The sequence below is a fragment of the Nonomuraea sp. LPB2021202275-12-8 genome (assembly GCF_037044575.1).
Lineage (GTDB): Bacteria > Actinomycetota > Actinomycetes > Streptosporangiales > Streptosporangiaceae > Nonomuraea.
Genome location: NZ_JBAHWD010000006.1, coordinates 398,119 through 453,837 on the forward strand (window position 1 = coordinate 398,119; position 55,719 = coordinate 453,837).

Consider the following 55,719-nt stretch of genomic DNA (forward strand, 5'->3'; position numbering starts at 1 on the left):
CCCAGAACTCCTGCACGTCCTCGTACAGGGTGACCGTGGCCTTCTCCAGGAGCCGCGGGCCGGCGCCGGCATAGGTGTCGACCAGAAGCCTGATGATCCGGACGTCCGGAGTTCTGGCACGCCGGACGAGGATCTCGGTCTCGGGGACGGTGAGTTCGGCGACCTGCTCCATGGCCATCCAGGGTACAGACCTCATTACGGCTCAGCCCTAACTCTCGCCTCTCCCCCATCCTGTGACATGTCGTGGTCGTACGAGCACGCTAGGGATTGTACGAATCCTACAGCTCCACCTCCGGTGAACTCAGGCCAAAGGGGACAAAAAGTGTTTTCTGTACGGGGCGTCACGAGATCACCTTGTGACCCTTCAGTTGTGAAACCTCTACAGACTCGGCAGTTCCGGTTGAGCAGGAACCAGGAGTGCATTAGTGTCCAGCGACGATGTCCCGCGCGATTCTCGTGCGGACGCGCCCAATCCCCGAAGGGGAACCGGGGACCCGCCGGCGGCGCCCGCACCGCGTCGCCAGGGGTGAATCCGAGCCTCGGCTCGGTAGGGCTGCTCCGGCCCGAACCCGTCAGCTAACCCGGTAGGCGTCGATGGAAGGAGCTTGGTTGGTGAAGCGCACGCGTGACCGCAGAGGGAGCGCGGCGGGCAGGCATGCCCGCCCCGCGGAACGGCCCGGCCGTTCCCGCCGGTTAGGCGTCGTCGGCGTGACGGTCGCCGCGCTGCTCCTGGCCCTCCCCCTCGGTTCCGCCTCCGCCGACCCCGAGCCCTCCCTCAAGGAACTCTCCAAGCAGGTCGAGGCGATGCACGTCGAGATCGAGACGCTGACCGAGGACTACAACGGGCAGCGGGAGAAGCTGAAGACGGCCAAGAAGGCCGTCGAGAACGCCCAGAAGACGCTGGCCGCCAGCGAGGCCGAGCTGAACGCCAAGCGATCCAAGGCGATGCGCCTGGCCGAGAACGAGTACATCACCGGTGGCCTCAACACCGCCCTCACCTTCACCACCTCCAAGGACCCCGACGGCTTCCTCGACAGGGCCGCGACCACCTACGCGGTCAAGCAGCAGCAGGGCGAGGACGTCATCCAGCTCACCAAGGCCATGGAGACCGCCGAGCGCGCCAGGGCCGGGGCCAAGGCCCGCATCGACGAGGTGACGGAGATCGTCGAGAAGCTCGACACCAAGCGGGACAAGATCGTCAAGCTCGTCACCAAGGTGGAGAGCAACCTCTTCCAGCGCGCGCTCGGCGAAGCCGGCCGCCCCGGCACCCGTGCCGTCCGCGTCAGTCTGCCGATCTCCGGAGCCGGCAAGGCCGCGCAGGCCGCCAGGTGGGCCCTCACCCAGCAGCTCAAGCCCTACATCTGGGGCGCCGAAGGCCCGCGCGGCTACGACTGCTCCGGTCTGGTGATGGCGGCCTATCAGCGCGTGGGGATCTCACTGCCGCACTACACCGGTGACCAGTGGACCGCGGGCAGGCACATCTCCAGGGAGGAGCTTCGCCCCGGCGACCTGGTCTTCTTCTACAACGACCTGCACCACGTGGGCATCTATCTCGGCGGCGGCATGATGGTGCACGCGCCGCAGACAGGTGACGTGGTGCGGATCGCCTCCATCGCCCGGCGCCCCTACGCCGGAGCCGTCCGCATCGCCGACTAGATCAGCTGACGCCGTGCGGCCCAGGCCACCGCCTCGATCGCGGTGGCCACTCCGATGCGGTCGCAGATGCCTCTCAGTCTTCGGCGCACAGTCCGCCCGCTGATGTCCAAGCGCCGTCCCACCCGATCCACCGTGACCCCCTTGGCGAGCTCTGCCAGTAACGCCACATCCGCATGGCTGAGCTCAACGCCCTCGGTGAGCACATTCATCGGGAGCCCTCCCTCCCAACAGCACTACTCGGAGACGTCTTTGATCCGAGCGAAGCTGCTCATCTCGCAGACGGTAAACGCATGCGGGAAAGGTCGTCAAGCATGAGATCTGCCGCACTTGACACGCCCCATTGACATGATCCGTTGTATGTGAAGTACTCGCCATATGTCGGCATATCGAGGCGAGATGATCGATAGCAGCAATGTGGACAACGCTCCATCGCCGACTCCGACCGACCTGCTGGGCTTCGATCCGCTGGACCCGGCGTTCGTTCGCGAACCGTACCGCCGCTACGCCGAGATACGGCAGGGTGACGCGCTGCTGCGGACACGCGCCGGGTTGCTCGTCGCCACCACGCACGAGCTCTGCTCGGCCGTCCTGCGCAGCCCCCGATTCGGTCACGGCGACGGTCCCGCCCGGAACGGCGGTTCTGACCAGCCTGTCAAGTCGTTCCTGGCCATGGACCCGCCGGATCACACCAGGCTGCGGGGGCTGGTCAGCAAGGAGTTCACTCCCTCGATGGTCAAGCGGCTGCGGCCCCGGATCGAGGCGATCACCGCCGAGCTGATCGCCTCGCTGCCGGACGAGGCGGATCTGCTCACCGGGTTCGCCTACCCGCTACCGGTCATGGTGATCAGCGAGATGCTGGGTGTGCCGGCCGAGGACCACGAGCGGTTCCGCGGCTGGAGCGAGACGCTGGCGCGCGGCCTCGACCCGATAGTCCCACCGGAGCTGGCGGCGCGGACCGAGCGGGACAGGCAGGAGTTCCGAGCCTACTTCCGCTCGCTCATCGCGCTGCGCCGCGAGCGGCCCGGCGACGACCTGCTCAGCGCGCTCGCCCAGGTCGAGGAGCTCACCGAGCCGGAGCTGCTCGCCACCTGCGTGCTGCTGCTCGTGGCCGGGCACGAGACCACCGTCAACCTCATCGCCAACGGCGTGCTCAACCTGGTCAGGCACGAGACGCTGGCCTCGGCCGCCGAACGGCCCAAAGAGGTCGTCGAGGAGGTGCTCCGGTACGACCCGCCGGTCCAGCTCACCATGCGGGTCGCGCTGGAGGACACCGAGCTCGCCGGCACGCCCGTACCGGCCGGCACCCACGTGCTGGCGCTGATCGGCGCCGCCAACCGCGACCCCGCCGCCTTCCCCGATCCCGACCGCTTCGACGTGGACCGGGCGCCGGGCCGGCATCTGGCCTTCGGGCTCGGCATCCACTTCTGCCTCGGCGCGCCGCTGGCCCGGCTGGAGGGCGAGATCGCGCTGCGCGCCCTGGCCGAGGCGGCGCCGAAACTGGAGCTGACCGAGCCCGAGCCGCCGTACAAGCGAAACATCGTGCTGCGCGGGCTGGCCTGCCTGCCCGTGCGGCTCAGGCGCTAGCGTCGAAGCCTGCCCCTGCCGGGCTGTGCGTCAGTGGGTGGGCTTGACCAGCGGGAACAGGATCGTCTCGCGGATGTTCTTGCCGGTGAAAGCCATGATCATCCGGTCGATGCCGGCCCCCATGCCACCCGTCGGCGGCATCGCGTACTCCAGGGCCTGCAGGAAGTCCTCGTCGAGCTGCATGGCCTCCGGGTCGCCACCCGCGGCCAGCAACGACTGCTCCACCAGGCGGCGGCGCTGCTCGATCGGGTCGATGAGCTCGGAGTAGGCGGTGCCCAGCTCGGTGCCGAAGCCGATGAGGTCCCACTTCTCCGTCAGCAGCGGGTTGTCGCGGTGCTGGCGAGTGAGCGGGGAGGTCTCCAGCGGGTAGTCCATCACGAACGTGGGCTGGATCAGGGTGTGCTCCACGAGCTCCTCGAACAGCTCCTGGACGAGCTTGCCCTGGCCCCACTTGGGGTCCCAGTGGACGTCGTGCTTGTCGGCGAGCGCGCGGACGCGCTCCAGCGGGGTCTCGGTGGTGATCTCCTCGCTCACCGCCTCGGAGACCGCGTCGTACAGCCTGATCCTGGGCCACTCCGGGATGCCCAAGTCGACCTCGACGCCGTCGTGCACGACCACGGAGGTGCCCAGGGCGGCGACCACGGCCTTCTGGTACATGCGCTGCGTCAGGTCGGCCATGTCGTTGTAGTCGAGGTAGGTGCCATAGGCCTCGAGCATGGTGAACTCGGGGTTGTGCGTGGAGTCCGCGCCCTCGTTGCGGAAGTTGCGGTTGATCTCGAAGACCTTCTCGATGCCCCCCACGACCAGCCGCTTGAGGTAGAGCTCGATCGCGATGCGGAGGTAGAGCTCCAGGTCGTAGGCGTTGATGTGGGTCTTGAAGGGCCGTGCCGCGGCGCCGCCGTGGATGGGCTGCAGCATCGGCGTCTCGACCTCGAGGTAGCCCTCCTCGTGCCAGAAGTCGCGCACCGCGCGCACCGTCGCGCTGCGGATGCGCGCCATCTCGCGGGCCTCGTCGTTGACGATGAGGTCCACGTAGCGCTGGCGCACCCGGGCCTCGGGGTCGGTGAGGCCGACGTGCTTCTCCGGCAGCGGGCGCAGGCACTTGGAGGTGATCTGCCACCTGTCGGCCAGGATCGACAGCTCGCCACGGCGGGAGGTGATGACCTCGCCCTCGATGCCCACGTGGTCGCCCAGGTCGACGTCGCGCTTCCAGGCGGCCAGGGACTCCTCGCCGACCTTGTCGAGCGAGATCATGACCTGCAGGTCGCCGCCGCCGTCGCGGAGCGTGGCGAAGCAGAGCTTGCCGCCCACGCGGTTGAGCATGACGCGCCCCGCGACCCCGACCCTGTCGCCGGTCGCGGTGTCGGGTTCCAGGCCCTGGTATTTCTCCCTGACCTCGGCGTTCGTGGCCGTGCGGGGAAAGGTCACCGGGTAAGGGTCGACGCCTTCACTGCGAAGGCGGTCGAGCTTCTCCCTCCGGATGCGCATCTGCTCGGGAAGTTCGTCGCTCACACCATCAAAGGGTAGGGGATACGGCCACCTGCAAGGCGTCGTCGGTCCCCTGCAGGGCCCCTGCAAGACCCCGGGCTTATCAATGACCCAACGAGCTCAGGGGGGATCCGGCAGGGAGCCGGCCCAGGGAGGGGCTCAAGGAGAAATCATGATCAGGAAGATCGCGACCGGTCTCCTGGCCGTCGCCGCCACCGGCGCACTGGCCCTGTCGATGCCCGCCGCGGCGAGCGCCACCAGCACGAACTCCTCGAGCTCGGACGAATACGACTACTCCGACTACTGGGGCCCCACCTACGCCAAGCACCACGCCGCCAAGGCCCAGGGCTGGATCGGCGTCAAGTGGGACGAGGACCAGGAGTCCAACACCGTGCACGTCAGGGGCCGGCTCTACGACCTCGACAACCGCAGCTACGGCCAGGGCGGCAAGTGCGCCTACGTGAAGTTCCAGGCCAGCGACTTCGACCACGACTGGGACGAGGTCTACACCAAGAAGTACTGCGGCTACCCCGGCTCGAAGAAGTTCCACTTCGAGGTCGACGAGGCCTCCAGCGTGCGGGTGAAGGTCTGCCAGATCCACCCGTACAAGCACTACGTCACCAAGTGCGGCCACTGGGACTACCTCTACACCACCGAGAGCGAGTAATCCCGCAACAGACGCAAGCGGCCCCCTTCCCGAGCGGGGGGCCGCTTGTCCTATGTGGTGTTGCGGCTGTAGACGAGCCTCAGGCCGATGAGCGTCAGCCACGGCTCGTGCACGTCGATGGAGCGGGACTCGCCCACCACCAGCGCCGCGTGCCCGCCCGTGGCCACCACGGTCACGTCGTCGGGGTCCTCGGCCAGCTCGGCCGCCATCCGCTCGACGATGCCGTCGACCTGGCCCGCGAAGCCGTAGATGATGCCGGCCTGCAACGCCTCGACGGTGTTCTTGGCGATCACCGAACGGGGCCTGACCAGCTCCACCTTGTGCAGTTGCGCTCCGGCCGCCGCGAGCGCGTCGACGGAGATCTCGATGCCGGGGGCGGTGACCGCCCCGACGTACTCGCCCTTGGCCGACACCGCGTCGAAGGACGTGGCGGTGCCGAAGTCGACGATGATGCACGGGCCGCCGTACTGGTCGATGGCGGCCAGCGCGTTCACGATGCGGTCGCTGCCGACCTCCTTGGGGTTGTCCATCCGTACGGGCACCCCGGTGCGGACACCGGGCTCCACGATGACCGCCGTGACGTCGCCGTAGTAGCGGCGGCACATCTCACGCATCTCGTTGAGGACGCTCGGCACGGTGGAGCAGATGGCGATGCCGCCGATGTCGGCCCCCTTGAGCAGCGGCGACTGCGCGAGCAGGCCCTGCAGGACGACCGCGATCTCGTCGGCTGTGCGGCGGGCGTCGGTGGCCAGCCGCCAGTGCTCGATGACATCCTCACCTTCGAAGAGGCCGAGCACCGTGTGCGTGTTGCCGACGTCGATCGTGAGCAGCATCGATTACCCCCGTAGATCCAGTGCGACGTCAAGGGCCGGCGCCGAATGGGTGAGCGCTCCGACCGCAAGGTAGTCAACGCCAGTCTCAGCCACATCACGCGCCAATTCCAAGGTCAATCCCCCGCTGGCCTCAAGCGCAACCGCGTTTTTCGCCGTATTTTTGGTGATTTGGACGGCATGGGCGATCTCTTCCACCGTGAAGTTGTCCAGCAGGACGACCTCGGCTCCCTCGCCGAGCACCGCCACCAACTGCTCGGCGCTGTCGACCTCCACCTCGATCCGCACGTCCGGATAGCGCTCGCGCACCGCGCGGAACGCCTGGGCGACCCCTCCCGCGGCCACCACGTGGTTGTCCTTGATGAGGGCCGCGTCCGACAGCGACATGCGGTGGTTGACGCCGCCGCCGCAGCGCACCGCGTACTTCTCCAGCACCCGCAGCCCCGGCAGCGTCTTGCGGCTGTCACGCACCCGCGCCGCCGTGCCGCTGATCGCCTCCACCCACCTGCCGGTCAGCGTGGCGATGCCGGACAGGTGCGTGAGCAGGTTCAGGGCGGTGCGCTCGGCCGTCAGCAGGGCCCTGGCCGGGCCCTCGACGGTCATCAGCACCTCTCCCCTGCGCACCCGCTCACCGTCCTTCACCTTCCGTTCCGTACGGGTCGCGCCCAGCCGTACGAAGACCGCCTCGGCGACGGGCAGGCCGGCCACCACGCCGTCGGCGCGGGCCACCACGTCGCCGATCGAACGCAGGTCCGCCGGGACCGTCGCCAGGCTCGTGACGTCCCCGGCCTCCTGCAGGTCCTCCGCCAGCGCCCGGTCGATCACCGAATCGGCGTCGGCCGGATCCACTCCGGCGGCGGCGAGCTCCTGGGCCAGGCGCTGCGGCATCGCGTCGCCGTGCGGGGTGTAGATCATGTGCGGGCCCTCCTCGGTCAGGGTCACGTCCACGTGACCCAGCCATGCGTCGTCGTCTCGGTCGGGGAAGTCCTCACGCCAGTGCGAGCCCCGCGTCTCCTGCCTGGCCGCCGCCACGGCGGTGAGCACGGTGGCGACGGTGAGCAGGTTCGTCGCCTCCCACGACTCGGTGCACGCGGCCACCTGGATCGGAGTCCAGCGGGCGTCGCGCAGCGCCCCGACCGTGGCCGCGAGCGAGGCGTGACTGCGCAGCACGCCGGCCCCCGTGCTCATGTGGGCCTGGATCCTGCCACGCGCCCGCGGGTCCACCAGTCCGGCCGCGGCCCGAGGAGTCACGGGCTCGCCGGACTCGCACCGTAGGCGGTGGATGTCGTCCGCGATCCGCTCGGCGAAGACCAGCCCTTCGAGCAGGGAGTTGGACGCCAGCCGGTTCGCGCCGTGCACGCCCGTGCAGGCGACCTCGCCGCACGCGTACAGGCCCTCGATGGAGGTGCGGCCACGCAGGTCGGTACGGACTCCGCCGCTGGCGTAGTGGGCGGCCGGAGCCACCGGGATCGGCTGGACCGCCGGGTCGATGCCGTGCTCGCGGCAGACCGCGTAGATGGTGGGGAACCTGGCCCGCCACTTCTCCTCGCCGAAGTGGCGGCCGTCGAGCAGGACGTGGTCGCCCCCGGTCTCGCGCATCGTCCGCATGATCGCCTTGGCCACGACGTCCCGCGGCGCCAGGTCGGCCAGCTCGTGCACGCCGGTCATGAACCTGTTGCCTTCGTGGTCGACGAGGACGGCGCCCTCGCCCCTGACCGCCTCCGAGATGAGCGGCTGCTGGCCGGTCGCGCCCTTGCCGAGCCAGAGGACGGTCGGGTGGAACTGGACGAACTCCAGGTCGCGCACCACGGCCCCGGCCCGGAGCGCGAGCGCCACCCCGTCGCCGGTGGAGACGACCGGGTTGGTCGTGGAGGAGTAGATCTGGCCCATGCCTCCGGTGGCCAGGACGACCGCGGGGGCACGCACCGCGCCGACCCCGTCGCCCGCCCCCTCGCCCATCACGTGCAGCGTGACGCCCGCCGTGCGGCCTCGCGCGTCCTTGAGCAGGTCGAGCACCAGCGCGTGCTCGATCACCTCGATCCCGCCGGCGTGGACCGCCTCGACCAGCGCGCGCTGCACCTCGGCGCCCGTGGCGTCGCCTCCGGCGTGCACGATCCGGTGCCGCCGATGGCCGCCTTCCCTGGTGAGCTGGAGGTGCCCGTCGGGGGTCCGGTCGAACTCCGCGCCCCGGGCCATGAGCCTGCGCAGCGCGCCCGGACCCTCGGTGACCAGCGTCCGCACGGCCCGCGTGTCGCACAGGCCCACGCCGGCCAGCAGCGTGTCGTTGAGGTGCTCGTCGGGGCTGTCCGCCGGATCGAGGACGGCCGCGATCCCGCCCTGCGCCCACCGGGTGGACCCGGCGGAGAGCACGTCCTTGGTGACCACCAGGACCCTGGCCCTGGGCACGAGCTCGGCGTAGTGCAGCGCGACCGTCAGCCCGGCGATGCCCGAGCCCACCACGACCAGGTCGGCCTCGACGGTCCAGCCGGGTTCGGGGGCCATCAGCCGCAGGGGGATCGCCGGTGCACTCATGGGGTCTCCTCGATGAGGCTATTTCGTCACAATGACGATAACGCGTGCGAGAGGATGTTCCATACCCGGGGGTGCTCCCGATCAGGCGGGGCTCAGCGCGATGACCACGTTGTCGATCAGCCGGGTGGTGCCGGTCCTGGCGGCGACCGCGAGCACCGCCTCGCCCGAGTAGAGCTCCGGCACCTCGCAGAACGTCGCGGGGTCCACCAGCGCCAGGTAGTCGAGCTCCAGCTCGGGCGCGGCCTCCTCGAGCACCGCCCGGGCGGCGGCGCGGACCTTCGACGGGACCCGCTCCGCCGCGCCGGCCCGCAGGGCGCGGGACAGCGCCAGCGCCACCTGCCTCTCAGCGGCCGACAGGTAGCGGTTGCGGCTCGACAGGGCCAGTCCGTCGGGCTCGCGGACCGTGGGCACGCCCACGATCTCGACGGGCACGTCCAGATCGGCGACCATGCGCCGGATCATCGCGAGCTGCTGGGCGTCCTTCTGCCCGAACACCGCCAGATCGGGCCGTACCAGGTTGAACAGCTTGAGCACGACCGTGAGCATGCCGTCGAAGTGGCCGGGCCTGGAGGCGCCCTCGACGATCCGCCCCATCTCGCCGGAGCTGACGCTCACTTGGCGGTCCGGGGGGTACATGTCCTGGACGGCCGGGGCGAACACCACCTCGACGCCCTCTGCCCGACACACGTCGAGGTCGGCGTCGAATGTACGGGGATAACGGGAAAAATCCTCGCTTGGCCCGAACTGCAGCGGGTTGACGAAGACGCTGACGACGACCTGATCGGCGCGTGCCCGAGCAGCCCGGATGAGCGAGCGGTGACCCTCGTGCAGGGCTCCCATGGTGGGCACCAGGGCGACGGACCCGTCGCGCCGGGCCTTGATCAGATCGGTGCGATTCCTGGCGACGATCAGGTCCATGCGGGGCCTCCGGGAGCGGCGGTCAGCGACGTGGCGGATCCACGACATGACCGGCGGCGGTCAGGTCCATATGTTGCCACCCAGGGCGTCGAGCAGCCGCTCGGCCTCCTCCGGCTTCAGCAGCCCGGCGGCCAGGGCGCGGTCGGCGGTGAGCCTGGCCAGGGCGACGTAGGCGTCGGCCGCCTCCGGCGCGCTCAGGATCAGGGCGTCGACGTGCTTGCGCACGGTGCCGGCGTCACCGCGCACCACCGGCCCGGTCAGGCCCGCGAGACCCAGTCTGAGCACGTTGTCCAGGGCGGCGCCGAGCAGCGGCCCGAGCATGCGGCCCGGGTGCTCGACGCCGATGCGCCGCAGCAGCTCGGAGGATTCGGCGATGAGGGTGACCATGTGGTTGGCCGCGCTCGCCAGGGCCGCGTGATAGAGGGCGCGGTCGGCGTCGGCGATCCAGACGGGCTCGCCGCCCATCTCGATGACCAGCGCCTCGGCGATGGGGCGGAGCGGCTCGGGCGCGGTGACGCCGAACGAGCAGCCGGTGATCCGGTTGAGGTCGTCGTCCCTGCCGGTGAAGGTCATCACCGGGTGCAGCGCCAGCGGCAGCGCGCCCGCCTTGGCGGCCGGATCCAGCACGGCCAGCCCGTAGGCGCCGCTGGTGTGGACGAGCAGCTTGCCCTGGAGTGCGGCACCCGTCGCCGCCAGGCCGCCGACGAGGTCGGGCAGCGCGTCGTCGGGCACGGTGAGCAGGATCAGCTCCGCCGCCCTGACGACCTCGTCGGGCCGGACGGGCTCGACCCGCAGCCGGTCCGCCGCCCAACGCCTGGAGGCGTCGGACACCCCGCTCGCGGCCACGACGCGGTGGCCGGCCTGCGCCAGAGCGGCGCCGAGGACGGAGCCCACCCTGCCCGAACCCAGCACACCGACAGTCAGCCGTGCCGGGCGATCACCTGCGTCCATGACGTCTCACCCCTGTCGACCCGATGGCGCTGCCGACCAGCGTAACGGCCGCGACGGGGCAGACATGTGACCGGGGTTTTGCCGCATGTTGCGTTACCGACAAATCGGACAAGGGCATACAAAAGGTGCACCCCCTGTCGGGAGAGATGAGGAGAGGGGTTCATCGCATCGCAGCGGGCGCCGGGTCCGCGCCAGGACCGACGCCCGCACGGTGTGCGAACCTCTTGGAGGTGCACCAGTGGCCGCCACCGCCGACTGGCGGACCACACGTGAAGCTCGGACCGGCCACGGCCGGTCCGAGCTCTCACATCAGCGGTGCACGTGAGCGCTCGCACCACCCTTGCAGCCGGCGAAGGCCAGGCCGATGACGGCGATCGCGTTGCCGCAGACGTTGATCGGCGCGGTGATGGGCAGGAAGATCTGGTTGCCGGAGAGCACGCCGCTGCGGCCACTGGTGGTGTCGGCCTGAGCGGGGGCGGCAAGGGAAAGCATGGCGAGCGCGCCGACCACGACCATGGTCTTCTTGAACACGAAGGCTCCTCTCGGGGATGCGGCGAGGACCGCAGGAAGCGTGACAATGTGCAGTCGCTTGGCGACAACGCGTAAACGTTAGCGCAAGTCTGCCACTATGAGTAGTCAATGCATAACCCAACGTGTAATCGCTCGATCGTGAGATAGTCCAGACATGTGGCTCACCTGGCGCGCCGCCACCGATCGCGCGCTGTACGGCGAGAACGGCTTCTACCTGCGTGAGCGCCCCTCAGGCCACTTCCGCACCTCGGTCAGCGCCTCGGCGGTGTTCGCCGAGGCCGTGCTGGCGCTGCTGGCGGAAGTGGACGCCGAGCTCGGCATGCCGGGCAAGCTCGACCTGGTCGACATCGGCGCCGGCGAGGGCGTGCTCGTCCGCCGCGTGCTGGGCGCGGCCGACCCCGAGCTGCTCAGCAGGCTGCGGGTCACGGCCGTCGAGGTGTCGCCCAGGCCCGACGGCCTGCCGCCGGAGGTCGCTTGGGTCCCGGCCGTCCCCGCGGGCATCAGCGGCCTGGCCATCGCCAACGAGTGGCTGGACAACGTCCCGCTGGACGTCGTCGAGCAGACACCCGGCGGGCCGAGGCTCGTCATGGTCGACACCGAGACCGGCGAGGAGCGGCTGGGCGACCCTCCGGACGAGGCCGATCGCGACTGGCTCGAACGGTGGTGGCCGCTGTCGCGCACCGGCGCGCGCGCCGAGATCGGGCGGCCGCGCGACGCGGCCTGGGCGGCGGTCCTGACACGACTCGAACGGGGTTGCGCGATCGCCGTGGATTATGCACACCCTGTGGATAACCGGCCGCCCTGCGGGACGCTCACCGGATACCGCGACGGGGCGGTGGTGATGCCCGTCCCCGACGGCACCTGCGACATTACGGCTCATGTGGCGCTCGACGCGTGCGCCGAGGCGGGCCGGCAGGCCGGTGCGATATCCACAGGCTTGTCCACACAGCGCATCGCGCTGCGTGCTCTGGGGATCACCGGCACACGACCGCCACTCGACCTGGCCCATGCCGATCCGCGCGGCTATCTCAGGGCTCTGGCCCGGGCCTCGGAGGAGGCGGAGCTGATCGACCCGGCGGGTCTCGGCGGCTTCGGCTGGCTCAGCCAGAGCCGGTGAAGGCCCGCCGTCAGGTCACGCTGAGGTCGAGCGACTCCAGGCCCCGGATGACGTAGCCCGGCTTCCAGACCGGCTCCCGGACGAGCTCCAGCTTCGGCGCCCGGTCCATCAGCGCGCCGAAGGACTCGATGAGCTCGATCCTGGCCAGCGGCGCCCCCAGGCAGAAGTGGATGCCCGCGCCGAAGGAGATGTGCGGATTGTCCACGCGGCCCACGTCGAGCCGGTCGGGGTCGTCGAACACCTCCGGATCGCGGTTGGCCGACCCGAACAGCAACGCGACCTCCACCCCGCGCGGGATCGAGACGCCGCCGACCTCGATGTCCTCCAGCACCCAGCGCTCGAACATCTGCAGCGGCGTGTCCCACCGCATCAGCTCCTCGATCGCCGACGGCAGCAGCCCGCGATCCTCGCGGAGACGTACGAGCTCGGCCGGGTTCCTGAACAGGGACCACCAGCCGTTGCCCGTCACGTTCACGGTGGCCTCGTGGCCCGCGTTGAGCAGCAGCACGCAGGTGCCGACCAGCTCGTCCTGCGTGAGCTCGTCGATCTGGGCGAGCGCGCTGATCAGGTCGTCGCCGGGCCTGGCCGCGCGCTCGCGGGCCAGCTCCTTGAGGTAGCCGGCGAACTCCGACGCGGCCCGGACCGCCGTGTGCTGCGCCTCAGGGGCCGGGTTGAGCTCGTACATCCCGCAGATGTCGGCCGACCAGGGGCGAAGCAGGTGGCGGTCGCCCTCGGGGATGCCGAGCATCTCGGCGATCACCGTCACCGGGAGAGGCTCGGCGACCTCGGCGATCAGGTCGCCGCCGCCCTTGGCGACGAACGCGTCCACCAGGCCGCCGGCGATGGCCCGCACGCGGGGGCGCAGCGACTCGACCATGCGCGGGGTGAACGCCCTGGAGACCAGGCGGCGCAGCCTGGTGTGCACCGGCGGCTCGACGTCGAGCATGCCCGCCCTGATCACCCGCCAGAACGGCTCCTGGAACTCCGGCTCGGGCTCCTTGCCGAATTCCTCGTGCGTGGCCACGTGCAGGTAGGACCTGCCCAGGCGACGGTCCCTGAGCAGGGTGTTCACGTCGGCGTGGCGGGAGATCAGCCACTGGCCCGTCGGTTCGAAGAAGCTGACGGGCGCCTCGCGCCTCAACTCGGCGTAGACCCCGTACGGGTTCGCCACGAAATCGGGATTCCAGGGATCAAAGCGCACTATTGCATCTTAGGAGGCACCTCTTCGTGCTTGGTCTTCCTGCTCCGCATCCGGATGTTGAGCAGCTCCACGATGACCGAGAACGCCATCGCGAAGTAGATGTAGCCCTTGGGGATGTGCTGGTCCAGGCCCTCGGCGATGAGCACCACCCCGATCAGCACCAGGAACGCCAGAGCCAGCATCTTGATGCTCGGATGCGTGTCGACGAACCTGCTGATCGGCCCCGAGGCGAACAGCATCACGACCACCGCCACCACGACGGCCGCGACCATCACGCCGAGCTCGTCCACCATGCCGACGGCGGTGATGACCGAGTCGAGCGAGAACACCACGTCGAGCACCATGATCTGCACGATCACCGAGGCGAAGGAGGCCGTCGCGACCTGCTTGCCGTCCTTGTCCACGGCGTCCATGCTGTGGCCGATCTCGGTGACGCTCTTGGCGAGCAGGAACAGCCCGCCCAGGAGCAGGATCAGATCCCGCCCGGAGATCTCCTGGCCGAGCACCTCGAACAGCGGCTCGGTGAGCCTGACCACCCACGACAGCGCCAGCAGCAGGAGCAGCCGGCTGATCAGGGCCGCTCCCAGGCCCAGGACGCGCGCCCTGTCGCGCTGCTCGGGCGGCAGCTTACCGGCCAGGATGGAGATGAAGATGATGTTGTCTATGCCCAGAACGATCTCCAGGGCCACAAGGGTGAAGAACCCTATCCAGATCTGTGGGTCTGCCACCCAGTCCAACATCGTGCCTACCTCTTCGCTCGGGGGACGTACCGGGTAGCAACGATCGAGCCCCCGGATAAGTTCGCGGTTGCGATCGGCAGGCAGGTGTCGGTTATAGTGCGGGACGTAGGTCATGAGTGCCAGCGCCAAGCCCCGGCTCGCTGGCCGGCAACCCTCGCGTCCGCGGCGGGGTGCCCCGGGTGAAGACCTGGTCCGCCACGAGGTGTGGCGGGCAAGCGCGGGCTCCGTGGCTGTTCCAGGGGTCCGATGACGACCCCAGGAGGCTCGCCGTGTCCACCTTGACGATCTTCAGCACCGCCGCCCAGCCCGCGCAGCGGGAAGCCGGCGCCACATCCGCGCCGCAGGGCAGGACCATTCCCGCCGTGCTCGGCGCCGACCTCGAGGTGCCGGTCAAGGGCGGCAAGCTGGTCGGCTACGCCAACCTGGACTACGCCGCGAGCGCCCCCTGTCTGGAGCCGGTCAGCGCGGCCGTGACCGCCGCGCTTCCGGCCTACTCCAGCGTGCACCGCGGCGCGGGATACGCCTCCCAGCTCACCACCGCCCGCTACGAGCAGGCCCGCCACACCGTACGGGCCTTCGCCGGCGCCCGGCCCGACGACGCCGTCATCTTCACCCGCAACACCACCGACGCCACCAACCTGCTCGCCCGCTGCCTGCCCGAGGGCACCACCGTGGTCGTCTTCGACACCGAGCACCACGCCTCCCTGCTGCCCTGGAAGCAGACCGTACGGCTGGCTCCCCCGGCCTTCCCCGGTGAGGCCGTCCGCGCGGCCGACGCGGCGCTGGCCGGGATCGACGGGCCGAAGCTGCTCGTCGTCACCGCCGCCTCCAACGTCACCGGCGAGCTGTGGCCGATCGCCGCCCTGGCCCACATCGCGCACCGCCACGGGGCGCGCATCCTGGTCGACGCCGCCCAGCTCGTGCCGCACCGGCCGATCAACCTGACGGCGCTCGACCTGGACTACGTCGCCTTCTCCGGGCACAAGCTGTACGCCCCGTTCGGCGCCGGAGTGCTGCTGGGCAGGCGCGACTGGCTGGCGGACGGGGAGCCGTACCTCAAGGGCGGCGGCGCGGTGCGCGCGGTCGGGGACGCGGGCGAGGGCACCGACTGGCACAACGACCCGGAGCCCCGGCACGAGGCCGGGACCCCGAACGTGCTGGGCGCCATCGCGCTGGCCGCCGCCTGCGACGCGCTCACCGCCACCGGCTGGACGGCGCTGGTCCGGGAGGAGGAGCGGCTGATCGCGCGGCTGCGCTCGAACCTGGCCTCGATCGCGGGCGTGCGGGAGCTGTCACTGTGGGGACCCGACCACCCGCGGGTGGGCATCGTCTCCTTCATCGTCGACGGCTACTCCGCCCGCGAGGTCGCCGAGGTGCTGTCGGGCGAGTACGGGATCGGGGTGCGCGACGGAAAGTTCTGCGCGCACCCGTTCGTACGGCACCTGCTCGGCACCGCCGACGGCGGCTGCGAGGACGACACCGCGTCGGCCGTGCGCGCCTCGATCGGCATCGGCACCACGCAGGAGCACGTGGACCGGCTCGTCGAGGCGCTCCGGGATCTCCTGGCCCGCTGAGGCCCGTGTCAGCGGTTGGGCGGCTTGGGCGGCCTGGTCTGCTCGTCACCGACCAGGGCGTCGACGTCCCGCATGTCCTCGTCGCTCAGCCCGCCGGATCTGGGACCCGAAGGCTGCCTCGGCACGTTGTGCCGCTGTTCGGGCGGCGTGTCGTCGCGGTAGCCGGTCTGGTCCCTGTGCAGGGGCTGCGTGTCGTCCCGGTATTCCTCCGCCGGACGGTCGTGCGAGGTGGGCGGGGCGTGGTCGGCCAGGTCCTGCTCGGCCCTGCGCCGCTGCGAGCGCCTCTTGAACGTCGCGTTCAGGATCCCGTCGAGACCGAGCCTGCCACCCCCCAGCGCCAGGAACAGCAGCGAGGCCGCGCTCAGCGCGCCGACGAACTCCCAGCCGCCCTCCTGGACGAAGATGCCGTTCGGCGCGTGCACGAAGATGAACGCCCCGATCGTCACGACCAGCAGCGCCAGCGCCGCCAGCCGTACCGCCAGCCCCAGGATCAGCATGGCGCCACCGACGGTCTCGGCGACCGTGGTGAACGCGGCGGCGACCTGTGGCATCGGCACGCCCGACTCGGCGAACCCCTCAGCGGTGGCGCCCAGTCCCCCCTGCCACTTCTTCCACCCGTGCGCGATGAAGATCACGCCGATGATCACCCTGGCAATCAGGGCAGCTATGTCGAAAACAACCCTTTTCATGATGATTTCTCCCCCGTTTCCGGTATTCCTCCCCGTGACCGGCTAAGGGATGCGTCGGCATACCGTTCCTTGACCGAGTCCCGCGCTGGATCAGCACAGCCCCCGGTGGCAGCATTGCCATATGACGGAACGCGTGGTGGGAATCGGAGCGGGCGCGAAAGAGCTGGCCACCGAGGACATGATCCTCAATATCGGCCCTCAGCACCCGTCGACACACGGCGTGCTCCGGCTCCGGCTCACCCTCGACGGCGAGCGCATCTCCACCGCCGAGCCGATCATCGGCTACATGCACCGGGGCGCGGAGAAGCTGTTCGAGGTCCGCGACTACCGGCAGATCCTCGTGCTGGCCAACAGGCACGACTGGCTGTCGGCCTTCGCCAACGAGCTGGGCGTGGTCATCGCCGTCGAGCGCATGCTCGGGATGGAACCGCCGGTCAGAGCCGTGTGGGCGCGCACGCTCCTGGCCGAGCTCAACCGGGTGCTCAACCACCTGATGTTCCTCGGCTCCTATCCCCTGGAGCTGGGCGCCATCACCCCCGTCTTCTACGCCTTCAACGAGCGCGAGCGCATCCAGGCCGTGATGGAGGAGATCTCCGGCGGGCGGATGCACTACATGTTCAACCGGGTCGGCGGCCTCAAGGAGGACCTGCCGCTCGGCTGGCTCGACCGGGTGTCGGAGGCCGTCGCCGAGACCAGGCGCCGCGTCCCCGACATCGAGAACCTCATCCTCGGCAACGAGATCTTCCGCGCCCGCACCATGGGCGTCGGCGTGCTCACCCGCGAGCAGATCATGCAGTACGGCGTGAGCGGCCCCGTCGCCCGCGCCTCCGGCGTCGACTTCGACCTGCGGCGCGATCAGCCGTACCTGGCCTACCCCGAGCTGCCCGTCAAGGTCGTCACCCGCAGCGCGGGCGACTGCCACGCCCGCTTCGAGGTGCTGCTCGAACAGCTCAAGGTCTCGCTCGACCTGGCCGACGCCTGTGTGGAGCGGCTGCGCTCACTGCCCCAGGGCCCCATCAACCAGCGCCTGCCCAAGGTGCTCAAGGTGCCGGAGGGCCACACCTACGCCTGGACGGAGAATCCGCTCGGCATCAACGGCTACTACCTGGTGTCCAGGGGCGACAAGACCCCGTGGCGGCTGAAACTCCGCTCGGCCTCCTACAACAACATCCAGGTGCTGCGCGAGATGCTGCCCGGGCATCTCGTGGCCGACATGGTCGCCATCCTCGGCTCGATGTTCTTCGTAGTGGGTGACATCGACAAGTGAGCACCCCCGTCGTCCGCCGTGACCGCTATGTCGACTGGCTGCGCGCGCTGAGCCTCATCGTCGTGGTCGTCTGGCACTGGGCCTTCACCATCCTGCAGTGGAAATCCGGTGGACCGGAGCCGACCAGCCCACTCGGTTTCACCTCCGGCCTGTGGATCCTCACCTGGCTGTTACAGGTGCTGCCGCTGTTCTTCTACGTCGGCGGTCACGTGCACCTGCTGTCCTGGGGCCGTGCCCAGGAGCGCGGCACCGGCATCGGGAGGTTCGTCTGGCGGCGCATCCGCGCGCTGGCCATCCCGGCGCTGGGCCTGTCGGGCGTGTGGATCGCCATCGGCGCGCTCGTCACGTGGCTGTTCGACGTGGAGTGGATGTGGCGGGTGGTGCTGCTCGTGCTCAGCCCGCTGTGGTTCCTCGGCGTCTATCTGGTGCTGATCGCGCTCCTGCCGCTCGCCCTCTACCTGCACCGCGAGTACGACGTGCTGGCCCTCATCTGGCTCGGCGGAGCCGCCCTGGTCGTGGACGTGGTCCGCTTCCGATACGGCGTCGAGTGGGTGGGCTGGCTGAACATGGTCATCGTGTGGGGGCTGGCCCACCAGGCCGGATTCTTCTACGACCGGATCGTCGCACTCCCCAGGCGCTACGACGTGGGCGTGCTGTGGACGGGCCTGTTCGCGCTGTTCGGCCTCGTCTACTCCGGCATCTACCCCGGCTCGATGGTGGGCGTGCCCGGCGACAAATGGTCCAACATGGCCCCGCCCACCTTCGTCATCGTCGCCCTGCTCCTCTTCCAGATCGGCCTGGTCGAGGTGCTGCGCCCGTCGATGGAGCGCCTGCTCGAAAAGCCCGGCTGGAGCCGCGTCAACATCGTCATCAACCGGTTCGCCCTGCCGCTGTTCCTCTTCCACACCACCGGCATGGCCATCGCGCTCGGCCTGTCGTGGTGGCTGTTCGGCTCACTCACCCCCGAGGTGCCGCCGGACCTCTGGTGGTGGCTGGAGCGCCCCATCGCCGTCATCGCGCCGCTGATCTGCACCCTCCCGGTCATCTACCTCTTCGGCCGCCGCCGCACCCAGGTCGAACAGCTGCAGGACAAGAGCTGACTACCTCGGGCTCCGCTCCTCCGGGTCCTTGGGGATGCGGCAGGCGTTCTCCAGGAAGAGCGCGGCCGCGATCAGCACCACGCATGACAGGAACGAGCCGGTCGAGACGAAGAACTCCGAGCGCGGCGTCTCCCTGGTGAGCAGCTGCAGCGTGTGCAGGGCGAACCCGGCGAAGACGCCCGCGAACACCGCGCCACCGTAGGCGGAGGCCTTGCCAAGGGCGGCCAGACGCGCCACGGCCAGCGGCTCCGCCGGTTTGGTGCCGGGCCTGCGATCGATCCGCGCCTTGGTCATCCAGGCGCTGTAGGCCTCGCCGACGGCCAGCAGCAGCACGGTGGGCATCGCGGTCCACGGCACCAGCGGCAGGTCGGAGTAGAACTGCTGGACCAGCATCCAGGTGATCAACGCGATGACGACGACGACGGCGACCAGGACGCCGGGACGGGTGGGCCTCAATCCGGCTCCTGCAGTCTCAGCTCCTCGCGAAGCCGCACGCCCTGCTGGTCGAGGCCCGCGAGCAGCTCGACGACACGGCCGCGGCCGGGCACCTCGGCCTCGGGGTCGGCCTCGGACCAGGGCATGAGCACGAACGCCCGCTCGTGCGCCAGAGGGTGCGGCAGCGTCAGGTCGGGATCGTCGCAGACGACGTCGCCCACCACGATCAGGTCGATGTCGAGCGTGCGCGGTCCCCAGCGCTCGGCGCGGACCCGCCCGAAGGCGTTCTCGACGCCCTGGGCCCGCTCCAGCAACGTCTGCGGAGGCAGCGTGGTCTCCGCGACGACGATCGCGTTGAGGAACGGTCGCTGCCCCTCGGGGCCGCCCAACGGGTCGGTCTCGTAGATCGGCGAGGCCCTGACGAACTCCAGGCCCGGGGCGTCGAACAGGGTGTCGACGGCCCCTTGCAAGGTCTCGAAGCGCCGGCCCAGGTTGCTGCCTAGGGAGAGGATGGCCTTCATCGACGGCTCCGCTCGATGGTCACCACCACGTCGTCGAACGGCGACGGGATCGGTGCGGCCGGTTTGTGCACGCTCACCTCGGCCGCCTGCACGAGCTCGCTGGCCAGGCACACGTCGGCCAGGCGCTGCGCGAGCGTCTCGATCAGCTCGACCGGCTCGCCCTCCACCACCTTGACCAGCGCCTGGGCGAGCTCGCCGTAGTCGACGGTCTTGGTGAGGTCGTCGCCCGCGGCGGCGGGCGCGGTGTCGAGGAACAGGGTCGCGTCGACGACGAACTCCTGCCCCAACTCCCGCTCGGCGGGGAGCACACCGTGTCTTCCCCTGGCCCGCAGGCCCTTCAGCGCGATCCGGTCAGCGCTCAAGCTCGTCTTCCTCCTCCTCGTCGTCGTCACCCTGCAGCACCGGCGAGCCGTGGTGCATCCACAGCCGCCAGCCCTGCGCCGTGCGGACGTAGACGTTGCTGGCCACCACCTTGCCCGCGGCGAAGCTGGACTCGCCCTCCTCGCCCGCGGTCAGGATGTTCTCCACACAGGTGAGGACGGCCACGTCGCCCAGCACCGTGGTGCTGACGTCGGTGAGCACGAACTGGATGTACGTGGTGTTGGCCATGATCAGCGCCCATGAGCGCAGCACCTCCGAGCGGCCCGCCAGCAGGGTCCAGCCCGGATGTACGCAACTGACCTGCTGGTCACCGGAGTCCTCGGCCCAGATCTCGGTCATCCGGTCGAGGTCCGCGTCCTCGATCGAGGTGTAGAAGTCCTGGTTGACCGTCTCGATGGCGGCCGTGTCGACGCTCATGTGTTGGCTCCGGCTCTCTTCCACGCGGCCGCCACCCGCACGGCATCGGCGTTCGGACCTACTTCGTGCACCCTGACACACCAGGCGCCGGCCTCCGCGGCCAGCGCCGTCACGGCTAGAGTGGCGTCGTCACTGCGGCTGAACGGGCGCGGCGTGCCGTCGGGGCCGGCCAGCAAGCGGCCCAGGAACCGTTTGCGCGACGCCCCGATGAGCAGCGGATAGCCCAGCTCGGCCAGCCGCGGCATGCCGGCCAGCAGGGACCAGTTGTGGCCTGCGTTCTTCGCGAATCCCAGGCCGGGATCGAGCACGATCTGCTCCTCCGACACCCCCTCGGCCAGCACCAGATCGACCCGTTTGGCCAGCTCTTCGCGGACCTCGGTCACCACGTCGGTGTAGACGGCCCGGCTCTCCATGTCGTGGCTGTGGCCGCGCCAGTGCATCACCACGTAGGGCACGCCGGTGGCGGCGACCACGCGCGGCATGCCGGGGTCCGCCAGCCCGCCGCTGACGTCGTTGACCAGTCTCGCCCCCGCCGCCACGGCCGCCTCGGCGACCTCCGCCCGCATGGTGTCGACGCTGACCGCCACGCCTTCGGCGCTGAGCGCCCTGATCACGGGCACGACCCTGGCGAGCTCCTCTTGGAGCGACACCCTGGCCGCCCCTGGACGGGTCGACTCACCGCCCACATCGACGATGTCGGCACCCTGGCCGACCAGCTCCAGACCATGCTGGATGGCGACCGCCTCGTCGAACCAGAGGCCGCCGTCGGAGAACGAGTCAGGCGTCACATTGACGACACCCATGACGAGGCACCGATCCTCGGCGGCCAGCCCCGGCACACTTGTCATGGCCTCAAGACTAGGCGCTAGCCGATACCTGTTGATATCGCGGGTCCCCACTAGCGAATAACGATCTCGGGCGCGAATACGGGTCCTTCAGGTCAGCGGGCGAGGATGAGAGCCATCGCCTCGGAGCGGGTCTTGTCGCTCGTACGGAAGTCGCCGCGGACGGCCGAGGTGACCGTTTTGGCCCCCGGCTTGCGTACGCCGCGCATCGTCATGCACAGGTGCTCGCACTCCACCACGACGATCACACCGCGCGGCTCGAGCACCCGCATCAGGGAGTCGGCGATCTGCGACGTCATCCGCTCCTGCACCTGGGGCCGCCGGGCGAACACGTCCACCAGGCGGGCCAGCTTGGACAGGCCTGTCACCTGGCCGCTCTCGTTGGGGATGTAGCCGACGTGGGCCACCCCGTGGAACGGGACCAGGTGGTGCTCGCAGGTCGAGTAGACCTCGATGTCCCTGACGAGCACCATCTCGTCGTGGTCGACCTCGAAGACCTTGGTGAGCACGTCCTCCGGCACCTGTCCGAGGCCGGAGAACTGCTCGGCGTAGGCCCGAGCCACCCGTGCGGGAGTGTCGAGAAGGCCGTCACGGTCGGGGTCCTCGCCGATGGCGTGGAGGATCTCCCGGACTGCCTTCTCGATCCGTCCCAGATCAACATCGTGCGACTTCACGCACTGTCTCCGGAGGGCAGCGCGTCCTGGTGGCCCGAGGCCAGCGAGCCGTTGCCCGACTGCTCCTTCGGGGTCAGGATGGGCGGCCGGTCGGACGGGAGCCGCTTGCCGTAGCCAGCGTAGGAGGGGCGGTGCTCCCTGACCACCACGGAGGCGAAGATCTCGACCACCTGCTGGCGGGAGAGCGTCTCCTTCTCCATGAGCTCGAGCACGAGGTTGTCGAGCACGTCACGGTATTCGACCAGGATGTCCCACGCCTGGTCGTGCGCCGTCTCGATCATCCGGCGGACTTCCTCGTCGATCGTCGAGGCGATCTTCTCGGAGTAGTCGCGCTCGTGGCCCATCTCGCGGCCCAGGAAGACCTCGGCGTTGCCGGTGCCGAACTTGCGGGCGCCGAGCTGCTCGCTCATGCCGTATTCGGTCACCATGCGGCGGGCGACGGCCGTGGCCTTCTCGATGTCGTTGGAGGCGCCGGTGGTGGGCTCGTGGAAGACGAGCTCCTCCGCCGCGCGGCCGCCGAGCAGCATCGCGAGCTGGTCCATCATCTCCGACCGGGTGGCCAGGAACTTGTCCTCCATCGGCAGCGTCATCGTGTAACCGAGGGCGCGGCCGCGGGACAGGATGGTGATCTTGTGCACCGGGTCGGAGTTGGGCAGCGCGTGCGCCACCAGTGCGTGACCGCCCTCGTGGTAGGCGATCATCTTCTTTTCCTTGTCCGACATGACCCGCGTCTTGCGCTCGGGCCCTGCCATGACACGGTCGATCGACTCCTCGAGCAGCTCCATCGTGATCAGCTTCTGGTCGGCACGCGCCGTGAGCAGCGCGGCCTCGTTGATCACGTTGGCCAGGTCGGCGCCCGTGAACCCGGGGGTCCGGCGGGCGATGACGTCGAGGTCGACGTCGGGCGCGAACGGCTTGCCGCGACCGTGGACCTTGAGGATGCCCTTGCGGCCCTCGAGGTCGGGACGGTCGACGGTGACCTGCCGGTCGAAACGACCAGGACGCAGCAGCGCGGGGTCGAGGATGTCGGGCCGGTTGGTGGCGGCGATGAGGATGACGCCGCCCTTCACGTCGAAACCGTCCATCTCGACGAGCAGCTGGTTGAGCGTCTGCTCGCGCTCGTCGTGACCGCCGCCCAGGCCGGCGCCGCGGTGGCGGCCGACTGCGTCGATCTCGTCGATGAAGATGATCGCCGGCGCGTTGGCCTTCGCCTGCTCGAACAGGTCGCGCACCCGGGAGGCGCCGACACCGACGAACATCTCGACGAAGTCCGAGCCGGAGATCGAGTAGAAGGGCACCCCCGCCTCACCCGCGACAGCGCGGGCGAGCAGGGTCTTGCCGGTGCCGGGCGGGCCGTAGAGCAGCACGCCCTTGGGGATCTTGGCACCGATCGCCTGGAACTTGGCCGGGGCCTGCAGGAACTCCTTGATCTCCTGGAGCTCCTCGATGGCCTCGTCGGCTCCCGCGACGTCGGCGAAGGTGGTCTTGGGCGTGTCCTTGGTGATCAGCTTGGCCTTGGACTTGCCGAAGTTCATCACCCGTGAACCGCCGCCCTGCATCTGGTTCATGATGAACAGGAAGATGAGGACGATGATGACGATGGGGAGGAAGCTCACCAGAAGGCTGACCAGGAAGCTTTCCTGGGGCACGTCGGTGGCGAAGCTCTTGGTCTTCTTGGCGTCGACCTGCGCCTGCAGCTCGTCGGTCAGCTTGGCACCGTAACCGGTGACCCAGTCCGACTGGATCGTCTTGGTGGGGGCGCCCGATCCGACGACGATCGCGTTGTGCAGCGTCAGCTCGATCCGCTGATCCTTGTCGATGATCTTGGCATTGCTGACGTTGCCGGTGCGAATCTGCTGGAGCACCGTAGACGTGTCGGCCTGCTTATAGTTGCCGCCGCCGCTCCAGAGCTGGGTGACGAGCAGGAGCAGCACGACGATGCCCAGGATCCACAGCAGTGGCCCACGTGTAAATCGCTTGAGATCCATCCGATGCGGAACCCCTTGCGGGCCCGTCCCTTCCTGACCATGGCCTGGAACCCCGGGTGCGCCCCGGGGCTGCGACATCCGACGCCGCGACTTCTGACTACCCGAAGGGGACGCTGGGTCACCCTCCCGGAGTCAGAAGGTACACCGGACAAGCGCGCGGAGGGACCGCCCGCTAAACCGGCCTTGCCCTACCAACGTACGTCAAGGTGTGTGGTGTTCCCGGCCAGTGCCAAGATTGCTATCTGTAAACGTGTGGAGCCAGCGTCCCGATGAACGGCAGGTTCCGGTAACGCTCCGCGTAGTCGAGCCCGTAGCCGATCACGAACTCGTTGGGGATGTCGAAGCCCACGTACTTGACCTCGATCGGCACCTTCACCGCATCGGGCTTGCGCAGCGCGGCGCAGATCTCCAGCGAGGCCGGGTTGCGCGACTTGAGGTTCTCCAGCAGCCAGTGCAGGGTCAGCCCGGAGTCGATGATGTCCTCGACGATCAGCACATGGCGGTCCAGGATGTCGGTGTCCAGGTCCTTCAGCACCCGCACGACGCCGGACGACCTGGTGCCGGCCCCGTAGGACGACACCGCCATCCAGTCCATCTGCACCGGCACGTGCAGGGCTCTGGCCAGGTCGGCCATCACCATGACGGCGCCCTTCAGGACGCCGACGAGCAGCAGATCCTTGCCTCTGTAGTCCTCGTCGATGCGCCCGGCCAGCTCTTTGATCTTGGCCTGGAGGTCGTCCTCGGCAATGAGGACTTTCTCCAGGTCCTTGCCCATGTCGGCAGAGTCCACCTGTGGTTCCTTACGCGATGGGACTGATGGCGAGTATCAGGGTGCCATACCGCCGGACGGCCGACAGACCCCCGGGCAGGTCCACGCCCTTCTGACCACGCCAGTGCGTGATCAGGCGCTCCACGGCGAGCACGTGCGTGGCCGACAGGGCGCCTGAGGGGGCGCCGGCCGCGATGGCGGCCCGCCGCAGGACCCGCCGCCGCACGCCGCCGGGCACTTTCTCCAGACCCGGTACGGCCAGCGTCACCTGCCCGCCCGTATCGCTTAGAGCGCAATCCTGGTAGACCGATTCCGCCCACTCGTCCAGCGCCTCCGCGTCGTCTCTGGCGAGCCGGGCGGTCCTGGCGAGCGCCTCGGCCACTCCCGGGCCGAGCTCCTCCTCCAGCACGGGCAGCACCCGGGACCGCACGCGCACGCGGGTGTAGCGGGGATCGGCGTTGTGCGGGTCGTCCCAGAAGGCGAGCCCCAGCGCCTGGCAGGCGGCGACCGTGGCGCTCCTGGGCAGGTCGAGGAACGGCCTGCGGTAGAGGCCGCTCACCGCGGCCATCCCTGACAGCGATCTCAGGCCGCTGCCCCTGGCCAGCCCCAGCAGGACGGTCTCGGCCTGGTCGTCACGCGTGTGGCCGAGCAGGACAGCGCTGGCGCCAAGCCGGCCGGCCGCCTCGGCCAGAGCCCCGTATCTGGCGTCCCTGGCGGCGGCTTCCGGGCCGCCCGCCGTACCGACGGTGACGGTGAGCACCTCGCCGAACGCCAGCCCGAGCTCGGGCGCCAGCGCGGCGACGGCCGCGGCGCGGGCGGCCGATCCCTCCTGCAACCGGTGGTCCACGGTGAGCAGACCGGCCCGCAGCCCCGCCCGGGGCGCGACGAAGGCGAGTGCGGCGGCCAGCGCCAGCGAGTCGGCGCCGCCGCTGCAGGCGGCGAGCACGAGCCCACCGGCCGACGACTCGCCGAGCGCCTCGCGCACGGCCCGGCGAACGTCGGCTACGGCCGGTTGTGGTCCCACATCCGTCATTCTCCCCGGCCGGGCAGGCGGATCAGCTCGGCAGGGCGGGGGTGCCGATCACGCGACGGATCCAAGCGTCCGGGTCGGAGATCTCGGCCGGTGTCGGCAGGGTGTTGGGCGAGGTCCAGACGCGGTTGAAGCCGTCCATGCCGGCCTGGTCCACCACCCTGCGGACGAAGGCGGAGCCCTCGGCGTACTGCTTCATCTTGAGGTCGATGCCCAGGAGGCGGCGGATGGTGCGGTCGAGCTTGGAGCCGCCCTCGCGGCGCTGGGCGAACTTGGCGCGGATCTGCGCCACCGTCGGGACCACGGAGGGGCCGACCGCGTCCATCACGAAGTCGCCGTGGCCTTCGACCAGGGTCATGACGGCCGTCAGCCGGTCGAGGATCTCCTTCTGCTGCGGCGACTGGATGACGTCGATGAGGTTGCCCTCGCCGCCCCTGACCACGTCGGCCACCGTGTCGGCGGCGCCGCGCAGGCGGTCCACCAGGGTCTGCAGGTCGAGGTCGGAGGCCAGCAGGAACTCGGTCATCTGCGAGCGGACGTACTCGCGCAGCCACGACACCCCGGTGAACTGCACCCGGTGCGTCTCCTCGTGGAGGCAGACCCACAGGCGGAAGTCGTGCGGGTTGACGTTGAGCTCGCGCTCGGCGTTGACGATGTTGGGGGCGACGAGCGTGAGGCGGCCCGCCGGCTCGACCCCGGTGGGGTCCGGCGGCAGGAACAGCTCGTACTGGCCGAGCACCCTCGTGGCGAGGAAGGCGAGCACCGCGCCCACCTCCACGCCGGTGATGCGGGAGCCGACGGCGGTGATGATGGCCGGCGGCGGGTTGGCGGCGCTGCTGACCCGCTGCGTGAGCGGCTCCAGCACGACACGGAAGCCCTCGACGTTGGCCTTGATCCAGCCGGGGCGGTCGACGATGGTCGCCGGTTGTGGGGCGGTCTCGGTGTGAATTCTGGTGAATTCGCGCACGTGCCCTTCGGCCTCGCGCGACAGCGTGCGGAGCTCGGCGACGGCCTGCCTGGCCTCCTCGCGACTTACTTGAGGACCGGGGCGCACCAGGCGCGTGCCGGTCGAAACGGCCAGATCCCAGTCGATCACCTGCATGACATCCACCGTACGTGCTTCTCGTCAAGACCGCGCGACGATGGCCGCCAGCCTGTCGAGCACCGGCTCCGCGTAGAGCGGAACCCGGTCCGCCATGAAGGCGAACGTGACGAGCCTGCCGTCCTTGGTGGTGGCCAGGCCGGCCAGCGTGTTCACGTGGTTGAGAGTGCCGGTCTTGGCCCGGACCAGGCCGACCTGTCCCCTGCTGTCGGGGCCGGTGAAGCGGCGGCCGTTGCCGAGGGTGCCGGAGAAGCCGGCGATGGGCATGCCGCTGGCGACGGCGTGCAGCTCGGGGTGTGCGGGGGCGCCGGCGATGGCGATGAGCCTGGCCATGGCGTAGGCGCTGATGCGGTTGCGGATGGACAGGCCACTGCCGTCGGAGACCTGGATGCCGTCGGCCACGCCGAGCCGCTTGAGCACCTGGGGCACGGCCCTGGAGACGCCCGCGAAGGAGGCCGGCTGCCCTTCCTTGATGGCGACGTGCCTGACCAGGGCCTCGGCCAGGTCGTTGTCGCTGTGGGTGAGCGTGTGCTCGACGAGGGCGTAGACGGGGGCCGACTGGACCTCGCCGAGCTCGGCGGCGCCCGGGGCGGCCTTGGCCCGGCGGATGGACCTGGCGGTGGAGATGCCGTGCTTGCGTAGGAGCCCGGCGAAGGCGTCGGCGGCGAACTGTGGCGGATCGGACACGCGCGCCCTCGACTGGCCGGGGTTCTGGCGGCCCTCGTCGATGGCCAGCGCGTGGACGGGGGCGACCTCGCCGTCGGGCACGTAGATCGGCTTCCAGCCGGGGGCCTGGGTGGGGCCGCTGAAGAGGGAGGCGTCGTAGGAGAGTGTGACCTTGGTGACGCCCCGCGCCTTGAGCGCGGCGGCGGTGCGGGAGGCGAGCGTGGCGAGCGAGGCCTGCTCGGTGAAGGTCGACCGCTTGGCCTGGGGGCCGGCCAGCATCGGGTCGCCGCCGCCGACCAGGATGATCGAGTCGCGCGAGCCGCCCTGCACCACGCGGGTCGACAGGCGGGTGTCGGGGCCGAGCGCGGCGAGCGCGGCGACGCTGGCGACGACCTTGGTCGTGGAGGCGGGGACGATGCCGGCGTCGGGGCTGGCGGCGAAGATCCGCTCGCCGGTGGCGGCGTCGAGGACGACCGCGCCGACCCGGCTGCCGAGCGCTTTGTCACCCAGCGCATCGGTGAGCTGTCGCGTCAAAGTACCCTTGGTCGGGAGAGGTCCGTCTCCTGATCTCACCGGCAGCTGGGCCAGCACTGGCCCCGCGGTGACCACGGGGACGGGGGGAACCCCTTCAGGAGACGCGGTCGGCTCGGTCGGTGGTGACTGCCTCGTCAGCGCGCTCAGGTTGAGGTCGTTGTTCATCGCGTAGACGCCGATGACGATGGTCACGACCTGCAGCACGACGAGAGTGGTCAGCATCACCAACCGCTCGTGCCGCGCCACGTCGCCTGACCTCTCTTCTGGAGTTCGCCTACGAGACATTAACGCCCTACCGGGGATGCCTGGGGGGTTCGAGCGGAGGAACCGCGGTGGAGTTCGACGTTGTCGTTGAGATTCCCAAGGGGCAACGGAACAAGTACGAAGTGGACCACGAGACCGGCAAAATCAGGCTGGACCGGCTGCTGTTCACGTCCACGCAGTACCCCGCCGACTACGGCTTCATCGAGCACACGCTCGGCGAGGACGGCGACCCGCTCGACGCGCTGGTGCTGCTTCAGGAGCCGACGTTTCCCGGCTGCTACATCACCTGCCGGGCGGTCGGCATGTTCAGGATGACCGACGAGAAGGGCGGCGACGACAAGGTCCTCTGCGTCCCCTCCACCGATCCTCGCATGGCTCACATCCAGGACATCCACCATGTTCCGGAGTTCGACCGGCTGGAGATCCAGCACTTCTTCGAGGTCTACAAGGACCTGGAGCCGGGCAAGTCGGTCGAGGGCGCCAACTGGGTCGGTCGCATCGAGGCCCAGGCGGAGATCGAGCGCTCCTTCCAGCGGGCCAAGGACGAGGGCTACGACCACTGAGCCGTCAGCGGGGCCTGGTGGCGCCCACCAGGTCCCCTCTCCACATCGAGGCGACCCGCACGACGTCGCCGGTCTGCGGGGCGTGCACCATCAGGTCCTGCCCGACGTAGATCCCCACGTGGTGGATGGTCGCGGGATCGTTCTTGTCGTGGCCGAAGAACAGCAGGTCGCCGCGGCGGAGCTGGTCGAGGGGGACGTGCGGGCCCGAGGTCCACTGGGTGCCCGTCCAGTGGTCGACCCGCACGCCCGCACGCTCCCACGCCCGCATGGTGAGCCCTGAGCAGTCGTAGCTCGACGGGCCGTCCGCCGCCCACAGGTAGGGCTTGCCGAGCTGGGTCAGCGCCCAGTTGGCGGCCACGTCGCCCATGGCCGAGCCGCTCGCCGAAACGCCGAGCCCGACGCGGGCCAGGACGGCCTCCCGCCGCCTGGCCAGCAGGTCGGCCCGGCTGCGTGCCGCCGCCACCCGCCGGCGCAGCGAGTCCCGCTCCGCCCGCAGCACTCTGGTGTCGCGGCGCTGCCCGGCCACCGCGGCCTCGGCGGCGGTCCTGGCGTTGGCTGCGCGGTCCGCGGCTGCCTGCTGTGCGGCGCGGGCTCGGTCCGCGCCGGTGCGCAGGATGGTGGCGACCTCCTGGGCGTCACGCAGCCGGCCGAGGAGGTAGGCGCGCTCGCCGCCGATCTGCTGGAGCACGCTCGCCCGGTGCAGGTAGCCGTCGGCGCCGCCCCTGTCGCTGAGCATGCCGATGATCTCCCTGTCCAGGCCCATCCCGCCGTAGACCTGCGCGGCCAGCACCGCCACCGACTGCCGGGCCCGCTCCACCTCGGCGTCCGCGGCGGTCGAGCGCGCGACGGCCTGCCGGTGCGCCTGCTCGGCCTGACGCAGCCGGACGAGCTCGCCGTTGTAGGCCTCCACCAGCCGCTCCGCCACGGCCGCCAGCTCGTCGAGGCGGGCCTGCGCCGTGGCAAGCCCGGCCGCCGCCGTGCCCAGCTCCTTCGCACGCTCTCGTACGGCCTGTCGCGCCCTGGCGACGTCCCGCGGCGAGGGCCCCGGCTCGGCGTAGACCGGCGGGCACAGGACGACGAACAGACAGGCCGCCAGGAATCCGGCTCGGACGTGCATAGAATCCCCCCGCGGTCACTCTATGCACACAGTTCCCTACAGTTACGAAACGCACACCTGTGACATCACTCCCGAAAACTAGGAGGCGGTCGCGGCCGGCGAGGTCGGGGGCGTCTGGCTGGGAACGGCCGTCGGAGACTCGCTCTGGGGCGGCGGGCTCGTCGGCGGCCTGGTCGGCGGGGGTGCCGGGCTGGCGGTGGGCGTGGCCGGCGGAGTGGTCGTCGGGCAGGGCGTCGGGACCGGTACCTGCGGCTTGTAGGGCGGCTCGCCCGGGCGCAGCGTCGGGTCGGCGGCGTGGGAGCTGCGCGACGGCACCGGGCCGATCGGGGTGAAGAGGGGAGGCTGAGGGCCGGTGGTGGTCAGCCTCACCTGCGTGGTCGTGGACGTGGTCGTGGGGGTCGCCCCGAACGGTCGGGTGGCCGTGCTGTCGAGGATCGGCTCGAAGGTGCCCCGCTCCTGCCGCTGCCGCGACTGCCAGGGGAGCGTGACACCGGGCGGGTCACCCGCGGGCGGGAACGCCACCGTCGCGACTCTGGGCAGGCCGCCGACCTCCTTGCCGAAATAGTCGAAGATCAGCGCTATCGCCACCACGGTCGCGACCGCCGCCACCGTGCCCGCCAGCGCCCGAGGCCACTTGCGAGGCATCCTGTCGCCGGGAACGGGAAATCCGGCCGCGTCCAGCGCCTCCGAACGCCGGGCCACGTAGCGCCGGTAGAGGAACAGCTCCGGGTCGACGAAGCAGCTCAGCACCCGCACCCGGAGCGGGTCCGGGAGCTTGACCTGGGGCAGCAGCTCGAACACCTTGGCCGTCGACACCTGGCGCGTGCGGTGCGGGGAGCAGGTCTCGCAGCGCGGCAGGTGCGCGACGAGCTGCGCGCGCATGTCGGGCGTCAGGTCTCCCGTGAACCCGGTAAGGATGCGGCCTCGCTGCGGGCAGTCGTACGGGCCCTTCCTGGCCAGGATCTCCGCGGTGATCGCGTCGCGCAGCCGGTCGCGGGCCTCGTCGTGGACGGCCTCCATGTCCCGCGGCGGGATCGCGAGCACGCGGGCGAGCTCCGGCATGGACAGCCCGTGCCTGGCCGCCAGGTCGAGCATCTCGCTGTCGGCCGGAGGCAGGCTCCGCACCGCGTCGCAGGCCATGACACGCAGGTCCCCGTCGCCCGGGTCGACCGGCGCCGGAGCGCCGTCCAGGACCTGGGCCGTGCCCGGCGGCGCGGCCATCCGCCGGCGCAGGCACTCGCCGCGGGCCAGCGCGTAGAGCCATGGGCGCAGTAAGCCCGGATCGGCCAGCGAGGCGGCGTGCGCCTGCGCAGCGATCAGCGTGTCGCGGAGCGCCACCTGGGCGCTGTCGGTGTCGTGGAGAAGGGACCAGCAGTATCGGTAGATGCTCTCGGCATGCGTGTCGTACATCGCCGCGAGGGCACCCGGGTCGCCCGCGCGCAGCGCCTCGACCAGGACGCGGTCATTCATGTAACCGAAGGTAATGGATTGGTAACTTGCAGTTCTACCGTTTCCACGCGATAGCCATACCTTGTCACCTGGAGGCCATAAACCGCTTCGCCCTTTGTACGTGAATAGCCCGACAATGGCATGTCGATGCCCGATTTATTGGCCTATCTCCTGAGCGATTCACTGCGCGCGGCCGGTCAGCGCCTGGCTGCCCCGGTCCACCTGGAAAGGCTCGCTGGTCGGCTTGATCGTGTGCAGCGGCACCGCCCCGCCGAGCGCGAGATCCTCGAAGGGCCGCCCGGTCGAGCCCCAGGTCCGGGCACTGACGTCGGTCTTCGCCACGGCGGTCTGCTTGGGCAGCCCCGCGACGGTCAGGATGAACCGCGGCGGGCTGCCCGCCTTGACGTCGTCCACGAACGTGCTGCCGCCCCCGAGCAGCTTGCCCGCCTTGTCCCGGAGCAGCACGTTGACCACCAGGCTGCTCGCCGGAAGCTGGTACGGGTTCCCGACATAGCCCGTGATCAGGTACGAGCCGTCCTTCTGGCGCAGCGTCTGCACCCGCGAGACCGGGAAAGGCCTGAAGGCCGAGGCGATGCGGGCGGCCGGCCGCCACTGCGCGGGACGGTAGTCGATCGTCACCTTGACCGGCTTCTCGGTGGCGCTCGCCTGGCCGGTGAAGGGCAGCGACCCACCCGGCGGCACCGCGTCCAGCGGCTGGTCCATCCGCACCACCTCCCGCCCACCGGCGTCCCGGCCGATGACCGTGGCGACCACGTGCTCGCCGAAGTGCCACGGGTTGGCGTTGGAGAGCACTCCGGCCCAGTTCACGGCGTAGCCGTCGGCTGACTTGACGACGTTGGACGCCTGCTCCTTGAGCGTGAGCGGCTTGAGCTGCTGCTGTTGAGACGGTCCCTCCGACGAGCACCCGGCGAGGCAGATCGCCCCGAGTGCGAGGAGGCTGACGGTTCGGCTACACGGGATCACTTTGCCGTGATAACCGGTTCATGGGCACGACCGGCATATGACACGCGCCGCCCGTACCAACTCTTTAACGGGATCGTACGCCCGCTCTTTAGCAGGACGGCCTTTTAGCGACACCGCGCCATCGGCGGCCCTCTTTACGAGGACCGCCTTTCAGCGGGGGCGTACGACGCGCCTTTCGTCCCAGACCGGCTGCGGCGACTCGTACACCGTGCCGTCGGAACCGAACACCAGATAGCGGTCGAAGTCGGCGGCGAACCAGCGGTCGTGGGTGACCGCCAGGACGGTGCCGTCGAAGGCGTTCAGCCCGTCCTGGAGCGCCTCGGCGCTGGCCAGGTCGAGGTTGTCGGTGGGCTCGTCGAGCAGCAGCAGCGTGGCGCCCGACAGCTCCAGCAGCAGGATCTGCAGCCGGGCCTGCTGACCGCCCGACAGGGTGTCGAACCGCTGCTCGGCGACCAGGCCCGCCAGCTCGTAGCGGGCCAGTGTCTTCATGGCCTCGTTCTTCAGCCTGGCGTGCTCGGTCATCACGATCTCGACCGGTGTGCGGCCGATCAGGTCCGGCCTGGCGTGCGTCTGCGCGAAGTGGCCCGGCACCACGCGGGCGCCGAGCCTGGCGACCCCGGTGTGGTCGACCGGCGTGCCCGCGACCAGCCGCAGGAAGTGCGACTTGCCCGAGCCGTTGGAGCCGAGCACCGCCACCCGCTCGCCGTACCAGACCTCCAGGTCGAACGGCCGCATCAGGCCGGTGAGCTCCAGCTGCTCGCAGATGATCGCGCGCTTGCCGGTGCGGCCGCCCCGCAGGCGCATGCTGATGTTCTGGTCGCTGGGCGCCTCCTCGGGCGGGCCCGCCTCCTCGAACCTGCGCAGCCGCGTCTGGGCCGCGTGGTAGGCGGCCGCCATGCCGTCGTTGTAGCGGGCCTTGTTCTTCAGCATGTTGACGAGGGTCTTGATCTTGGCGTGCTCCTCGTCCCAGCGCCTGCGCAGCTCGTCCAGCCGCTCGTTACGCGCCTTCCTGGCCTCGGCGTAGGTGCCGAACCCGCCGCCGTGGATCCAGATGTTGCCGGATTCCACCGTCACGATCCGGTCGGCGGCGTTGGCCAGCAGCTGCCGGTCGTGACTGACCAGCAGCACCGTCTTGGGCGTCTCGCGGAGCTGCTGCTCCAGCCACTCCTTGCCCGGCACGTCGAGGTAGTTGTCGGGCTCGTCGAGCAGCAGCGTCTGGTCCGGCCCCCGTAGCAGCGCTTCGAGCACCAGCCGCTTCTGCTCGCCACCGGACAGCGTGGACACGTCCCGATATTTCACGTTGTCGTACGGCACGCCGAGCGCGGCCACCGTACACGTGTCCCACAGCACCTCGATGTCGTAACCGCCGGCGTCGGTGTAGTCGGTGATGGCCTGCGCGTAGCGCATCTGCGCCTTCTCGTCGTCGCGCTCCATCATCACCAGCTCGGCCCGCTCCAGCCGCTCCGCCGCCAGCCGCACGGCCGGAGGCGCCACGCTGAGCAGCAGGTCGTGAACGGTGCTGCCGTCACGCACGCTGCCGACGAACTGCCGCATCACGCCCAGCCCGCCAGAGCTCGCCACACTCCCCTCGACCGGCTGCAGATCGCCCGCGATCAGCCGCATGAGCGTGGTCTTCCCCGCCCCGTTGGGCCCGACGAGCGCAGCCTTGACACCCTCGCCGATCCTGAAGGACACGTCGTTGAGCAGCGGCCTGCCGTCGGGCAGCACGTATGTCAAATGTCCTACTTCGACGTGGCCCATGCGCGCAGGTTATCCGCCCACCGGCGCGGATCGCACTCCCATTTCCGGTGCTGCGGCGAGGAGGCGGGCCAGGAGGAGTGCCGTGCACGCGGTGGCCGTCGCCAGTAGCCAGATCACGAACGACGGGTAGAGGTAGGCCACCTGGATCCACATGATGTCGCCGCCCCTGGCGAGCACGCGGAAGATCGGCGCGATGGCCGCACACAGGGCGAGCGGGGCCAGATACGGCAGCAGGCGCAGGCGCTGCCATCCCCTGCGGCGGGCGGCCCATCGGCGGGAGCGGGCCACACCGCGTGCCGCCAGGGCGACGGTCGCCAGGGTCAGCAGGGCGAACACCACGTCGGTGATCAGGAAGGGCGAGGCGGGGATCCGCGGCGTCCCTCCCTCGACCATGGTCACCAGGGCGTCCGTGAGAGCGCCGCTGTCGGCGAAGGCCATGCCGGTGTTGGCCATGACCGCGATGCCGTAGCCGGACCCGGGCATCAGCAGTTGCTCGGCCGTGGAGGTGAAGAGGTCACCGCCGTGGCGGACGACGGGGGTGCCGCGGTCCGTCTCGCCGAGGGTCCAGCCGAGGGCGTAGTGCTCGTTCTGCGCTGACGGGGTGCGCATCTCCGCGATGCTCCTGGCGGACAGGAGACCGCCGCCGTTCTGGGCGATCAGCCAGCGGGCCATGTCGTTCGCGCTGCTGAGCACCCCGCCCGACCCGTTGCCGAAGCCGGTGGGCTCGGGCATCGCGATCGGGCGGCCGAGCAGGTAGAGGTGGCCGCGGGCGCTGGGCGGCAGGTCCCGGTCGGTGTCGATGGTGCGGCTGCCGCGCATGCCCAGCGGGGCGAACACGCGCTCCTGGAGGTAGGCGGGGAACGGCCGGCCGCTCACCACTTCGACGAGGCGGGCCGCCACCTGGTAGTTCGTGTTGTGATAGCTGAAAACGGTGCCCGGGTCCGCGGCGAGCTCGGCCTGCCTGAGCCGTTTCACCGCGCCTTCGAGGGTGCTGGGCTGAGGCAGGCTCTTCTCGCGGAACGCCGTGTCGGCCATGCCCGACGTCTGGTGGAGCAGCTGCCGCACGGTGATCCGCGCCGCCCGGGGGTCCGCCATCCCGAACTCGGGCAGGTATCGGCGTACGGCCTGGTCGAGCTCGATCTCGCCCTGCTCCACCAGCTGCATGACGGCGAGTGAGGTGAAGGACTTGCTGACCGACGCGAGCGCCATGGGGGTGTCCGCGGTCACGGGATCACCCGACGCCGTCCGGCCGTACCCCTTCGCGTGTACGACCTCCGTCCCCTTGGTGATCACCACGGCCACCCCGGGCAGTCCGGTGGACTCGCGGTATTCGGCGACGAACGCGTCGACCGAGGCGGGGGTGACGTCGAGGCCGGAGGAGGGAAGGACGGCGAGGCAGATCGCGGCGACAGTCTTGGCGAGCACCGGTCAACGGTAGGTTCGGCGTCCGGCCGCGGACCATTGCGGTCCTCCGCCTTCCTTCTTACGGGGAACCGCTAGCCCTGAGGCTCGGTGCGGGGACAGAGGGCTCCCGCCAGGATCTCCACGGCCGAGGCGACCGCGAGAGCGGCGGCCGGGTGCACGGCGAGGAGGAGCGCACCGATCAGGGCGCCGGCGAACATCGCGGCGACGGTGGCGAAGCGGCGTCCGGCCGTCGCCGGCGACGGCAGCATGAACAAGCCCGCCAGTGCCCGGGTCACCACCGTCGTGGGCAGGTCGCGGGCGGCCACCAGCAGCACTGTGGTGTTGCGGGAGCCCATCGCGAGGGCGAGCACGACGATGACGGCGTAGCGGTGCGGCGTGTGCTGGGTGGCGTTGCTGGGCAGGCCGAGGGCGATCAGCGCCGCCACCATGATCAGGACGCCTTCGCCGCACACCGCGTAGGTGAGCCATCGGTCCGGGTGCCTGCGGGCCAGCGCGCCGTTCACGCGATGGCTGGCCAGGGCGCCGACCGAGAAGGCGACCAGGGCCACCGCGGACCCGGCGATCGGGATCGCGTCGTCGACCAGCCCGAAGCCCACGAACAGGATGTTGCCCGTCATGACCGCGGTGAAGAGCCGGTCGAGTCCGAGGTAGCTGACGGCCTCGACCACTCCGGTGACGCCGGTCAGCAGGATCAGCACCACCGTCAGCCGGTCGGGCCGTCTCGCCGTCGTGAAGGGCACCCTTCTTCATACGCGCCCGCGCTGCGGGCACGGGTCTGCCGGCATGGCTTTTTGCCGAATCCGTTCAGATGAGCGCCTTCTTGTCGAGGGATCACAGGACCCTAGACAGTAAGTGATCTAATGACTAGAACTGTAGGGAGCCCCCCCCACCGCATAGGACGTGTGATGGCCCGATTCCGGTCAGCTCTCATCCCCTTCGTCATCGCACTGGCCGCTGTCACGGCCGTGCCCCAGCAGGCCCTGGCGGCGCCGCCGAAGCCGGTGCCGTCCGTTTCTGACACCGCCGGCACCGCGTCGGCGGCCGTCTCCAAGTGCGCCCCCACCTTCCAGGGGACGTCCATCGACCAGCGGCTGACGACGCTGTTCACCACCTACGGCAACGACAACAGCCGGCTCGACGACTGGACCGGCGCCGACGGCACCTACTCGGTGCGCCTGCCCAACGGCCGCGAGCTGTGGGTGTTCTCCGACACCTTCCTCGGCCAGGTCAACGCCGACGGCTCCCGGCCGCCGGTGGTGGAGGAGGGCGGCACGACCGTCTTCCTCAACAACTCCTTCGCCGTCGAGCGCGACGGCAGGCTCCGTACCATCCACGACGGCACGGCGGCCGAGCCGAAGGCGGTGATGCCTCCGCGCGACGGTAACCACTGGTTCTGGGCCGGGGACGTGACGCTGGCCGGCGGCCTGGTCGAGGTGACCTACCAGGAGTACGAGCGGTTCGGGACCGGGCCCTGGGACTGGCGCTGGCACCGGAACGTGGTGGCCAGGTTCGCGCAGGGCAGGCTCGAACGGCCGATCAGCGTGCACGATCTTCCGTCGGGCAACGGCGTGGCGTGGGGGTCCGGGATCCTCAAGGACGGCGGCTACACCTACGTCTACGGGGTCGAGGACCTGGGATCGCCGAAATACATGCACATCGCCCGCGTCAGGGGGACGAGCCTGCTGGGCTCCTGGGAGTTCCGCACGTCCGACGGCACCTGGTCGCGGAACGAGGCCGACTCGGCGCGGATGATGAGCGGGGTGGCCAACGAGTACAGCGTCAGCCGAGTCGGCAACGGCTACGTCCTGATAACTCATGACACGACCGAGGCGTTGAGCGCCAAGATCGTGGCCTACGCCTCGTGCTCGCCGTTCGGCCCGTTCACCGGGAAGCAGCTCGTCTACACGACACCGGAGACCGGCGGGAACATCTTCACCTACAACGCCCACGCCCACCCCGGCATCGCGGGTGACGGGCTGGTGGTCTCCTACAACGTCAACAGCTTCGTGAACACCGACCACTACCGGGACGTCTCCATCTACCGGCCACGCTTCATCGACGTGAGATTCGGATGAGGAACTGGGCGGCCCGCCTGCGTCACGGCACGCTGGGCGGGCTGCGGTCGGTCGTGTTGGAGAACGAGCTGCTGCGCGTGACCGTGCTGCCCGGCAAGGGCGGCGACGTGGTGGAGTTCCTGCACAAGCCGACCGACACCGACTTCGTCTGGCTCTCGCCCCAGGGACTGCGCGAGCCGCGCGAGCACCTGCACGGCGCCGCCGACGACGTCGCCCAGTTCGTCGACCACTACGAGGGCGGCTGGCAGGAGATCTTCCCCAACGGCGGCGCCCCCAGCGAATACCGGGGCGCCCGGCTGGCCCAGCACGGCGAGGTCGCCGGCCTGCCGTGGGAGTGCGAGGTCGTGGCCGACTCCGAGCAGGAGGTCGCGGTACGGCTCAGCGTGCGCACCAGGCGGATGCCGTACCGGGTGGAGAAGACCTTCCGGCTCCGGTCGGGATCGGCCGCGCTGGAGATCGAGGGGCAGGCCGCCAACGACTCCGGCGTCAGCCTGCACGCGATGTGGGGCCAGCACATCGTGTACGGCGCGCCGTTCCTGCGGCCGGGGGCGCGGATCCGGCTGCCGGAGGGCGTCACGGTGATCCCGCACGAGAGCGCGATCAACCCGCCCGGACGGAGGGTGCGAGCCGGAGGGCCGTGGACGTGGCCGGTGGTCCCGGCGGACGGCGGCGGCGAGACGGATCTGGCCGTCGTCCCGGAGCCGGGAGCACCCAGCGACATCGTCTACCTGACCGGATTCACCGCGGGATGGTACGAGATAGCCGCGGACATCGGGTTGCGGGTGGAATGGGACGCCTCGGTCCTGCCCTACCTGTGGATGTGGCAGGAGTTCGGCGCCTCCACCGGCTATCCCTGGTGGGGCCGCGTTCACACGCTCGGCCTGGAGCCGTTCTCCAGCATGCCCACCGACGGACTGGCGGCGGCCGTGGCCAACGGGACCGCGCTCGCGCTGGGACCGTACGAGAAGAAGGTGTTGAGGTTGCGGGCGGAGGTACTGGTTTGAGCGAGTTCGACGGCAAAGTGGCGCTGGTCACCGGCGGTTCCACGGGCATCGGGCGGGCGGTGGTCGACCGGCTGGCCGACGGCGGCGCGTCCGTGGTGTTCTGCGGCGCCGACCAGGAAGCGGTGCTGGACAGCGAGCACGTGACCGGGGTGGTCGCCGACGTGCGGCGCGCGGGTGACATGCGCGACCTCGTCGACCTGGCCGTGGCCAGGCACGGCGGGCTGGACATCGTGGTCACGTGCGCGGGCGTGCAGCGTTACGGCACGGTGGTGGACACACCCGAGGACGTCTGGGACGAGGTCATGGACATCAACCTCAAGGGCGTCTACCTCACCTGCAAGGCGGCCGTCCCCCGGCTGAAGGCGCGCGGCGGCGGGTCGATCGTGGTGATGTCGTCGGTGCAGGCGTTCGCCTCGCAGGCGCAGGTGGCCGCCTACACCGCGAGCAAGTCCGCGCTCAACGGGCTGACCCGGGCGATGGCGCTGGACCACGCCGCCGACGGCATCCGGGCGAACGTGGTCTGCCCCGGCTCGGTGGACACGCCGATGCTGCGCTGGGCCGCCGACCTGTGGCGGGGCGAGCTGTCGCAGGAGGAGCAGGTGGCGCAGTGGGGCCGCGCCCACCCCCTCGGCCGGGTGGCGAGGCCGGAGGAGGTGGCGGAGCTGGTGGCGTTCCTGGCGGGCCCGCGCTCGTCGTTCATCACGGGAGCCGAGCACCGCGTCGACGGCGGGCTGCTCGCCAGGAACCCGGCGGCGCTACCCGAGTAGGCTCGCCGCCCGCCCGCGGCGCCGAGCAGGAACGAGCCGCTGCAGACCGAGGTCGTCCAGCGGGTGTGCTCGTGGGCCGCTCCGATCCAGTAGTCGCCGGGGGAAACGCGCAGGTTGCGGCGGAAGACCCGGTAGAGGGTCTCGGGTCTGCCCAGCCCCGACTCCCGGGCCACCCTGCCCAGGGCGTGGTCGGTGATCTCGAGCAGCGCAGCCGGTCGGCGACCAGCCAGTGCGTGGTGACCCGCCTGCCGTCGAGCAGCCCGGCCGCGGCCAGGACGAACGCGCCGCTGCAGACCGACGCGCCCTCGTAGAGCACGATCACGATCCGCCGTTTCATACCCTTCATGCTGATCAGGGCGCGTCATGGCGTCAATGACACGACCATTGCGCTTTACGCCATCCCAGCTCGGCGGGCCTTTACCCACCGGCGCGCGTCATGACGATGCGCATGCGAACGGCCACGCTAGGTTACGGGTTGTTCAGACGGCTCTACCGATCAAGGAGCAACCCCTGTGAGGCTTTCCACCCGAGTCGCCGGCGCAGTCGCCGCGGCCGCCCTGCTCACCCTGGTCCTCCCGGCCGCGAGCGCGACCGCCAGCCCGCGTTCCACCTGCTACGGCGGCCGCGTCTGCCTGTACGCGGGCTTCGACTACAACCGCGGCCAGATGGACCACTGGCGCGACTTCGTCCAGGACGACTCCAATCTGCAGGACAACAACTGGCTCAACTGGGACTACAGCAACTCCTGGCACAGCATGAACAACGAGACCAGCTCGGTCAGGAACCGCATCGGCTGCCCGATCACCCTGTGGCAGCACGCCTACTTCACCGGCGCGCACAGCACGTTCCTGCACGACTCCAACGACGGCTTCCTGGCCAACAACGCCATCGGCAACAACCGCACCAGCTCCATCGACATCTGGTGCCGCTGACCCGGAGCTGCGCCGGTTTCCGGGCCTGTCCACCGGAAACCGGCCGCCGCACGAAGCCGTCCCTCGTGCTCGGCGCCCTCCTGCTGGCGGTCACCGCCTGCACGACGAGCACCGGGCAGCAGCCCGCTTCGGGCGTCAACGACGTGGGCGAGCTGGTGCTGCCGTTCGACGCCTACAAGCCCACGCCCGCCCAGCGCGCGATCCTCGGCAACGCCCACAACCTGGTGGTCGCGCAGTGCCTGCGCCGCCGCGGCGTCACCGTGCACCCGCCCGGGTGGGACGCGTCGGCCATCGCCACCGATCCGGGCAACACGCGGCGCTACGGCGTGGTGGATCCGGAGCAGGCGGAGCGCCACGGCTATCACCTGGCCCGCCCGGCCACCACGCCGGCGGCGTCGACGTGGACGGCCGAGCTGGGCAAGGCCGCCCGCAGGCACCTTTACGGCGAGCAGGGCTGCCTCGACCGGGCCCCGGAGGTGCTGGCCCGCGGTGCCCCGGCGGCCGACTGGCCGTGGCTGGCGCAGAGGGACTCGCGCATCCTGGAGCGGGCAGGCAAACGGCCGGCGGTGCGGCAGGCGCGCGTGCGCTGGAAGTCGTGCATGGCCGCCGCGGGCCACTCCTACGCCTCGCCGGAGGCGGCCATCGCCGACCCGCGATGGAACCTGGAGCAGCCCGCGATCAGCGCCGAGGAGAAGCGGGTCGCGATCGCGGACACCGGATGCAAGTGGTCCTCCGGCCTGGTGGCCGCCTGGTTCGCCGCCGACGCCGAGCTGCAGCGGGAGGTCGTCCTGGGCCAGGCTGACCGCTTCGCCGACCTGCGCACGAACCTGGGCAAGCGGCTCGACCGCGCCACCGCCGTGCTGGCCAGGTCCCGCTAGATGGCCACCTCCACGGAGAGGGCCGGGTCGGCGAAGCGCTCGTTGGGCACCTGCGCGAACCAGCCGGGGCGCCCCGGGTCGCGGTCGTAGGGGTAGGCGCCGGTCTCCCGGTAGAACTCGGCGTAGCGGGCGACGCGCTCGGGGTCCAGCCGCACCCCGAGCCCCGGCCCGGACGGCACGGCGATCGCGCCGCCCGAGTACGGCAGCTTGCCGCCCTCGATCACGTCGTCGCGGAGCTGGTGGTAGTGGGCGTCGGCCGCGTAGGTCAGGTTCGGCAGGACCGCGCCGAGGTGCAGCATGGTCGCGAGCTGGATGCCCAGCTCACCCGAGGAGTGCACGGCCACGTCCACCTGGAACGTCTCGCACACCCCCGCGGCCTTGACGCACGGCCGGATCCCGCCCCAGAAGGTGGTGTCCAGCAGCACCACGTCGGCACCGCGGCGCAGCACGTTCGCGGCGAGCTGCTCGAAGTTGACGACCACGGTGTTCGTCGCGACCGGCACCCTGACCTGCTCGCGCACCAGCCGCAGCCCTTCCAGCCCGAAGACCGGATCCTCCAGGTAGTCGTTGTCGAGGGTCTCGACGGCCCGGCCGAACCGGACGGCCTCGGCCATCGACAGCACCGCGTTGGGGTCGTAACGCAGCCTGTCGCCGGGGAATGCCTCGGCCAGCGCCCGGTAACACTCCAGCTCGTAGTCCGGCGGGAACACACCGCCCTTGAGCTTGTGCACGGTGAACCCGTGGGCCGCCTTCAGCGCCCGGGTCTGCTCGACGAGCTGGTCGGGCGTGCGCACCTCGGCGAACCCGTCGGCCGCGTAGCGGTAGAACAGGTAGGAGGCGAACGGCACCTCGTCCCGGATCCGCCCGCCGAGCAGGTCGCAGACCGGCACGCCGAGATGCTGGCCGATCAGGTCCAGGCAGGCGAACTCGACGGCCGCCAGGAGCTGGGTGCGGTTGTTGTAGAGCGAAGCGGTCGGATTGGCGATCTTGAACCGGAGCGCTTCGAGCCGGAACGGGTCGTGATCCTTCAGGTAGGGCAGCAGCGCCCGGAAGGCCGCCTCGGCGCTCTCGCCCCCGCCGCCCATCTCGCCCAGGCCGACCAGCCCGTTGTCGGCCTCGACCTCGACGATCGTGCGGACGAAACGGCCCCAGTGGGCGCCGTTGCTGTGCCGCAGCGGCGCCTCCAGCGGGACGGCGACCGTCGTGGCCCGGATGTCAACGATCTTCACATGTCCCCCAAACAGCGGCGACCCCGCAGGCGGGCAGCCGTACCTTGACCGATTCGCCGGTGACTTCGAGCGGCTCCGGCGCGCGGTCCAGGCCCGCGCTCGCCCTGGCCGCGCGCAGCCCGGGCAGGGCGAGCGTCACCTCGACCGGCTCGGCGGCCAGCGACTGCAGGCGCACCACGCGCTCGGCGCCGGCCCGGCCGAGCGAGGTGACCAGCACGTCCGGGTGGTCCACCGAGACGTACGCGGTGGCGGGCTCCGCAGGAGGGCTCGCCAGCAGCGCGCCCACGAACGGATCGGTCAGCCCCGCGGCAGCCAGCGTGCCCAGCCGCCTGCCGGGCACCCCCGTCTCGGACCTGACCGCGTAGCGGAACGTCGTCTCGCCCTGCTGCTGGGCAGGGAAGTTGGTGTCCCAGATGTTGTTGAGCGCCCACGAGTAGATCGTTCCCCGTTCCTCGTCCAGCGTGGGGGGGAACGGCGCGTACGGCATGTGGATGGTGCCGAGCTGCACCAGCGGCGCTTCCAGGGTGGCCCAGGCGACGGTCAGCTCGGGGTCCTCGAAGGCGATCCAGTGCCTGATCGGGAGCATGTATTCGGCCGAGCCCGGCACCCTCGGCACGTCCGGGCCGCCGACGCCCCCGGTCAGCTCCCAGGCGGTGGCCCGGCCGGTGGTGAACGGGAAGGCCAGGAAGACCGCCTCCTTGGCCGGAGTGCCCTGCTTGGCGAGCTGGTAGGTGAGGTCCAGCCGGGCGACGCCGTGGTGCAGCTCGACCGTGGTGCGCAGCCAGTCGACGCCCTTGCCCTGGAGCTCGACCACCAGTTTCTCGCCCACGGCGGTGCGCTGGGCCTTGACGATGGTGGCGTTCCTGGCGATGGCCCGGTCGCCGAGCAGGGTGCGGTCGTGCGCGCCGACGTGCCCGGACAGGTGGTTGAAGTGCGGCGCGGTGGCGTAGCGGTCGTAGACGTACTGTCCGAAACCGGCGGCGGCGTCCTGGTTGACCAGCTCCCGGCCGGCGACCTTGTCGAAGACCGAGCTGATGTAGCCCTCGCGGACGTCGTAGCTCACCCGGTAGAACTCGTTCTCGATCACGCCGCCGAGGTCGAGTTCGACGGGCTCGGGGGCCTGCTTCTCGCCTCTGACGACGTCCAGCCGTACGTACCCGAATCCCGAAATTTCCGGCACGACGGCGTGGATGTGCCGCCCGATCGGCCTCGTCGGCCAGTCGTCGGGATCGACGAACTCCTCGTGATGCGGCACCGTCTCCCCCGTCCGCGCGTCCACCAGCGCGATCGGCACGTCCACCGGTACCACGTCCCTGGGCAGGAACGTGCGCACCACGTCGGTCCGCGTCGCGGTCCCCGGATTGAAGACGGCGAACGACGCGAGCCCGCCGCCCGGCCCGCCCTCCGACAGCGCCGCGGCGAACCGCCGGGTCGCCGCCTGCAGCAGGTCGGCCGCGTCGTCCTGGGCGTCGTAGGCCCCCGAGGACTTGCGGGTCCACTGCAGCCCGCCCGAATCCCCCGCCTCCTCGGCGTCCTCCCACGGGTTGGCCGCTCCCCAGGTGTGCTCGTTGAACAGCGCCACCTTGTCGTAGGCCTCGTCGATCCGCCCGCTCGCGTCGGTCCCGGCCAGCGTGTGCAGCGTCTCGGCGGCGCGCAGCGCCGACTGCGCCCGCCGCACGTAACCGAGCGGCCGCGCGCCCGACCCCAGCCCGTCGGCCCACCAGTCGGTCCAGTCGCCCTCGTGCACGGCCAGCCGGTCGTGATAGCGCTCGGCCACGTGGTCGAAGAAGTCGCTGTTGACCGCCGAGCGCAACCGCGGGTACGCCCACTGCTCGTTCCACCGGCGGGCGATCGACGCGGGCACGATCGACGGCCCGGCGTTGTCGGCGTGCGCGCCCTGCACCCGCAGGTGCAGCACGTCCAGCTCGTACGGCTCCCGCGGCGCGTCCGGCCCCTGCCAGCCGAACGTGCCCGGCCCGTACGGGTATCCGCGCGAGGCCAGCGCCGACAGGTAGCGCGGCAGCAGGTCGTCGGCCAGCTCGTAGGAGTCGGTCAGGCCGACCGTGTTGCCTTCCATGTAGGCCATGCCGTGGGGCGTGTCGGTGAACCAGACCAGGAGCTCGTTCCCGCTCGGCGCCCGCCACCGGAACGGCCGCGTCAGCTTGTCACCGCCGTGCAGGTAGGGCACCGAACGCCCGGCCCAGTTGTGCGCTGCGGCGAGATAGCGCACGCCGGCCGCGTTCAGCGCGTCGACCAGGCCGACGACCGCGCCGGGCACGTCGGTGTGCATGGCCGACCTGGTGGCGAAGCCGTGGTCGCGCTGCAGCTGAGTGGTGAAGCGGAGCTGGCGGTAGAGCTCCTCGGTCGAGCACGCCTCGGTGTGGAGCTGGAACGGCAGCGCCGTCACCTCGATGATCCCCTCGCGGGCCAGCGCGGCGAACTTCTCGACCTGCTCGGCGGGCCGGGCCTCCAGCCACTTGAGCGCGGGCATCGACGACTCCACGGTCCACCTGAACTTGGCGTCGTCCGGCCAGGAGGCGGTCTCCCCGGCCAGCCGCACCGCCGCGTCCAGGTAGTCCAGATGGTGCCGCAGCACCGTGCCCTGCGGGTCGGTGTAGCCGATGTCCAGATGCGAGTGGTGCACCACGAACACGCTCCACTTGCGCTGTGGCGTGACCGTGATCTGCGCGGATCCGACCACCCCGGCGTCGTCGCGGCACTCCAGCGTGAACGTGCGCGGCGCGGTCACCTCGGGCACGAGCAGCGTGACGTCGGTGCCGCCGGCGCTATCGACGCCCACCAGCACGTGCGTCAGCGGCTGCGTGCTGGACACCCGGACCGCCTGCCGGCCGTCGTGGGTGAACAGCGGCAGGACCGCCACCCGTACCTCCAGCTCGCGCTCGCTGATCACCGAGGTCGAGGTGTCGTTGCGCAGCGCCTGCCTGATCCCGTCGTAGTCGGGAGACCCGAGGCTCCGCTGCAGCAACCGGCTGGTCATCAAACACTCCCTAGGGACAGGCCTCGGGCGAAGAGGCGCTGGGTGGCGAGGAACAGCACGACCGTCGGCAGGGACACCACGAGCCCGGCCGCGAGGCCCACCGGGACCGGCGTCCCGGCGTACACGTCGGTCATCAGCCCGGCGAGCGCGGTCATCACCGGCCGCACCTCCGAGCTCTGGGTCAGGGTCAGGCCGAAGATCAGGTCGTTCCAGATGAAGGTGAACTCGAGGATGAACACGGCCGCCAGCGCGCTGGTCGACAGTGGCAGGTAGATGCGCCAGAAGATGTGCCAGGTGGAGGCGCCGTCCATGCGGGCGGCCTCGAAGATGGAGAACGCCACCCCGGTGTAGAAGTTGCGCAGCACGAACGCGGCCAGCGGCACGTTGATCGCCGTGTAGATCAGGATCATGCCGGCGCGGCTGTCGTACAGCCCGGCGTCGCTGTAGCCGACGAACAGCGGCACGAGCAGCATCTGCGAGGGGAAGATCGTGCCACCGAAGATCAGCAGGAACCACCAGAAGCCGTGCCGCAGCCGCAGCACCACGATCGTGTAGCCGGCCAGCGCGCCGATGAGCACGCCGAGCGCGGGAGACACGACGCTGTACAGCGCGGTGCTGGCGAGGCTGCCTGCCAGGTCGGCGCTCTCCAGCGCCCTGGCGAAGTTGGAGAAGAGCGAGAAGTCCGCCGACGGCACCCACGCGCCCGCCGGATCGTAGGAGTCCGGCGGCCGGGAGGCGTTGACGAGCAGCAGATAGGTGGGCCCGAGCCAGATCAGGCCGAGCACGATCAGGACGGCACGCCGGATCATCGCACCTGCCTCCTGAGATAGAGGTAGGACGCCAGCCCCGCGACCACGGTCAGCATCACCGCCACGGTGGAGCCGTAGCCGTAGTCGCTGGCCACGAACGTCTCCTTGTACATGGTCACCGCCAGCGTCTCGGAGTTGCGCCCCGGACCGCCCTGCGTCAGGACCCAGACGATGTCGAACGTCTTCAGGCTCGCCACCAGCGCCAGCCCGACCACGACCGCGGTCAGCGGCGCCATGAGCGGCCAGATGACATGCCTGAACAGCCGCCACCCCGACGCACCGTCAAGGCGCGCCGCCTCGATCGGCTCCTTCGGGATGGACTGCAGACCGACCACGAACAGCAGCGTGTTCACGCCGAGCTGCTGCCACGTCCACACCAGCAGCATGGCGATCGTGTTGTGCGGCGCCTGCTGCAGGAACGCGGTGTCGACGCCGAGGAGCTGGTTGGCCACGCCGTCATGCGACAGGATCGGGCTCCACACCAGAGCCAGCCCGGCGCCGCTGAGCGCGTACGGCAGCATGAACGGCACCCGATACCAGGCGCCGCCTTTGATGTCGTACGACAGCACGGCGACCAGCAGGCCGAGCCCCACGGGCAGGACCATCGTGCCGACCACCCAGATGAGGGTGTTGCGGATCGAGGTCAGCAGCACCGGGTCGTCGAGCAGTTCGGTGAAGTTGGCGAAGCCGATCCACTCGGGTGGCGCCAGCCCGTCGTAGCGGGTCAGGCTCAGGTACGCCGTCCACACGAACGGGGCGTAGAGCAACCCCGCGACCAGCAGCGCGGCGGGGGCGACGTACCCGTGCCTGAAGCGGCCGAGCATGGGAGCGCGGGTCACTGATGGGTGCTCCAGTACTCGTCGGCCTCCTTCTGGATGGTCTCCAGGACTTCCTTGTAGGTGCCGGGCTCGGTGACGAACTTGCTGAAACCGTCCAGCGCCGCCGTCAGGATGGGCGGCGGCGTGGCCTCGAAGTAGCGGTTGACCAGGCGGTATTCGCCGCTGCCCGCGTCCTTGGTGACCTGGCCGAGCGCCTCGTCGGCGATGGCGACCTTGGGGTTGGCGCTCACGTCGCCGCGGGTCGTGGCCCACTTCTCCTGCGCCTCGGCCGTGGTCCACCACTTGAGGTACTTCATGCTGGCGTCGGGGTCGGGCGCCTTGGCCAGCGAGCAGAGCGGACCGCTCTCGAAGATCATCGAGGTCTTGGGCAGCGAGGCGTTCACGTTGGGGATCACGAAGAAGCCGTAGTCGGCGCCGGCCTTCAGGTTGCGCTGGGTCATGCTGGTGTTGAACCAGGTGCCGAAGGAGACCATCGCGGCCTTGCCGTTCTTCATCACGTCGGCGGGGTCGGTCTTGTCACCCGGGTTGATGAAGTAGCCGGCGTCGATGAGCCCCTTCCACTTCTCCATGACGGCGACCACGCCGGGGTCGGTGTACTTGGCCTTGCCGGTGCTCAGGCGGTCGTACAGGTCCGGGTCCATGCCGGCCATGAGCTGCTCGAACCAGACGAAGGAGAACAGCACGCTGGTGTGGTAGAAGGCCTTCACACCGTTCTGCTTGAGGGTCTCGGCGGTCTTGACCAGGTCGTCCCAGGTCTCCGGCGGCTTCAGTCCGTGCTTGTCGAAGATCTTTTTGTTGTAGAACATGCCCCAGTAGGCGACGTTCATCGGGACGCAGTACTGCTTGCCGGCGATCGTGTAGTAGGGCAGCAGGTCCTGCGAGAGGTCGCCGGCCTTGATCGCCTCCTGCCAGACGGCCGTGGTGTCGGCCACCTGCTTCTGCTTGACGACCTCCTCCAGCATCCCCCCGGTCTGCCAGGTGAAGAGGTCGGGCTTGACGTCGGTGCGGAACGAGGCCTTGATGAACGCCTGATACTGCGCGGAGTCGGTGTATCCCGTCGGCTTCATCGACAGGCCGACCGCCTGCTTGGACAGGGCGCCCATCTCGTCGAAGTACTTGCTCCACGCGCCCTTGTCGTTGTAGAGCGTCAACTCGGTCTTCTTCTGTGGCGCGTCCGCGCCGTTCCCGCCGCAGGCGGCGAGAAGGAGAGCTACCACGCCGAGCGTGGCCACGCGTGACCGGATCATGCCCCGGCCTCCTTGATCACTTGGGGGGGTTGTGCAACCTCTGCTCGATGACCGTCTGGACGTCCACCAGGTGGGCTCGCATGCGCTCCTCGGCCAGGGCCGCGTCACGCGCCTCGATGGCTTCCAGGATCGACAGGTGCTCCTCGTAGTCGCGGCGGCGGTCGTCGAAGATGTGCAGGATGGCCCACTGCTCCGGTCCGTGGATCGTCAGCAGCGAGTCGACGACCTCGTGCAGCACACTGTTGCCCGCCATCCGAGCGGTCGCCCGGTGGAAGGTCATGTTGGCGTCGTGCAGCTCGGCGTCCTGGCCGCGCAGGTTGCCGCACGCCGCGTCGAGCACCCGCTTGAGTGCCGCGAGTTCCTCGGCCGAGCCGTGCTCCGCCGCCATGGCGGCCAGCGGCGGCTCGATGACGATGCGCGCGCCGAGCAGCTCCAGGAGCTGGGCGGCCTGCATCTCGCGCATGTTGGGGTTGGGCAGCACGAGCCGCTCGATGGCGGCCCCGACATAGATGCCGGAGCCGTGCCGAAGCTCGATGGCGCCGGTCGCTTCGAGCCTGCGCAGCGCCTCGCGCAACGTCGGAGTGGTGACGGCGAAGCGCTGGGAGAGCTCCCTGGTGGACGGCAGCCGGTCGCCCGGCCGGAGCCCGCCCGTGCGGATGAGCTCCAGCATGCGCTCGGTCAGAGCGTCGGAGAGGGTGGGCCGCGCTACCTCGGACATATCAAGTGATCTAATCACTTATCGGGATGTGCGTCTATGAGGAATTTTTCTTCGGGTCATCGGCTGAGCAGCTCCCGCATCTGCGCGATCTGCGCCTTGCGCGACTCCTGCACCTGCGCGGCCCACTGGGTGGCGGCCGGAGCCACCCCGTCGCGCACCTCCGCCGCCGCCATCTGCACGGCGCCTTCCTGATGGGTGATCATCAGGGTCAGCAGGTCCGGCTCCAGCTCCTTGGAGCGCTTGAGCGCGGCGATCCGCTTCTGGTCGATCTCCGGCAGCCCGCCGTGATGATCGTGCGCGCCGTCCGGCGCGTTGAGCGGCTGCCCCCAGGCGTGCAGCCAGCGCAGCATCATCTCGACCTCGCTCTGCTGCGTGGTCACGATGGCCGCCGTCAACGTCTTGAGTTCCGGCGTGGTCGCCCGGTCCGCGCCCACCTTGGCGATCTGGATGCCTTGCCGGTGGTGCTGCACCATCATCTGCACGAACGTCACATCAGCGGCGTTGACGGGTGCGCCGCCGCTCTCGTCCGGCCCGCAGGCGACCACCAGCAAGAGTCCGAGAGCCGCTAAGACGTACCTCATGTCCAGTCAGCGTGTCACGCGGGCATCCGATCCGTCGAGAGCCTCACGTGACCTTGGAGGAGGCCGCCTTCCAGGTGTTGCACGCCCCCGGCCGGCCGGCCTTGTGGCCCTCCTGGATCCACTTGACGCGGTTGGTGAGCTTGCCGTCCCACTTGTACTTGGCGAACTCGGGCGGGTCCATGGCCTTGAGCATGGGCTTCCAGTCCATGACGGTGCGGCCCAGGCTCTTGACGGACACCCCGGTCAGGCAGTCGCTCTGCAGGCGGAGCCGGCGGAGCTGCTCGTCGATCTCGGGCTGCTCCCCTCCGTTCGGCAGCGCCTGCCAGGCCAGGCCGATGCCGGTCCGCTCCTGTACGATCCCGCTCCACGCGGCCGTGACCGCGGCGAACACCTTCGAGTCGTCCTTGGTCCTGATCCAGTCGGCGGCCAGCTTCACCCGGATGAAGCTGAAGCACTGCTGGGCGAAGGACCCGGCGATCTCCACGCCGCTGCAGGACCGCTTCTCGCCGCTGTCCACGAAGCCCACCTTCACCCCGGTGATGTCAGGGGCCGTCTTCTTCCAGGCGGTGGTCAGGCAGCCGATGAGGTCGTTGACGTACTTCGTCGTCGACGCCCTGGTGGTGCCCTTGTTCAACTTGCAGGTGACCTTGGGCAGCTTGCCCTTCTTGTAGATCTCGTTGTGGGTCAGCTCGGCGGCGCCCTTGATGGGATAGGCGTGAGCGGCGCCGGAGAAGAGCACCAGGCCGGCGGCCGTGGCCGCGCATAAGCGAACGATCATGGAGTCGAAGAATAGGGGCAAGATCACCGGATTGTCACTGATTTGTCCGGATATATCGTGATCTATCGCCGCCGGGCTTCTCGCTTGCCCTGGGGCTGCGTGCGTTGCCTGCGACGCCGCCCCAGCAGCCACGCCGCCCCCAGGACCGCCAGCCCTATCGGCGTACGTGCCAACCAGCGAGCCACCACGAACTTGAAGAACTTCTTCATGCGGCGGCCCCTTCCCCGCCGTCACCGGAAAATTCCCGCGCGCCGCCATTCAGGTGCTCAGCGGACGACGCGGAACCAGAGGTTCGTCGCAGCCGTCGCCGCCGAAGGTCCGGTTGCCCACGAGCAGGGCACCGACCTTGGCGATGACCTCGTCCACCAGCGGGTTGGGCCCGAGATGGTCGGTCAGCCAGGACACGTCACCACCGGGACCGGCGATGAAGCCGTCCAGCGACATGGTGACCGAATAGAGCATCCTGGCCATGATCTACCTCCATAGGTTCGACGCGTTCGCCCTGGTTGACCGCGGACGGCACGCGAACTCATCGGCGCTCAGTGCAGGGGGACCGTCATCCAAGGGCTGTCCGGGTCGCTCATCAGGGCCCGGTGGGCGTGCAGCACCGTGGTGTACCACTCCCCGAACGCCTCCTCGTCGAAGTGGAGGCAGCGGCCCAGGACGTATCCGGCCGAGAACTCCGCCCACGAGCCGTAAGCGCTCTGGACACTCTTGCCCGCCCGCTCGATGGTGGCATGCATCTCCCGTTCGGTCGCGTACCGGGCACCTCGCCCCCAGCGCGCCACCATGGCGGCGCGGCCGAGGTCCCAGGCGGCGACGGTCCGTATCCGCCCGTCAGGAGGCAGCAGCCCGTCGGCCCTGAAGCGCGCCTCGTAGCGCGTCACCTTGCCCACCAGCGCGCGCAGCACCGTGATGCACTCGGCGAGCTCGCGGGGGTCGGCGCCGTCGTCGGCCTGCTCGCGCATGGTGACCTCGACCTGGTCGCGCCACGCCACGGGATCGGCGCGCGTGCCAGGGGCGCTTTCACGTACCCAGAGCACGAAGTCCCAGAGCCAGGGGCTGACTTCGCGGGCGAGCAGCCGCTCCTGCGTGCTCTGCCAGTCGTCGCGGCCGCGGATGTCCCAGGAGTCCGCAAGCCGCTCGACCTCGCCGCCGTAACCGGCGCCGTGCCAGTTGAGGGTGTTCCAGGCGTCGCCGTTGGCGTAGCAGAGGTGGGCTCCGCAGGCCAGGCCGCGCAGCATCGCCTCATCCGCGGGAGCCCCGGTCCGGCGCGTCTCGACGCGGTCGCACAGGTCGTCCGGCCGGAACAGCTCCTCGTGGAGCTCGCCCCAGATCTCCAGCTCCTCCTCGTCGGCGAGGAACATGTGGGCACACGGCGTCGCGGCGTTGACGGCCAGGATCTCCACCTCGTCGGGCCAGATCGCCGCCAGGCCGCCGAGCGTGACGAACTCGTACACCACCTCGGGATGCGTCCGTGGCAGCACGCCCGCCGTGTAGACGTGCACGACCCGGCGCCCGTCCTCCAGCGTCGCGACGTTCACCGGCGGCTGCCCTTCGCCACCCGCGGCGGCCTCAAGGGTCACGGGCCGATAGAGCCCTTCGGCGGCGACGAGCCGCAGGTATTCGTACCCCGCGCGGTCGTCGCCCGCCTCATCCTCCTGGCACAACTCGTACAGCCGCTGCTCGCGGAGGGCGGGGGCACGCCACGGACTCCCGTCCTCGGGCTCTGGCTGGAAGGGGAGCAGTTCGTCGTGCATCTCGTCACCGGTGAGCATGGGCGAGAAATATACCGACATCCCGCTCAGCCGATCCTGGCGCTCTGCCCCCCGTCCACGGGCAGCAGGACACCGGTGACGAACCTGGCCTCCTCGGAGGCGAGGAAGAGCGCGGCGTTGGCGACGTCCCAGGCGGTGCCCATCCCGCCCTTGAGCGGGACGCGCCGGTGACGGCGGGCGGCGTACTCGTCCCGGTCCATCCCGCGCGCGGCCGCCCCCAGATCGACGCCGAGCGGCGTGTCGATGAGCCCGGGCATGATCGCGTTCACCCGGATCCCGTAGCCGGCGTTCTCCAGCGCCATCGCCTGGGTGGCGGCGTTCATCGCCGCCTTCGACATCTTGTACGCGATCGGCGGATTGCCGGGGGACGCGCCGACCGCGACGGCGGCGATGGAGGAGACATTGGTGATCACGCCCCGCTCCGCGGCCCGCATCACCGGCAGCACCGCCTGGGCCATCAGCAGCACGCTGCCCGAATTGATCATCATGTTGCGTGCCCAGTCAGCCTGCTCGACCGACGTGGGCGAGCCGTCGCGGATGGCCACGCCCACGTTGTGGTGGACCACGTCGAGCCGGCCGAAGCGCTCGACGCAGGTGGCCACGGCCGCCTCCCAGTCTGCGGCCACCGTCACGTCGCCCTGGACGGTCACCGCCACCCCGCCCTGCTCCTCGACCAGCTTCGCCGTGGCCCGCATCGAGTCCAGGTCGCGATCCACGAGCACGACCCGGGCACCCTCGCGGGCGAAGACCAGCGCCGTCGCCCTGCCGTTCCCGATCGTCCGCCCGGGGGTCTGGCCGGCGCCGGTGATGATCGCGCCGTAGCCCGCCAACCGGCCGCCGCTCATGGCGCCAGGTCCGGATCGACCTCGACGCCGAAGGTGTTCAGCGCCATCGCCGTCATCGTGTAGAAGCCGACCGTCATCGTGAAGTCCATGACCTGGTGGGTGTCCCAGCGGGCGGACAGCGCCCGCCACGACGCGTCGGACAGATCGTGCCCGTCGTGCAACTCGTCGATCGCCCGCAGCAGGGCGCGGTCGTCATCCGGCCACCCGTTCGCGTCGAGACCGGCGGAGATGCGCTCGATCTCCTCAGGGGTGAGCCCGGCTCGCCGCCCGATGACCGCGTGCTGCGCCCACTCGTAGGCGGAGCCCGACAGGGCGGCGGTGCGGAGGATCACGATCTCCCGCTCCCTCGGCGGCAGCGTCGACTCGCGCAGCAGATGCTGCCCGAGCCCGAGCCAGCGCCGGAACATCCGGGGGTGGCGGGCGAAGGTGGTGAAGATGTTCGGAATCCGGTCGAAGTCGCCGCCCAGTTTGTCGAGCAGCCCGCGTGCCTGCTCATCGCCTTCCCCGGCGGACAGGGGCGGAATCCGTGTCGTCATGCCGTACCACTCCTTCGGTCGCCCCGAATACTAGAACGTAATTCGAGGATTCGCACGGGAGGCCGGCTTCCCCTCGCGACCGGCGCGAGGGGCCTGCGTACGTGACCAGGACTACGGACGGCTGACCGTCTCGCAGTTCGCCGGAGCGTCCGCCGTATCCACCATCGCGACGTCGGATCCGTCACCGCAGTCGATCAACGCGTGTCCTTGGTGCCCTGGATGTCACGGGCGTCGAGGGTGTCGGCACCCCCCTTGCCGTCGAGGGTGTCGGCGCCCTCGCCACCGATCAGGATGTCGGCGCCGGTGTTCCCGATCAGCGTGTCCGAGCGGACGGTGCCGCGGACGGTCTCCACATCGACGGCGACGTTGTCGCCGTCGATCCCCCGGCGACCGTCAGGCCGAGAGCTGCTCTTCTGTGCACAAGTCCATGTATCAAGCACAAATGAATGTGGACAAGTACACAGGCCGCTCAGGAGGAGCGGGTGGCGTAGTAGCGGCGTGACTTGTCGCGGCTGCCGCAGGTGGTCATGCTGCACCAGCGGCGGCGCCGGTTCTTGCTGGTGTCGAGGAACAGCCACACGCACGACGGGCAGGCGCCGAGCCGGTCCAGCGGCCCGTGCGTGAGCAGCTCGACCGCCGAGGCCGCCACCTCCCACAGCAGGACGCGCACCGTGCGAGGCGACTCCCAGCGCAGCCGGAACAGCTCACCGTCCGCCTCCAGCCGGGCCCGTCCGACACCCTCGGCGTGCGCGGCCAGCACCGAGTCGAGATCCGCCCGCGGCGCTCGCGCACCCTCGGCGAGCGCGTCGAACACCCGGAACACCGCCTCCCGCATCTCCCGCATCCCGGGCAGCGCCTCCGCCAGCCCGGCCGGGTCCTCGACGGGCAGCCCCACGGCGCGCGCCCAGGTCAGAGCCCCCTCGGGCGCCGCCAGCCAGTCCCTCCGGGCGACCGGACGGGCGTTGACGGTGTTGGCGAAGTCCAGGCAGAGCGCGTTCCCGACCAGCTCGACTTCGGTCATGGTCCCAGTATCTCACCATTCAAGGCGCATTGACAGGTAAGACAGACAGTTCTACCGTTCAAGGGACGTTGAAAGGTGAGAATCGTGCGCATCCTCCCCGCCCCACTCGGCCGGTCGTTCAACGGCCTCTGGTTCGGCACCGGCGCCGCCAACCTCGGCGACGGCATGGCCCTGTTCGCGCTGCCGCTGCTCGCCCTCGCCATCGGCGCCTCACCCGGCGGAGTGGCCGCCGTGACGACGGCGCTCACCCTGGCCTGGCCGCTGTTCGGCCTGCACGCGGGCTGGATCGTGGACCGCGTCGACCGGCGCGCCCTCCTCGGCGGCGTCAACCTGGTCCGCGCGGCCGTGCTGGCCGGCCTCACCGCCGGCCTCGTCGCCGGCGGCTTGACCCTGCCGCTGATCCTCGCCGCCGCCGTGCTGCTCGGCGTCGCCGAGACCCTCGTGGACACCGCCCTGACCTCGACCATCCCGCGCGTCGTCGCCCCCGCCGCCCGCGGTCGGGCCAACGCCCGCATCGAAGCCACCATCAACATCACCAACCAGCTCGCCGGTCCGCCCCTGGCCGGCCTCCTCGCCGCGACCGCCCTCGCCCTCGCCGCCGGTGCCGGCGCGGCCCTCTACGCCCTGGCCGTCGTGGGCGTCCTGGTCATGACCCTCCGCCCCGCACCCGGCGTACCGGAAGAGACCCGGAACGCCGGGCGGGGCGCGCTGATCGCCGGCCTGCGCCACCTCTGGCGCCAGCCCGTGGTGCGCACGCTCACCCTCTACACCGCCGTGATGAACCTCGTGTGGGCCGTCGACGCCGCTCTGCTCGTCGTGTACGCGGTCAGTCCGGGCCCGCTCGGCCTCACCACAGCCCAGTACGGGCTCCTGCTCACCGCCATGGCCGTCGGCGGCCTCATCGCGTCGATGGT

57 protein-coding genes, 1 pseudogene and 2 riboswitches (2 of these 60 cut by a window edge) are annotated in these 55,719 nt (G+C 70.1%); of the genes and pseudogenes, 14 read left to right on the forward strand and 44 right to left on the reverse strand.

Annotated features, from left to right (window positions below; translation table 11 throughout):
• Positions 1–172, reverse strand: the 5' end (the start) of a protein-coding gene (locus V5E28_RS15040) for an amino-acid N-acetyltransferase (protein WP_336207479.1). 386 nt of this gene lie to the left of the window's left edge; only the first 172 of its 558 coding nucleotides appear in the window; it begins with the start codon at positions 170–172; its stop codon lies off the left edge, out of view.
• Positions 173–455: 283 nt separating this feature from the next.
• Positions 456–606: riboswitch (cyclic di-AMP (ydaO/yuaA leader) on the forward strand.
• Between the two features lie 6 nt (positions 607–612).
• Here V5E28_RS15040 and V5E28_RS15045 point away from each other — a divergent pair.
• Entirely contained in the window at positions 613–1,656 is a 1,044-nt protein-coding gene (locus V5E28_RS15045) for an NlpC/P60 family protein (RefSeq protein ID WP_336207480.1), read from the forward strand.
• Here V5E28_RS15045 and V5E28_RS15050 read toward each other — a convergent pair.
• Positions 1,653–1,865, reverse strand: a complete 213-nt coding sequence (locus tag V5E28_RS15050) for a LuxR C-terminal-related transcriptional regulator (RefSeq protein WP_336207481.1) — start codon at positions 1,863–1,865, stop codon at positions 1,653–1,655. The two genes, V5E28_RS15045 and V5E28_RS15050, sit on opposite strands and share 4 nt — an antisense overlap.
• Before the next feature lie 187 nt (positions 1,866–2,052).
• Here V5E28_RS15050 and V5E28_RS15055 point away from each other — a divergent pair, with 187 nt between their 5' ends.
• Complete coding sequence (locus V5E28_RS15055; protein WP_336207482.1) at positions 2,053–3,240, forward strand: cytochrome P450; 1,188 nt, start codon at positions 2,053–2,055, stop codon at positions 3,238–3,240.
• A gap of 30 nt (positions 3,241–3,270) precedes the next feature.
• Here V5E28_RS15055 and lysX read toward each other — a convergent pair whose 3' ends face one another.
• Positions 3,271–4,752 carry a bifunctional lysylphosphatidylglycerol synthetase/lysine--tRNA ligase LysX gene (gene lysX / locus V5E28_RS15060; RefSeq protein WP_336207483.1) on the reverse strand — a complete coding sequence of 494 codons (1,482 nt, stop codon included), beginning with the start codon at positions 4,750–4,752 and terminating at the stop codon, positions 3,271–3,273.
• A 148-nt stretch (positions 4,753–4,900) separates the two neighbouring features.
• Here lysX and V5E28_RS15065 point away from each other — a divergent pair, with 148 nt between their 5' ends.
• A complete protein-coding gene (locus tag V5E28_RS15065; RefSeq protein WP_336207484.1) occupies positions 4,901–5,395 on the forward strand; it encodes a hypothetical protein in 495 nt (164 codons plus the stop codon).
• A gap of 50 nt (positions 5,396–5,445) precedes the next feature.
• On the opposite strand, the gene V5E28_RS15070 is transcribed toward V5E28_RS15065, so the two are convergent.
• From V5E28_RS15070 to V5E28_RS15090, 5 genes are all read right to left on the reverse strand, one after another.
• Entirely contained in the window at positions 5,446–6,228 is a 783-nt protein-coding gene (locus V5E28_RS15070) for a type III pantothenate kinase (RefSeq protein WP_336207485.1), read from the reverse strand.
• Between the two features lie 3 nt (positions 6,229–6,231).
• A complete protein-coding gene (locus V5E28_RS15075) occupies positions 6,232–8,757 on the reverse strand; it encodes an L-aspartate oxidase (protein WP_336207486.1) in 2,526 nt (841 codons plus the stop codon).
• 81 nt (positions 8,758–8,838) lie between these two features.
• Entirely contained in the window at positions 8,839–9,675 is an 837-nt protein-coding gene (panC, locus tag V5E28_RS15080) for a pantoate--beta-alanine ligase (RefSeq protein WP_336207487.1), read from the reverse strand.
• Positions 9,676–9,735: 60 nt separating this feature from the next.
• A complete protein-coding gene (locus V5E28_RS15085) occupies positions 9,736–10,626 on the reverse strand; it encodes a Rossmann-like and DUF2520 domain-containing protein (RefSeq protein ID WP_336207488.1) in 891 nt (296 codons plus the stop codon).
• A gap of 309 nt (positions 10,627–10,935) precedes the next feature.
• Positions 10,936–11,157, reverse strand: coding sequence for a chaplin (locus V5E28_RS15090; protein ID WP_336207489.1), 222 nt, complete (start codon positions 11,155–11,157; stop codon positions 10,936–10,938).
• A 154-nt stretch (positions 11,158–11,311) separates the two neighbouring features.
• Here V5E28_RS15090 and V5E28_RS15095 point away from each other — a divergent pair, with 154 nt between their 5' ends.
• A complete protein-coding gene (locus V5E28_RS15095; RefSeq protein ID WP_336207490.1) occupies positions 11,312–12,274 on the forward strand; it encodes an SAM-dependent methyltransferase in 963 nt (320 codons plus the stop codon).
• Between the two features lie 10 nt (positions 12,275–12,284).
• On the opposite strand, the gene V5E28_RS15100 is transcribed toward V5E28_RS15095, so the two are convergent.
• A complete protein-coding gene (locus V5E28_RS15100) occupies positions 12,285–13,475 on the reverse strand; it encodes a cytochrome P450 (RefSeq protein WP_336207491.1) in 1,191 nt (396 codons plus the stop codon).
• The gene (locus V5E28_RS15105; RefSeq protein ID WP_336207492.1) at positions 13,475–14,203 is read right to left on the reverse strand and encodes a TerC family protein; all 729 of its coding nucleotides are present in this window, start codon (positions 14,201–14,203) and stop codon (positions 13,475–13,477) included. The genes V5E28_RS15100 and V5E28_RS15105 overlap by 1 nt, the downstream gene beginning before the upstream one ends.
• Before the next feature lie 120 nt (positions 14,204–14,323).
• A riboswitch (SAM riboswitch) is annotated at positions 14,324–14,439 on the forward strand.
• A gap of 45 nt (positions 14,440–14,484) precedes the next feature.
• On the opposite strand from V5E28_RS15105, the gene V5E28_RS15110 reads away from it, so the two are divergent.
• On the forward strand, positions 14,485–15,789 hold the full coding sequence (locus V5E28_RS15110) for an aminotransferase class V-fold PLP-dependent enzyme (RefSeq protein ID WP_336207493.1): 1,305 nt from the start codon (positions 14,485–14,487) through the stop codon (positions 15,787–15,789).
• Between the two features lie 8 nt (positions 15,790–15,797).
• On the opposite strand, the gene V5E28_RS15115 is transcribed toward V5E28_RS15110, so the two are convergent.
• Positions 15,798–16,478 (reverse strand): DoxX family protein, encoded by a 681-nt coding sequence (locus V5E28_RS15115; RefSeq protein WP_336207494.1) that lies wholly within the window; start codon positions 16,476–16,478, stop codon positions 15,798–15,800.
• 121 nt (positions 16,479–16,599) lie between these two features.
• Between V5E28_RS15115 and V5E28_RS15120 the strand changes: the two genes are divergently transcribed.
• Together V5E28_RS15120 and V5E28_RS15125 are read left to right on the forward strand one after the other, a co-directional pair.
• A complete protein-coding gene (locus V5E28_RS15120; RefSeq protein ID WP_336207495.1) occupies positions 16,600–17,745 on the forward strand; it encodes an NADH-quinone oxidoreductase subunit D in 1,146 nt (381 codons plus the stop codon).
• The gene (locus V5E28_RS15125; protein WP_336207496.1) at positions 17,742–18,845 is read left to right on the forward strand and encodes an acyltransferase family protein; all 1,104 of its coding nucleotides are present in this window, start codon (positions 17,742–17,744) and stop codon (positions 18,843–18,845) included. The genes V5E28_RS15120 and V5E28_RS15125 overlap by 4 nt, the downstream gene beginning before the upstream one ends.
• Here the strand turns inward: V5E28_RS15125 and V5E28_RS15130 are convergent, their stop codons facing one another.
• The 11 genes from V5E28_RS15130 to dacB all read right to left on the reverse strand — a co-directional run bounded on the left by V5E28_RS15130 (position 18,846) and on the right by dacB (position 28,453).
• Entirely contained in the window at positions 18,846–19,301 is a 456-nt protein-coding gene (locus tag V5E28_RS15130; RefSeq protein WP_336207497.1) for a DUF3180 domain-containing protein, read from the reverse strand.
• On the reverse strand, positions 19,298–19,801 hold the full coding sequence (folK, locus tag V5E28_RS15135; RefSeq protein WP_336207498.1) for a 2-amino-4-hydroxy-6-hydroxymethyldihydropteridine diphosphokinase: 504 nt from the start codon (positions 19,799–19,801) through the stop codon (positions 19,298–19,300). Before folK ends, V5E28_RS15130 begins: the two co-directional genes overlap by 4 nt.
• A complete protein-coding gene (gene folB / locus V5E28_RS15140) occupies positions 19,798–20,163 on the reverse strand; it encodes a dihydroneopterin aldolase (protein WP_336207499.1) in 366 nt (121 codons plus the stop codon). Before folB ends, folK begins: the two co-directional genes overlap by 4 nt.
• Entirely contained in the window at positions 20,153–20,599 is a 447-nt protein-coding gene (locus V5E28_RS15145) for a nuclear transport factor 2 family protein (RefSeq protein WP_336207500.1), read from the reverse strand. Before V5E28_RS15145 ends, folB begins: the two co-directional genes overlap by 11 nt.
• Positions 20,596–21,447: a dihydropteroate synthase gene (folP, locus tag V5E28_RS15150; RefSeq protein WP_442945816.1), complete on the reverse strand. Its 852-nt coding sequence runs from the start codon at positions 21,445–21,447 to the stop codon at positions 20,596–20,598. The genes V5E28_RS15145 and folP overlap by 4 nt, the downstream gene beginning before the upstream one ends.
• Before the next feature lie 92 nt (positions 21,448–21,539).
• Complete coding sequence (gene folE, locus V5E28_RS15155; protein WP_336207501.1) at positions 21,540–22,118, reverse strand: GTP cyclohydrolase I FolE; 579 nt, start codon at positions 22,116–22,118, stop codon at positions 21,540–21,542.
• The gene (gene ftsH / locus V5E28_RS15160) at positions 22,115–24,106 is read right to left on the reverse strand and encodes an ATP-dependent zinc metalloprotease FtsH (protein WP_336207502.1); all 1,992 of its coding nucleotides are present in this window, start codon (positions 24,104–24,106) and stop codon (positions 22,115–22,117) included. Before ftsH ends, folE begins: the two co-directional genes overlap by 4 nt.
• A gap of 238 nt (positions 24,107–24,344) precedes the next feature.
• Positions 24,345–24,896 carry a hypoxanthine phosphoribosyltransferase gene (gene hpt, locus V5E28_RS15165; protein WP_336207503.1) on the reverse strand — a complete coding sequence of 184 codons (552 nt, stop codon included), beginning with the start codon at positions 24,894–24,896 and terminating at the stop codon, positions 24,345–24,347.
• Between the two features lie 10 nt (positions 24,897–24,906).
• The gene (tilS, locus tag V5E28_RS15170; protein ID WP_336207505.1) at positions 24,907–25,908 is read right to left on the reverse strand and encodes a tRNA lysidine(34) synthetase TilS; all 1,002 of its coding nucleotides are present in this window, start codon (positions 25,906–25,908) and stop codon (positions 24,907–24,909) included.
• 22 nt (positions 25,909–25,930) lie between these two features.
• Positions 25,931–27,007, reverse strand: a complete 1,077-nt coding sequence (locus V5E28_RS15175) for a zinc-dependent metalloprotease (RefSeq protein ID WP_336207506.1) — start codon at positions 27,005–27,007, stop codon at positions 25,931–25,933.
• Between the two features lie 24 nt (positions 27,008–27,031).
• A complete protein-coding gene (dacB, locus tag V5E28_RS15180; protein ID WP_336207507.1) occupies positions 27,032–28,453 on the reverse strand; it encodes a D-alanyl-D-alanine carboxypeptidase/D-alanyl-D-alanine endopeptidase in 1,422 nt (473 codons plus the stop codon).
• An 86-nt stretch (positions 28,454–28,539) separates the two neighbouring features.
• Between dacB and V5E28_RS15185 the strand changes: the two genes are divergently transcribed.
• Complete coding sequence (locus tag V5E28_RS15185; RefSeq protein ID WP_336207508.1) at positions 28,540–29,034, forward strand: inorganic diphosphatase; 495 nt, start codon at positions 28,540–28,542, stop codon at positions 29,032–29,034.
• A 4-nt stretch (positions 29,035–29,038) separates the two neighbouring features.
• On the opposite strand, the gene V5E28_RS15190 is transcribed toward V5E28_RS15185, so the two are convergent.
• The 6 genes from V5E28_RS15190 to V5E28_RS15215 form a co-directional block, all read right to left on the reverse strand.
• Positions 29,039–30,151, reverse strand: coding sequence for a C40 family peptidase (locus V5E28_RS15190; protein WP_336207509.1), 1,113 nt, complete (start codon positions 30,149–30,151; stop codon positions 29,039–29,041).
• A 78-nt stretch (positions 30,152–30,229) separates the two neighbouring features.
• Complete coding sequence (locus V5E28_RS15195) at positions 30,230–31,621, reverse strand: RNA polymerase sigma factor (RefSeq protein ID WP_336207510.1); 1,392 nt, start codon at positions 31,619–31,621, stop codon at positions 30,230–30,232.
• Positions 31,622–31,780: 159 nt separating this feature from the next.
• Positions 31,781–32,584, reverse strand: a complete 804-nt coding sequence (locus tag V5E28_RS15200; RefSeq protein WP_336207511.1) for a hypothetical protein — start codon at positions 32,582–32,584, stop codon at positions 31,781–31,783.
• A 150-nt stretch (positions 32,585–32,734) separates the two neighbouring features.
• On the reverse strand, positions 32,735–34,345 hold the full coding sequence (locus V5E28_RS15205; protein ID WP_336207512.1) for an ABC-F family ATP-binding cassette domain-containing protein: 1,611 nt from the start codon (positions 34,343–34,345) through the stop codon (positions 32,735–32,737).
• Between the two features lie 9 nt (positions 34,346–34,354).
• Positions 34,355–35,770 (reverse strand): serine hydrolase domain-containing protein, encoded by a 1,416-nt coding sequence (locus tag V5E28_RS15210; RefSeq protein ID WP_336207513.1) that lies wholly within the window; start codon positions 35,768–35,770, stop codon positions 34,355–34,357.
• A gap of 71 nt (positions 35,771–35,841) precedes the next feature.
• The gene (locus V5E28_RS15215) at positions 35,842–36,510 is read right to left on the reverse strand and encodes a YoaK family protein (protein WP_336207514.1); all 669 of its coding nucleotides are present in this window, start codon (positions 36,508–36,510) and stop codon (positions 35,842–35,844) included.
• 165 nt (positions 36,511–36,675) lie between these two features.
• Between V5E28_RS15215 and V5E28_RS15220 the strand changes: the two genes are divergently transcribed.
• Genes V5E28_RS15220 through V5E28_RS15230 form a run of 3 tightly spaced genes read left to right on the forward strand, consistent with a single transcriptional unit; the run spans position 36,676 to position 39,616 of the window.
• Positions 36,676–37,845 (forward strand): DUF4185 domain-containing protein, encoded by a 1,170-nt coding sequence (locus V5E28_RS15220; RefSeq protein WP_336207515.1) that lies wholly within the window; start codon positions 36,676–36,678, stop codon positions 37,843–37,845.
• Positions 37,842–38,849 (forward strand): DUF4432 family protein, encoded by a 1,008-nt coding sequence (locus tag V5E28_RS15225; protein WP_336207516.1) that lies wholly within the window; start codon positions 37,842–37,844, stop codon positions 38,847–38,849. Before V5E28_RS15220 ends, V5E28_RS15225 begins: the two co-directional genes overlap by 4 nt.
• Positions 38,846–39,616, forward strand: coding sequence for an SDR family NAD(P)-dependent oxidoreductase (locus V5E28_RS15230; protein WP_336207517.1), 771 nt, complete (start codon positions 38,846–38,848; stop codon positions 39,614–39,616). Before V5E28_RS15225 ends, V5E28_RS15230 begins: the two co-directional genes overlap by 4 nt.
• A gap of 208 nt (positions 39,617–39,824) precedes the next feature.
• On the opposite strand, the pseudogene V5E28_RS15235 reads toward V5E28_RS15230, so the two are convergent.
• A pseudogene (locus V5E28_RS15235) lies at positions 39,825–39,917 on the reverse strand (DJ-1/PfpI family protein); the annotation flags it as partial.
• A 211-nt stretch (positions 39,918–40,128) separates the two neighbouring features.
• Between V5E28_RS15235 and V5E28_RS15240 the strand changes: the two are divergent.
• Together V5E28_RS15240 and V5E28_RS15245 are read left to right on the forward strand one after the other, a co-directional pair.
• Complete coding sequence (locus tag V5E28_RS15240) at positions 40,129–40,548, forward strand: peptidase inhibitor family I36 protein (RefSeq protein ID WP_336207518.1); 420 nt, start codon at positions 40,129–40,131, stop codon at positions 40,546–40,548.
• 65 nt (positions 40,549–40,613) lie between these two features.
• A complete protein-coding gene (locus tag V5E28_RS15245) occupies positions 40,614–41,426 on the forward strand; it encodes a hypothetical protein (RefSeq protein ID WP_336207519.1) in 813 nt (270 codons plus the stop codon).
• Here the strand turns inward: V5E28_RS15245 and V5E28_RS15250 are convergent.
• The 15 genes from V5E28_RS15250 to V5E28_RS15320 form a co-directional block, all read right to left on the reverse strand.
• On the reverse strand, positions 41,423–42,655 hold the full coding sequence (locus V5E28_RS15250; protein WP_336207520.1) for an enolase C-terminal domain-like protein: 1,233 nt from the start codon (positions 42,653–42,655) through the stop codon (positions 41,423–41,425). The genes V5E28_RS15245 and V5E28_RS15250 overlap by 4 nt on opposite strands.
• Positions 42,642–45,653: a hypothetical protein gene (locus tag V5E28_RS15255; protein ID WP_336207521.1), complete on the reverse strand. Its 3,012-nt coding sequence runs from the start codon at positions 45,651–45,653 to the stop codon at positions 42,642–42,644. Before V5E28_RS15255 ends, V5E28_RS15250 begins: the two co-directional genes overlap by 14 nt.
• On the reverse strand, positions 45,653–46,462 hold the full coding sequence (locus V5E28_RS15260; RefSeq protein WP_336207522.1) for a carbohydrate ABC transporter permease: 810 nt from the start codon (positions 46,460–46,462) through the stop codon (positions 45,653–45,655). Before V5E28_RS15260 ends, V5E28_RS15255 begins: the two co-directional genes overlap by 1 nt.
• A complete protein-coding gene (locus tag V5E28_RS15265) occupies positions 46,459–47,301 on the reverse strand; it encodes a carbohydrate ABC transporter permease (protein WP_336207523.1) in 843 nt (280 codons plus the stop codon). The genes V5E28_RS15260 and V5E28_RS15265 overlap by 4 nt, the downstream gene beginning before the upstream one ends.
• The gene (locus V5E28_RS15270; protein ID WP_336207524.1) at positions 47,298–48,548 is read right to left on the reverse strand and encodes an ABC transporter substrate-binding protein; all 1,251 of its coding nucleotides are present in this window, start codon (positions 48,546–48,548) and stop codon (positions 47,298–47,300) included. The genes V5E28_RS15265 and V5E28_RS15270 overlap by 4 nt, the downstream gene beginning before the upstream one ends.
• A 16-nt stretch (positions 48,549–48,564) precedes the next feature.
• Entirely contained in the window at positions 48,565–49,266 is a 702-nt protein-coding gene (locus tag V5E28_RS15275; RefSeq protein WP_336207525.1) for a FadR/GntR family transcriptional regulator, read from the reverse strand.
• A gap of 56 nt (positions 49,267–49,322) precedes the next feature.
• Entirely contained in the window at positions 49,323–49,847 is a 525-nt protein-coding gene (locus V5E28_RS15280) for a DUF305 domain-containing protein (protein WP_336207526.1), read from the reverse strand.
• Between the two features lie 43 nt (positions 49,848–49,890).
• Positions 49,891–50,625, reverse strand: coding sequence for a hypothetical protein (locus tag V5E28_RS15285; RefSeq protein WP_336207527.1), 735 nt, complete (start codon positions 50,623–50,625; stop codon positions 49,891–49,893).
• 62 nt (positions 50,626–50,687) lie between these two features.
• Complete coding sequence (locus V5E28_RS15290) at positions 50,688–50,834, reverse strand: DUF6203 family protein (protein WP_336207528.1); 147 nt, start codon at positions 50,832–50,834, stop codon at positions 50,688–50,690.
• A gap of 49 nt (positions 50,835–50,883) precedes the next feature.
• On the reverse strand, positions 50,884–51,096 hold the full coding sequence (locus V5E28_RS15295) for a dihydrofolate reductase family protein (RefSeq protein ID WP_336207529.1): 213 nt from the start codon (positions 51,094–51,096) through the stop codon (positions 50,884–50,886).
• Between the two features lie 68 nt (positions 51,097–51,164).
• Positions 51,165–52,403 carry a DUF1266 domain-containing protein gene (locus V5E28_RS15300; RefSeq protein ID WP_336207530.1) on the reverse strand — a complete coding sequence of 413 codons (1,239 nt, stop codon included), beginning with the start codon at positions 52,401–52,403 and terminating at the stop codon, positions 51,165–51,167.
• Between the two features lie 26 nt (positions 52,404–52,429).
• Positions 52,430–53,248 (reverse strand): SDR family NAD(P)-dependent oxidoreductase, encoded by an 819-nt coding sequence (locus V5E28_RS15305; protein ID WP_336207531.1) that lies wholly within the window; start codon positions 53,246–53,248, stop codon positions 52,430–52,432.
• A complete protein-coding gene (locus tag V5E28_RS15310) occupies positions 53,245–53,784 on the reverse strand; it encodes a carboxymuconolactone decarboxylase family protein (protein WP_336207532.1) in 540 nt (179 codons plus the stop codon). The genes V5E28_RS15305 and V5E28_RS15310 overlap by 4 nt, the downstream gene beginning before the upstream one ends.
• Before the next feature lie 194 nt (positions 53,785–53,978).
• On the reverse strand, positions 53,979–54,137 hold the full coding sequence (locus V5E28_RS15315; protein WP_336207533.1) for a hypothetical protein: 159 nt from the start codon (positions 54,135–54,137) through the stop codon (positions 53,979–53,981).
• 116 nt (positions 54,138–54,253) lie between these two features.
• On the reverse strand, positions 54,254–54,805 hold the full coding sequence (locus V5E28_RS15320; protein WP_336207534.1) for a CGNR zinc finger domain-containing protein: 552 nt from the start codon (positions 54,803–54,805) through the stop codon (positions 54,254–54,256).
• Positions 54,806–54,889: 84 nt separating this feature from the next.
• Between V5E28_RS15320 and V5E28_RS15325 the strand changes: the two genes are divergently transcribed.
• Positions 54,890–55,719: the 5' portion of an MFS transporter gene (locus V5E28_RS15325; protein ID WP_336207535.1), read on the forward strand. Its footprint extends 424 nt past the window's final position; only the first 830 of its 1,254 coding nucleotides appear in the window; the start codon lies at positions 54,890–54,892; its stop codon lies off the right edge, out of view.

Excerpts from the sequence above, each read along its gene's own strand:
- V5E28_RS15195 (WP_336207510.1), bottom strand. The coding sequence starts at position 31,621 with ATGAATGACCGCGTCCTGGTCGAGGCGCTGCGCGCGGGCGACCCGGGT.
- V5E28_RS15205 (WP_336207512.1), bottom strand. The coding sequence starts at position 34,345 with ATGGGCCACGTCGAAGTAGGACATTTGACATACGTGCTGCCCGACGGC.
- V5E28_RS15300 (WP_336207530.1), bottom strand. The coding sequence starts at position 52,403 with ATGCTCACCGGTGACGAGATGCACGACGAACTGCTCCCCTTCCAGCCA.
- panC (WP_336207487.1), bottom strand. The coding sequence starts at position 9,675 with ATGGACCTGATCGTCGCCAGGAATCGCACCGATCTGATCAAGGCCCGG.
- V5E28_RS15320 (WP_336207534.1), bottom strand. The coding sequence starts at position 54,805 with ATGACCGAAGTCGAGCTGGTCGGGAACGCGCTCTGCCTGGACTTCGCC.
- V5E28_RS15310 (WP_336207532.1), bottom strand. The coding sequence starts at position 53,784 with ATGACGACACGGATTCCGCCCCTGTCCGCCGGGGAAGGCGATGAGCAG.
- V5E28_RS15050 (WP_336207481.1), bottom strand. The coding sequence starts at position 1,865 with ATGAATGTGCTCACCGAGGGCGTTGAGCTCAGCCATGCGGATGTGGCG.
- V5E28_RS15285 (WP_336207527.1), bottom strand. The coding sequence starts at position 50,625 with ATGATCGTTCGCTTATGCGCGGCCACGGCCGCCGGCCTGGTGCTCTTC.
- folP (WP_442945816.1), bottom strand. The coding sequence starts at position 21,447 with ATGACAAGTGTGCCGGGGCTGGCCGCCGAGGATCGGTGCCTCGTCATG.
- V5E28_RS15275 (WP_336207525.1), bottom strand. The coding sequence starts at position 49,266 with ATGTCCGAGGTAGCGCGGCCCACCCTCTCCGACGCTCTGACCGAGCGC.
- V5E28_RS15270 (WP_336207524.1), bottom strand. The coding sequence starts at position 48,548 with ATGATCCGGTCACGCGTGGCCACGCTCGGCGTGGTAGCTCTCCTTCTC.
- V5E28_RS15225 (WP_336207516.1), top strand. The coding sequence starts at position 37,842 with ATGAGGAACTGGGCGGCCCGCCTGCGTCACGGCACGCTGGGCGGGCTG.
- V5E28_RS15260 (WP_336207522.1), bottom strand. The coding sequence starts at position 46,462 with ATGATCCGGCGTGCCGTCCTGATCGTGCTCGGCCTGATCTGGCTCGGG.
- V5E28_RS15075 (WP_336207486.1), bottom strand. The coding sequence starts at position 8,757 with ATGAGTGCACCGGCGATCCCCCTGCGGCTGATGGCCCCCGAACCCGGC.
- V5E28_RS15115 (WP_336207494.1), bottom strand. The coding sequence starts at position 16,478 with ATGAAAAGGGTTGTTTTCGACATAGCTGCCCTGATTGCCAGGGTGATC.
- folK (WP_336207498.1), bottom strand. The coding sequence starts at position 19,801 with ATGAAGGCCATCCTCTCCCTAGGCAGCAACCTGGGCCGGCGCTTCGAG.
- V5E28_RS15290 (WP_336207528.1), bottom strand. The coding sequence starts at position 50,834 with ATGAAGAAGTTCTTCAAGTTCGTGGTGGCTCGCTGGTTGGCACGTACG.
- V5E28_RS15065 (WP_336207484.1), top strand. The coding sequence starts at position 4,901 with ATGATCAGGAAGATCGCGACCGGTCTCCTGGCCGTCGCCGCCACCGGC.
- V5E28_RS15280 (WP_336207526.1), bottom strand. The coding sequence starts at position 49,847 with ATGAGGTACGTCTTAGCGGCTCTCGGACTCTTGCTGGTGGTCGCCTGC.
- V5E28_RS15145 (WP_336207500.1), bottom strand. The coding sequence starts at position 20,599 with ATGAGCGTCGACACGGCCGCCATCGAGACGGTCAACCAGGACTTCTAC.
- V5E28_RS15255 (WP_336207521.1), bottom strand. The coding sequence starts at position 45,653 with ATGACCAGCCGGTTGCTGCAGCGGAGCCTCGGGTCTCCCGACTACGAC.
- V5E28_RS15190 (WP_336207509.1), bottom strand. The coding sequence starts at position 30,151 with ATGCACGTCCGAGCCGGATTCCTGGCGGCCTGTCTGTTCGTCGTCCTG.
- ftsH (WP_336207502.1), bottom strand. The coding sequence starts at position 24,106 with ATGGATCTCAAGCGATTTACACGTGGGCCACTGCTGTGGATCCTGGGC.
- V5E28_RS15055 (WP_336207482.1), top strand. The coding sequence starts at position 2,053 with ATGATCGATAGCAGCAATGTGGACAACGCTCCATCGCCGACTCCGACC.
- V5E28_RS15070 (WP_336207485.1), bottom strand. The coding sequence starts at position 6,228 with ATGCTGCTCACGATCGACGTCGGCAACACGCACACGGTGCTCGGCCTC.
- V5E28_RS15120 (WP_336207495.1), top strand. The coding sequence starts at position 16,600 with ATGACGGAACGCGTGGTGGGAATCGGAGCGGGCGCGAAAGAGCTGGCC.
- tilS (WP_336207505.1), bottom strand. The coding sequence starts at position 25,908 with ATGACGGATGTGGGACCACAACCGGCCGTAGCCGACGTTCGCCGGGCC.
- V5E28_RS15095 (WP_336207490.1), top strand. The coding sequence starts at position 11,312 with ATGTGGCTCACCTGGCGCGCCGCCACCGATCGCGCGCTGTACGGCGAG.
- V5E28_RS15085 (WP_336207488.1), bottom strand. The coding sequence starts at position 10,626 with ATGGACGCAGGTGATCGCCCGGCACGGCTGACTGTCGGTGTGCTGGGT.
- V5E28_RS15175 (WP_336207506.1), bottom strand. The coding sequence starts at position 27,007 with ATGCAGGTGATCGACTGGGATCTGGCCGTTTCGACCGGCACGCGCCTG.
- V5E28_RS15305 (WP_336207531.1), bottom strand. The coding sequence starts at position 53,248 with ATGAGCGGCGGCCGGTTGGCGGGCTACGGCGCGATCATCACCGGCGCC.
- V5E28_RS15220 (WP_336207515.1), top strand. The coding sequence starts at position 36,676 with ATGGCCCGATTCCGGTCAGCTCTCATCCCCTTCGTCATCGCACTGGCC.
- V5E28_RS15295 (WP_336207529.1), bottom strand. The coding sequence starts at position 51,096 with ATGGCCAGGATGCTCTATTCGGTCACCATGTCGCTGGACGGCTTCATC.